The organism is Alistipes intestinihominis (genome assembly GCF_040095975.1).
GTDB classification, from domain to species: domain Bacteria; phylum Bacteroidota; class Bacteroidia; order Bacteroidales; family Rikenellaceae; genus Alistipes; species Alistipes senegalensis.
Genome location: NZ_JBBMFL010000007.1, coordinates 1 through 57671 on the forward strand (window position 1 = coordinate 1; position 57671 = coordinate 57671).

Below are 57671 nucleotides of genomic sequence, written 5' to 3' on the forward strand. Positions count from 1 at the left end.
GAACAGAGAAGTTAAGCTCACTAACGCCGATGGTACTGCGGTTTTCCCGTGGGAGAGTAGGTAGCCGCCTCTTCAAGACCAGCCTTTTTAAGGTTGGTCTTTTTTTGTGTTTATATCGGGCTCTGGCTGTTTTTATCCCGGGATGTAATCATCTCTGGTCTTGAAGGCGGTGCCGCCGATTATATATTGACAATTCCATCCCCTTTAAGTTCCTTTTCGTTGCTCATGTCCGGCAGAGCAAACAAGTTTGGCTTTCTCCTCGCTTAATCGCAACGTTGAGAAGGGGGACTTGTTTTCTTTTGATGCCCGGAGATTGGGGAATCGGGTTATTCTTGCTATATTGGACCGATGGATGATCGGTCCGATTGTGCAGTTGACGGCCGAGGCCGCTGTCCTGACCTATGATTGTGAGGTTCACCGGGACGGATGTATATTTTGAATTTTCAGACGATGATCGAAATTCCCGAATCGCAGACCGTGGCGCGGCAAGTCCGCGAAACGCTGGCTGGCCGTACCGTTACCGGTGTGTTCAACGCCACGCATCCCCATAAATTCACCTGGTATACGGGTGATCCGCTCGAATATCCGATGCTGCTGACCGGTCGGAAGATTGTCGGGGCTGAGGGTTGCGGGGCATTTGTCGATGTGCTGTTGGAGAACGACATGCACTTGGCTCTTTCGGACGGCGTGATCCTGCGGCTTTACGGATGCGAGGACCCGATTCCGGCGAAATACCAGTTGCTCGTTACCCTCGATGACGGGAGTTTTTTGGTGTGTACGGTGGCGATGTACGGCGGGATCAATGCCTTTCCGGGCGAGTCGGATAACCCGTATTACCAAGGTGCCCGGACGAAATGTTCACCGCTGGAGGAGCGGTTCGACGCCGGTTATTTCAGCCGGCTTTGGGCCGCGTCGAAGCAGAGCCTCTCGGCAAAGGCATTTCTGGCCACGGAACAACGGATTCCGGGGCTCGGGAACGGAGTTTTGCAGGATATTCTGTTCCGGGCGGGGATTCATCCCAAACGCAAACTCGCCACGCTGGGGGATGCCGATGCGGAGCGGCTTTTCAGGACGCTGAAAAGCGTGCTGCGGGAGATGACCGACCGCGGCGGGCGCGATACCGAGAAGGACCTCTTCGGGAAACCGGGCGGATATGCCGTACAACTTTCGCGCAACACCTGCGCGGAGCCGTGCCCGGTTTGCGGCGGACCGATCGTGAAGGAGGCTTATCTGGGCGGTGCCGTCTACTATTGCCCCGGCTGCCAGCCGTTGAAATAGGTGATTGAGAATCTGTATACGAAAAAACATCCGGAATTGTCCGGATGTTTTTGTAAAGTAGGGGCGGCTGTGCGGAATCGCCGCTGAATTATTGTTGTGCGGCGGTGTAAGCGTCGGCTTTCTCTTTCATGCGGGCCGCGCGTTTTTCGCTGTCGGGGTGCGAGGAGAACATTTTCTGCACCGTGGAGGCTTTGGCGCCTTTGGACAGTTCGACCAGCTTGTTGAGCGAATTGCTCATGCCGTAGGGGCTGAAACCGTGTTTCACGGCGAACTCGAAGCCGTATTCGTCGGCGGCATACTCCTGTTTCTGCGAGAACTGCGCATCGGTGAAGGCCGTTACGACCTCGCCCAGCTGCGAGTCGCTGAGCTTGGCCAGCGCGCTGCCTTCGGCAGCTCCGGCGGCGTTGCGCGCTGCGGAGGCGAGGTAGGCGTTTTTCATCGCGTGTTTCGTGTCGGCGTGCACCACGTGGCCGATTTCATGGCCGATGATCGACATCAGTTCGTCGTCGTCCATCAGGTCCATCAGGGCTGCGAAAACCCGGATCGAACCGTCTCCGCAGGCGAAAGCGTTGACATCCACCACGAGGTAGACCTTGAAGTTGAGCGGCAGGCCATCGACCTCGGTGATGCCTTCGGTAAGCCGTTTGAGGCGTGCGCCGTAACTCGTCGAATCATCTGCCACGGGGTTGTGGGCATCCATCCACTCGACCGATTCGCGGCTCAGACGGGCGATGTCGTCGTCGCTGAGCGTGATGGCTTTGGCAACGTCTTTGCCGGCGCTGAGGAGTTTTCCGGCATTGAGTTTCTTACCTCCGATTTTAAGTTGGGCGGAAGCGCCCGTCGGGTATGCCGCAACGAGGAGTGCGGCTGCGAACAGATAGAAAAGTTTGTTCATGGTGTAAATTATGTTTGGCGGCGCAAAGATACGAATAAGCGGGGGCAATGTCAAATTTTTATTTGAACATCATTGCCGAGCGGGAGTATCTAAGGCGGAGCCAAACATACGGAAAAAACGAGTAGTTCAGATTTTATAGGTAAAAAAAGCGCCCCCGAAAACGGGGACGCTTCGAATTTTTGCGTACGGGGATTATCCCATGTATCCCTTGATGTAGTGGTGGTGCGATCCCCAGCGCTCGAAAGCCGCCCGGTCGAGCTCCTCGCGGGCCGAGGGGTGCGCCACGCTGATCAGCAGGCGAGCACGCTCCTGCATGGTCTTGCCGTAGAGATCCACGGCGCCGAACTCCGTCACGAACCAGTGGATGTGGTTGCGGGTCGTCACCACGCCGGCGCCGTCGAGCAGCGTCGGGCAGATCTTCGATACGCCCTTGTTGGTGATCGAAGGCATGGCGATGATGGCCTTGCCGCCCTTCGAGAGCGAAGCTCCGTAAACGAAGTCGATCTGACCGCCCACGCCCGACCAGAATTTCGTGCCCAGCGAGTCGGCCGAAACCTGGCCCGTCAGGTCTACTTGCAGGGCCGAGTTGATGGCCACGAAGCGGTCGTTCTGCGAAATGATGTAGGGATCGTTCGTATAGCCCACGTCCATCATCAGCACGCCCGGGTTGTCGTCGATGAAGTCGTAGACGCGCTGCGAACCCATCAGGAAGGTCGAAACCATCTTGCCCGGGTCGGTCTTCTTGGCTTCGCCGTTGATGACGCCCTTCTCCACCAGCGGCAGCACGCCGTCGGCGAACATTTCGGTGTGGATACCCAGATTCTTGTGGCCTCCCAGCTGGCTGAGCACGGCGTTCGGAATGGCTCCGATACCCATCTGCAACGTCGCGCCGTCTTCGATCAGCGCCGCGCAGTTCCGTCCGATGGCCGTTTCGACCTCGTTCGGCTCCGAGAACTTGGCTTCGATCAGCGGGGTGTCGTCCTGCACGAAGATGTCGATCTTCGACATCGGGATCATCGCCTGACCGAAGGCGCGGGGAACGTACTTGTTCACCACGGCGATCACGTGGTCGGCGCACTCCACGGCGGCCAGCGTAGCGTCCACCGACGTACCCAGCGACACGTAGCCGTGCTTGTCGGGCGGGCAGACCTGAATCATCGCCACGTTGCACGGAACGGCGCCGCAGCGGTACAGCTTCTGCGTTTCGCTCAGGAAGATCGGAATGTAGTCGGCATGGCCGCTCTGCGTCACCTTGCGGACGTTCGCGCCCACGAAGAACGAGTCGAGTTGGAACACGCCCTCGAATTTGGGATCGGCATAGGGCGCCGGACCCTCGGTGTGGAGGTGATGGACGTGTACGTCTTTCAGTTCGCCGGCCTCGCCGCGCTTGCACATGGCGTTGATCAGACACTGGGGTGCCGATGCCACCGAGCTCAGGTGCACGTGGTCACCCGATTTGATGACCTTGACGGCCTCCTCGGGCGTGGTGAAATGGATGGGTTTAGTAGTCATTACTGCCAATGGATTGTAAGTAGTTAGTTTTATGGATTACTTGCGTTTCACTTCTACCTGTTCGTAGCCTTCGACGATGTCGCCGACACGGATGTCGTTGAACGATTCGATGTTCAGACCGCAGTCCTGTCCGACCACGACCTCCTTCACGTCGTCCTTGAAGCGTTTGAGCGAACCCAGTTTGCCCGTGTAGATCACGATACCGTCGCGGATGACGCGGATCGGGGTCGAGCGTTGCAGCTTGCCTTCGCGGACCATACATCCGGCGACGGTTCCGACCTTCGTGATCTTGAAGATTTCGAGCACCTCGACCGATGCCACGATCTCCTCCTTCATCACGGGTTCCAACATGCCTTCGATGGCGTCCTTGATGTCGTTGATGGCGTCGTAGATGATCGAGTAGAGGCGGATTTCGATCTCCTCCTTCTCGGCCAGCTTGCGCGCCGATGCCGACGGACGCACCTGGAAGCCGACGATGATGGCGTTCGAAGCGGCGGCCAGCAGAACGTCGGACTCGGAAATCTGACCCACGGCGGCGTGGATGACGTTGACCTGCACGGTCTCCTTCGAGAGCTTGATGAGCGATCCGGACATGGCTTCGATCGACCCGTCCACGTCGCCCTTGACGATGATGTTCAGCTCCTTGAACGAGCCGATGGCGATGCGTCGGCCGATCTCGTCGAGCGTCACGTGCTTCTGGGTCATGATGCCCTGCATGCGGGCCAGCTGTTCGCGCTTGTTGGCGATCTCGCGCGCCGAGCGGTCGTCGTCCATGACGTTGAACGTGTCGCCGGCCTGCGGGGCGCCGTTCAGACCGAGCACCTGCACGGGCGTCGAGGGACCTGCCGTCTCCACCTTCTTGCCGTTCTCGTTGAACATCGCCTTCACGCGGCCCGTGTAGGTTCCCGAGAGGATCACGTCGCCGACGCGGAGCGTACCGCTCTGCACCAGGATCGTCGAGACGTAGCCGCGGCCCTTGTCGAGCGTCGATTCGATGACCGTACCCTGCGCTTTCTTGTTGGGATTGGCTTTCAGGTCGAGCATCTCGGCTTCCAGCAGCACTTTTTCGAGCAGTTTGTCGAGGTTGATGCCCTTCTTGGCCGAAACCTCCTGGTCCTGGTATTTGCCGCCCCACGACTCTACGAGGTAGTTCATCTGCGAGAGCTGCTCCTTGATGTGGTCGGGGTTGGCGTTGGGTTTGTCGATCTTGTTGATGGCGAATACCATCGGCACGCCGGCGGCCTGCGCGTGGTTGATCGCCTCGATGGTCTGCGGCATGACGTTGTCGTCGGCTGCGACGATGATGATGGCAACGTCCGTGACGGCGGCGCCGCGCGCACGCATGGCCGTGAAGGCTTCGTGGCCCGGGGTGTCGAGGAACGTGATCTTCTGTCCGTTCAGCACCACGCTGTATGCGCCGATGTGCTGGGTGATGCCGCCGGCCTCGCCTTCGATGACGTTGGTTTTGCGGATGTTGTCCAGCAGCGAGGTTTTACCGTGATCGACGTGTCCCATGACCGTCACGATCGGCGGGCGCGGCACCAGATCCTCCTCCTTGTCCTCGCTGTCGTCGGCGATGGCCTCCTGAATCTCCACTGAGACGAATTCGGTCTTGTAGCCGAACTCCTCGGCGACGACCACGAGCGCTTCGGCGTCGAGACGCTGGTTGATCGACACCATCAGTCCGAGATTCATGCAGGCCATGATGACCTCCGTCGGCGCGACGTTCATCATCGTGGCCAGCTCGCTGACGGTCACGAATTCCGTGACCTTGAGCGTCTTGCGCTCCATTGCCTCGCGTTCGAACTCCTCGTTCATGCGTTCGGCCACGGCTTCGCGCTTGTCCTTGCGGTATTTCGCACTCTTGCTCTTGGCACCCTTGGCCGTCAGACGCGCCAGGGTGTCCTTTACCTGTTTCGATACCTCTTCGTCGCTCACTTCGGGGCGTACGATCGGTTTGGGGGCGTTCTTGCCCTTGTTGCGGCGTCCTTCGCCCGGACGGGGCTGGTTGTTCTGTCCTCCCTGGCCGCTGCGGTTCTGGCCCTGGCTGCCCGGACGGTTGTTCTGCCCGCCCTGGCCCTGACGGTTGCCGCCGCCCTGCGCATTGCCCTTCGGGGCCTTGCTGACATCCACTTTTTCCTTTTGGAGCCGTTTGCGTTTGTGCTTGCCGCCGGCGACGAAGCCCGACACGTCCATCGTGCCGAGCACCTGCGGACCCGTGAGGGTCACGGTCTCCGGACGGAAGATATTGTCTTTCGGAGGCTCCGGCTTCGGAGCTTCCGGTGCGGAGGCTGCGGGTTGGGGTGCCTCGGGGGCTTTCGGGGCCTCCTCCGCTTTGGGCTGCGGCGCCGGGGCGGGAGTTTCGGCCTTCACCTCGGGTGCCGGAGCGGCTTTCGGCGCTTCGGGGGCTTTCGGGGCCTCCTCCGCCTTGGGCTGCGGAGCCGGGGCGGGAGCTTCGGCCTTCACCTCGGGTGCCGGAGCGGCTTTCGGCGCTTCGGGAGCCTTCGGAGCCTCCTCCGCCTTGGGCTGCGGAGCCGGGGCCGCCTTGGCCTTGGGTTTGGGCGAAAGGTCGATCTTGCCGAGGAATTTCGGCTGCTGGATCTCGTCCTTTACGCTGATGACATTGCTTTTGATGACGACCTCCTTTTCTTCCTCACGCTCCTGCTTTTTGGCTTCTTCGAGGGTGATGGTCGTCTGTTTCAGGGAGATGCGCTCACGGATCGAGTCGCGTGCGCCGGCAGCGCTGCGGTTCGCCCCGAACTCCTTCTCCAAAACGGCATAGGTGTCCGCATCGACCAGCGTGTTGGGCGATCCGTCGCTCTTGATGCCCTTCTTTTGCAGGAAGTCCGTGATCGTGTTCAGACCGACGTTGAACTCCTTTGCAACCTGAATGAGCCTTAATTTTCTTTCGTTACCCATATTTTGTCTGTTTCTCTTTTTTCGGTTTGGATTATTCGAACTCGGCTTTCAGAATCTCGACGACCCTCTGCGCCTGTTCCATTTCGAGATCGGCGCGGGCGGCGATCTCCTCGACGGGCAGTTCCAGCACGCTCTTGGCGGTGTCGCAGCCGGCGGCTTTCAGGGCTTCGATGATCCATCCGTCGATTTCGTCGGCGAATTCGGTCAGCGCCACGTCCTCCTCCTCGATTTCGCGGTAAACGTCGATGTCGTAGCCGGTGAGCATCTTCGAGAGGCGGATGTTGAGACCTCCCTTGCCGATGGCCAGCGACACCTGGTCGGGTTTGAGGTAGACCGAAGCGGTCATCTTCTCCTCGTCGATGGTGATCGAGGAGACCTTGGCGGGGTTGAGCGAGCGCTGGATCATCAGCGACGGGTTGGCCGTGTAGTTCACAACGTCGATGTTTTCGTTGCGCAGCTCCTTGACGATCGAATAGATGCGCGAACCCTTCATGCCGACGCAGGCTCCCACCGGGTCGATGCGTTCGTCGTAGGACTCCACGGCGACCTTGGCGCGCTCGCCCGGGATGCGGACGATCTTCTTGATGGTGATCAGCCCGTCGAAAATCTCGGGAACCTCCTGTTCGAACAGCCGTTCGAGGAACTGGTTGGCCGTGCGCGACAGGATGATGCGCGGCTGGTTGTTGTTCATCTCCACCGACTTGACGATCGCCTTGATGGTGTCGCCCTTGCGGTAGAAGTCGTTGGGGATCTGCTCGGCCTTGGGGAGGATCAGCTCGTTTTCCTCGTCGTCGAGGATCAGCACCTCTTTCTTCCAAACCTGATAAACCTCGCCCGTGACGATCTCGCCGACCTTCTCCGAATATTTCTCGTAGAGGCTGGCCTTTTCCAGATCGAGGATGCGCGATGCGAGGTTCTGACGCAGCGACAGCACGGCGCGGCGTCCGAACGACTGCAATTTGATCTCATCGGCATAGTCGTCGCCGATTTCGTAGGTCGGGTCGATGGCCTTCACCTCCGACACGGCGATCTGCGTGTTGGGGTTCTCGACGGCGCCGTCTTCGACGACCGTGCGGTTGCGCCAGATTTCGAGGTCGCCCTTCTCGGGGTTGATGATGACATCGAAATTCTCGTCTGTTTCATACTGTTTCTGCAACGCATGGCGGAAAACGTCCTCCAATACGCCGATCATCGTCGATTTGTCGATGTTCTTCAGCTCTTTGAACTCGGCAAAGTTGCTGATGAGATTGAGATTGTCCATTGTGTCGTTATCTTGTTTTCAGTTTCGTACTATTTGAAATCCAGCCACTCCTTCGTCCATTTGACCTCGGAGAAAGGGTAGGTGCGGGTGACCGTCACCAGTTGTTTCTTCTTTTTGCCCTCGACGGCCTGCTTCTCCTCGTAGGAGAGGGTGATGCCTTCCTCCGTCGCCTCGTCCAGCTTGGCCAGGATTTTGACGCCGTTCGTGAGCAGCACCTCCGCCGGCCGGCCGACGAGTTTGCGGTACTGGCGCAGGCTGCGGAGTTCCGAGCCGATGCCGGCCGACATGACCGTCAGCGAGAAATCCTCCTCCTCGCGGTCGAGTTCCGCCTCGATGGCGCGGCTCAGTTCCGCGCAGGCGTCGATGCCTACCGACGTGTCGCTGTCGATCGTCAGTTCGATGTCGTTGCCCGGCGTCGAGGTGCACTCCACCACGAACAGGTCCGTGCCTTCCAGGTGACGTTCCGCCGCTTCGATTATTTTTTTCGTATCCGTCATAATAATTGCTCGTGCCTAAGTATGAAAGAAGGGGACTGACCGTCCCCTTACCTCCTGCTTCTGTCTTTCGACAGCGCAAATATACGAAAAAAAATCTATATACCAATATTCAAAGGCAAAATTTACTCCTCTTTCGATTTCGATTCGTAGGGTTTGATGATCCCGCGTTTCGAGGTGCGGATGAATTCGATCAGCGCGTCGCGTTCGGGGCTCTGCGGAATCTGCTTCTCGACCTCGTCGCAGCCGTTCAGGTAGTTCAGGCCGCTCTGGAAGAGGATGCGGCAGGCGTCGTGGATCTCGGCGATGCGCTCGGGCGTGAAGCCGCGGCGCGAAAGCCCGATCTTGTTGATGCCCGCGAAGCGCAGCGTGTCGTTGCGCACGATGACGTAGGGCGGAAGGTCCTGCCCCAGCAGGGTGCCGCCCTGAATCATCGAGTGCGCCCCGATGTGGGTCCACTGGTGTACGGCGGCGTGTCCTCCGATCACCACCCAGTCGCCGACGTGAACCTCGCCCGCGAGCGATACGCGGTTGGCGATCACGCAGTTGCTGCCGATGACGACATCGTGTCCCACGTGCACGTAGGCCATCAGCAGGTTGTTCGAACCGATGCGCGTGGTTCCCGTCGAGGCGGTGCCGCGGCTGATCGTGACGTATTCGCGGATGTCGTTGTCGTCGCCGATCTCGCAGGTCGTGATTTCACCGGCGAATTTCAGGTCCTGCGGCAGACACGAAACCGACGCGGCGGTGTGGATGCGGCACCGGTTGCCGATGCGTGCGCCGTCGTGGATCACGGCTCCGGGGCCGATCCAGCAGTCGTCGCCGATCACGACATCGCCGGCGATATAGGCGAAAGGCTCCACCGTGGCGTTCGCCCCGATCTTCGCGTCGGGGTGGACGTAGGCAAGGTTGCTTATCATCTCTTATTTTCTGTTTTTGACAACCTGCGCCATCATCACGGCCTCGCAGGCGAGCGTCTCGCCGACGAACGCCTTGCCCTCGACCACGGCGACGCCGCGGCGGATGGGTTCCAGCAGGTGGATTTCGAATTGCAGCGTGTCGCCCGGCACGACCTTGCGTTTGAATTTCACGCCGTCGATCTTCATGAAGTAGGTCGAGTAGTTCTCGGGGTCCTCCACGCCGCCCAGCACCAGAATGCCGCTGCACTGCGCCATAGCCTCGACGATCAGCACGCCCGGCATCACCGGCTCCTCGGGGAAGTGGCCCACGAAGAAGGGCTCGTTCATCGTCACGTTCTTGATGCCCGCCACGTCGGTCTCGTCGCGGTGGAAGATGCGGTCCACCAGCAGGAACGGCGGGCGGTGGGGCAGCATGCGGCGGATGTCGTTGATGTCGTACAGCGCCGGTTTGCGGCAGTCGTAGGTGAAGCGGGGTTTTTCGCCGGCCTTGCGGATGGCGTGTTTGAGCTGCTTCATGAACTCCGTGTTGGCGAAGTGGCCCGGGCGGGTGGCCCACACGCGGCCCTTGATCCGCACGCCCAGCAGGGCGAAGTCGCCCAGCAGGTCCAGCAGCTTGTGGCGCGCCAGTTCGTTGTTGCAGCGCAGTTCGAGGTTGTTCAGATAGCCCGACTTGATCTCGATGTCGGGTTTGTCGAAGAGCTTCTTGAGGTGCTCCAGCTGTTCGTCGGGCACGGGGTTCTCGACCACCACGATGGCGTTGTCGAGGTCGCCGCCCTTGATGAGGTTCATCTTCATCAGCGGCTCCAGTTCGTGCAGGAAGACGAACGTGCGGCAGGGTGCGATCTTGTTCGTGAAGTCGTCGCCGGGGTTGAAGGTGGCGTACTGGTTGCCGATGACCTTCGAGTTGTAGTCCACGTGCACCGAGACGGAGAATTCGTCGTCGGGGTAAAGGATGATCGCCACGCCCTTTTCGGGGATCGTGTAGACCATCTTTTCGGTCACGTGGTAGAACGTGCGTTCGGCGTCCTGGTCCGTCAGTCCCGTTTCGGCGATGGCCCGGGCGTATTCGCGGGCCGATCCGTCGAGGATCGGGGTTTCGGGGGCGTCGATATCTATGACGGCGTTGTCCACGCCCAGCGTCCAGAGCGCCGACATGACGTGCTCGATGGTCGAGACGCGGTGTCCGCCGGCTTCGATGGTCGTGCCGCGCGAGGTATCGACGACATGGTCGCACAGGGCGGGAATTACGGGTTGCCCTTCGATGTCGGTGCGGCGGAACACGATGCCGGTGCCGGCTTCGGCGGGATTGATGGTCATGGTTACTTTCACGCCCGAATGAAGGCCCTTGCCCGTGAACGAGATCGGGGCTTTCAGCGTTTGTTGTTTGGTAGACATAAGCGGAATTTCTTGTATATTTCGCGCAAATATATTAAAAATTTCGGTAAAAAGCCTTATTTTTGCTCGAAATTCCGAACGACAGCAATGACCGAAAATCCGCGTAACAGCAAACCCCAGGCTCCCCGCCGGCCCCGGCTCCGGCTTCCTTTCGACAACCGCAGGGAAGATGCCGGAACGTGGGCTTACGACCATCGTATCGGGTTGTGCGTGACGCTGATAGCCTATCTGGCGCTGATGATCGTCTTCGTGTCGTCGAAGATCGTCGTCGGGGCCCGCTCCCACCAGCAGGGAATGTACGTCGATTTGCAGTCGCTCGCCGAGCTGGAGCAGGAGAAGGCGCGTCTCGAACGCGAGGTGCGCGAGCGCCGGGCTCAGGAGGAGATCGACTGGCGGAGCATCCGCAACCAGGCGTCGAACGAGAACGCCCTCAACGAAAAGCTCCGGGACGACCGCGGAACCAACGCCGCGGCGCTGAACCAGGCGGCGGCCGAGGCCGAGGCGCGGATGCAGGCCAACCGCGAGGCTTACGAGCAGGGGCTGGCCGAGGAGCGCGCCATCCGCGAGCGCCGCGGCAGGGAGGACGGTTCGGAGCATCAGGACCGCAAGGTCAAGGGCCGAGTGACGGTCTCCTTTTCGCTGACGAATCCCGTCCGCACGTCGCGTTGGCTGGAGGTTCCGGCCTACCTGTGCGAAGGCGGCGGCGACGTGGTGGTCTCGGTCACAGTGAACCGTGCCGGCAAGGTCGTCGGCGCGCGCGTGGTCGAGGGCGGCGACGAATGTATGCGCGAATCGGCGTTGCGGGCGGCGCGGTCTTCGCTGTTCAACATCGACGAGACGGCTCCCGCCAAGCAGACAGGAACGATCACCTACATCTTCATTCCCCAATAGTTTTGATTTGGTAATTATAATTACCAGAATGCTGATGGTAGCCCCAATGAGGATTATTGCATCTATTGCTGCAAGGACGGCAGGTTCGCGCAGGACGTGACTATGGAGCAGATGATCGACCCCTGCGCCAGTTCACCGATGAAATAAACAAGTGGCCGGGACAAAATATGACCGTAGAACAGACGAAAGAGATGATGCGCCGATTTTATCCCGATCTCAAACGCAGGAAAAACAAACTATGAGATATTGTTGTACGGTTTTATCCGTGTCGGATATAAACAAAGCCCGAAGTTTCTACGAAGACCTGTTCGGGTTGGAAGTCTGCCAGGATTATGGACGAAATGTCTTGTTCTCTTGCGGTCTGGCTTTGCAGCAGGATTTCGATTGGCTCATTGGCATTCCCAAAGAACAAGTCTGTAAAAAGCCTCACAATGTTGAAATCGCCTTTGAAGAGCCTGATTTTGACGGCTTTCTGCAAAAACTGAATGGCAATCCGGCAATCGCATTCTTAGGTGGAGTCATCGAACATGATTGGGGACAACGTGTAATCCGCTTCTACGATTTGGATGGACATCTCATAGAAGTCGGCGAAGAAATGAAAATGGTCATAGAGAGATTCATCTCTAACGGAATGACTTTAGAAGAAGTTTCCAAAAGGATGGATGTTTCTGTTGATGACCTGCTGAAACTGTTGAAATACGACGTATAATCAGCTTGGCCAAAAAGACTGAGGGGATAATCGCAAACCGGGAAATGGCAGCTGAAATCAAAAGCGGGTGCAGAAAGAAACCGGGCTGTCTATGTTCCGCGCTTTTGCCGTCATTGCGAGGCATCACCCGCTTAAGAAGCGGGTTTCAGGGGGCGACGGTTGTTTCAGAACACTCTCCGTCCGGTTCCGCGCTTTTGCCGTCATTGCGAGGAATCACAGATGCCGTGGCAATCTGACTGGACGTTGTGGCCTTACAACACTGCTATCGGATTCCCACGCTCACGTTCGTTCGCTCGGAATGACCTGTTGCCGCCCCTTAATTCCAGTTCTTAGCCGGGGGCGGGCGCAGAATCGGATGGAAAGCGGCTTGAGAGGCTGTCCGCGTCCTAAAACCCGGCTCTTAGCCGGGGGCGGGCGCAGAATCGGATGGAGAGCGGCTTGAGCGACTGTCCGCGTCCTGAAACCCGGCTCTTAGCCGGGATAATTTTGTCCCTTTTGTGAACTTTTCCGCTCAGGGGCGCGGACATTTCCGAAAAAAACGTAACTTTGCATCAGACCGGATTCTCCGTAATAACTATGCGCAAACTGCTCTTCATATTGCTGGCCCTCGCGGGCTGCCTGCTCTTCTCGGAGAGCCGGGAGAGCTTGCGCACCGTCCGAACGGCCCCCGTGGCGGAGCTTTCGGGCGGCAATGCGTCCGCCGACCAATGGCTGTGCGAACGCATCTGCAATTCGGACCTGAACCAGCCCCGTGTTCTCCGGGAGGCAGAAGCCTCCCCGGCCGCACCCATGTTCCAGCGCGGAGGTCTCCATACGGCGGCACGCGCTGCATTGCGTTGCGTCGCATCGTGCGGCGGCACGGGAGTTGCCAAACTTATTTCAACCTACCGATCCAACGATCTCTCCGTCGGTCCGCATGCCGTGGACTATTACGTCTACCGCCTGCGCCGGCTCATTATTTAGCGTTCCGGATGCCCCGAACGGTTCCGTCCGTTCCGGAAAACGGAGTTGCAAACGTCAAATAATGAAAGAGATATGGATAAAATTAGAATATGCGAGGCGATGTACGCCTTGCCCGGGGAGGTTGTGGTGCGACGCCGCAAATCCCTCGTGCTGCCTGCCGCACTGTTCGTTGCGGGGGTGGTTTTGTTGGTTCTGAATCATGTTTACGGCGCAGAGTTGTCGAACAACATGCGTTCGGCGCTGGTTTTCCTTGGCGGATCGCTGGCGCTGGCGGGGATGATCACCCTCGCGGCGCGGTTTTTCAGCGCCGAAGGGGCGCCCTATTACCGTGCGGGGCGTTGTTACCTGCGCTACGACGAGCTCTATTTCGAGCGCGGATTGGCCGCAGAGGTCAGGGAGTGCGTCGCACAGGGAGATGCGGAGCGGCTTTTCGCCCTGCCTCACGCGCAGGTGCCCGCCGTGGCCGTGGCCGTTTACCGGACGCCCGACAACCGCTTCGCGGCCATGCAGGCGTTCGAGTACGCCGACCTGGAGTACAGGCCGCTGACCGAACTGCGCATTGCCGACGGGCGCGAGATGCAAACAGTTAAAAATTAAAGATACGGAATGATAGACATCAGTGGTGAAAATGTAGTGTTGGTCGGAGCCTTGCTGCTCTTCGTGGCGGTGATGGCCGGTAAGGTCGCCTATCGTTTCGGCGCCCCGGCGCTGCTGCTCTTTCTGGGAGTGGGCATGTTGTTCGGTCTGGACTTCATCTCGTACCGTTCGGTCGATATGACGCAGTTCGTGGGCATGATCGCCCTCTGCATCATCCTTTTCACGGGCGGTATGGATACCTCCTTCCAGGAGATCAAGCCCATCATCGGGCCCGGCGTCGTGCTGGCCACGGTGGGGGTGGTGATGACGGCCGTGGTGCTGGCGGGCTTCGTGTGGCTCATCGCACCGTGGATCGGATTGCAGATCTCCTTCCCGCTGGCCCTGTTGCTCGCCTCCACGATGTCTTCGACCGACTCGGCGTCGGTGTTCTCCATCCTGCGAAGCAAGAAACAGGGACTCAAACAGCACCTGCGCCCGCTGCTGGAGCTGGAGAGCGGTTCGAACGACCCGATGGCCTACATGATGACGATCCTGCTGATCAGCATCGTGACGAACACCTCGGGCGGCGTCGGTATGGGCATGAGCATCGTCTATTTCGTGATCCAGATGATCGTCGGCGCCCTGTCGGGCTACCTGATCGGCCGGCTGGCGGTGTGGACGATCAACAAGATCAACCTCGCCAACCACTCGCTCTATTCGGTGCTTCTGCTGGCTTTCATCTTCTTCGCCTTCGCCTTCACCGACCTCGTCAGGGGCAACGGCTATCTGGCCGTCTATCTGGCGGGTCTGGTCGTGGGCAATCACAAATTGACGCAGAAACGGTCGCTGACGGTCTTTTTCGACGGTTTCACCTGGCTGATGCAGATCGTGATGTTCCTCACGCTGGGACTGTTCGTCAACAGCGACGAGCTGTTCCGTTCCGAGGTGCTGATCCTGGGTTGCGCCGTCGGCGCGTTCATGATCCTCGTGGCGCGTCCCGTCACGGTCTTCGCGTGCCTGCTGCCTTTCCGGCGCTTCACCACCAAGGCGCGGCTTTATATCTCGTGGGTGGGATTGCGCGGCGCCGTGCCGATCCTCTTCGCCATCTATCCGATGATGGCGGATGTCGAGCAGGCCGGGCTGCTGTTCAACGTGGTGTTCCTCTCGACGATCATTTCGCTCGTGGTGCAGGGAACGACCGTGAGCGGCATGGCCAACCTGCTGGGGCTGGCCTACGAGGAGCGGGAGTCGGCGTTCGATGTCAACATGCACGAGGATATGAAGTCGGTGCTCACGGAGGTCGAGGTCAACGAGTCGATGCTCGACAGCGGGCACACGCTCAAAGAGATCACCCTGCCCGAAAACACGCTGGTGATGATGGTCTGCCGCAAGGGGGAGTACTTCGTGCCGCAGGGCAAGACGGAACTGCACCTGGGCGACAAGCTGCTGGTCATTTCGGACCGCGGCGAGGAGCTCGAATCCACCTATAAGGATATGGGCATCGACGACGTGATGAAGCTGGGCTGATGCTTCGGAATGATATGCGGAAAAGGTTCCTGCCGTGCGGCAGGAACCTTTTTCGTTCGATTTGTCTCTCGACGTGCGGGCGGAAGCTACTCCTGCTCGTAGTCGATATAGATTTTGTAGATGTAGAATGCGGCGGTCGAACGGATCGTTATCTTGACCTCGCCTTCCGTGGACGCGCCGCAGTCGGCCGAATACTCGAAGCCCGTGTTCTTCACGGCCGTCACGCTGACGGCCGCCTCCGTAAGGGGAAGATACTCCCGGTCCCCTACGCTGACGGACACGCGCGAGAGCTTGTCCTTCACTCCGCTCGACATCCAGACGGAAACTTTCGAGATTTTCTTTCCCGCGAGTCCGTTCGTTTTCAGGATGAACGGGTCCACGTAGTCGGCGTTGGCCCCGATCTTGTAGCGTCCGTTGGCAGCGCCGTTGGTGATCACGAACTTGTCATGGGCCTCTCCCGAAATTTCCCAGTCGAGCCCGAGGGGAGCGCCGGCCTTTTTTATCGTGCAGATGTCTTCGGGTGCATTTTCCAGCGTGATCGGATAATCGCAAAGTTTCAGGACGTAATTCACCGAACCCTCGACGGGGGGCTTCTCTTCGGACATCCTCGTGATCTCGAAGGGCGTTTTAAGGGCGTTCAGGGCCGCTTCGACCGCTATCGGCCGGGTCCGGTCATCGACCGGGGTCGAGCATTTGCCCGGGGTTTCGTCGCTTTTGCCGAAGAGATAGCGGCTCTCCGATATGTCCGCCCCGAGAGCGGGTTTCAGAATGGACTGGAAGAACAGGGCCGATTCGCAGAAGCGCGTGACTCCATAGTCGGAATGGGTCCCGTCGCGGCTGAGGTCGAGCGGGTGGTTCTCGTTGAGTTCCGAGGTGCGGAGATTCTGCACGGCGGTCGCATTCGAGAAGAACAGATCGACGGGGGTCCGGGAGGTCGCTTCCCGCGTTTGGGCGAGAAACGCTGCGTAGCATTTGTCCTGGTCTCCGTCGAAGAGCTCCCACAGAATGGTGTTATGGGTGCCGTAGAGCTTGGCGGCGGGACAATGAGGGGCGAAGTAGACGATACTCGGACGGTGCGTCGGTTGCGCATGCTGTATGTGATCGACCAGTTCGAGAAAAGCCGCCCGGCCCTCCTCGGACCATCCGCTGCAATTGGTCCTCGTGTCGTCCTGCAAAGTCACGATGTCGTATTCCCGCAGCGCGAGAACGTCCGCCGCGCAGTCATCCAGCAGATTCGGATCGAACTCCGTCCAGTCGTCCTTGCCCGCCTCGTAGATGTAGCGGGAGCATTTCGTGTCCCGGAAGTTGTTCCAGTGGTTCAGGAGCGACCATCCTCCGTGATAGATTACGTCGATATTGACATTGCCGATTCCCATGTCTTTCAGGATTCTCGGAAGATGTTCCACGGCGTCGGCCGTGAGGCTGTTGCCGATACAGAGAATATTGAGCGTCCGGCCCTCTTCCATCCTGCGCAGGGGCGGATTGTAGGGCATCGGGATGTCGCTGCCGAGAACCGCGTCGGGTTCACCCCCCCCCGGCCTGGAAAACAGGAAGTAGCGGCCCTTGTCCTCGACTTTCAGGCCGGATTTCAGATCCTCCGGGGTTATGTCTATGGATTCGTCGTCTCTCAGGAGGAGTATTTTCATAGACCCGTCTTCGCCGGAAACGACGCTCGACGCATAATTGCACACCTTGTTGAGCGAATCGACCCTTCCGAGATCGAAAGACCGGAGGACCGGGGCCGGGGGCACCGGATTCTCCTCTTCCGGAGCCGACGACTTGGCGCACGAGACGGCGATGGAGGCTGCGGCGACCCAAAAGAGCCATTGAAATTGTTTGAATTGTTTGATATACATGACAAATGTTTTTTTATGAAGAAATCGGGGTTGCGGCGCTTTATTTTTCCGCTTCCCGGCGCCAGTCGGCGAGTTGTTCTGCGAGGCGTTCCGCCCGTTCGGGGGCGTCGCCGATCCGGTTGCGGGTTTCGCCGGGATCTTCGCGCAGGTTGTAAAGCTCCTTTTCCCCCGTGTCGTGGAATTCGATCAGTTTCCAGTCGCCCGCCCGCACCGAGCTGCACCAGCGACCGCCGTTCTTTCGGCCCTGTATCTTGAAATACCAGTAGAGCGGACGTTCGGCGTCGCACTTTCCGGTGCCGAGCAGTTCGTCGGCGATGCTCGCCCCGTCCGGTTCGAATCCCTCGGGCAGCGGCGTTCCGGTCAGCTGGCAGAGCGTCGGATAGAAGTCGTAATTGTTGGTCGGCAGTTCCGAGACCCGTCCGCCGCAAATCCGCCCCGGCTGCCAGACGATCATCGGTTCGCGCGTGCCGCCTTCGTAAAGGGTTCCCTTGCCGCCGCGCAGCGGCCCGTTGTCGGTCACCTGGGGAGAACCGCCGTTGTCGCTCGTGAAGATCACGATCGTATTGTCGGCGATCCCCAGCTCTTTCAGTTTTTCGACGATCATCCCGACCCCGTCGTCGATCACTTTGAGCTGGGCGGCGAGGTGCGGATTGTGCGGTTTGGCCAGATAATCCGCCGGCCATTTCTTGTAAGGATCGTTTTCGGGGTTGTTTTTGGAGGGTGCGCTGTGGCTGCATCCGGGCTTGCTGCGGAAATAATCCACCAGTTCGGGCTGGCCGTGCACCATCGTGTGCACGGCGTAGTGGCTCAGATAGAGGAAAAAGGGCCGGTCGCTGTTCCGCTCGATGAAGCCGAGCGCCTCGCGGTTCATGCGTTCGACGATGAATTCGTGTTCTTCGGCTTCGGTCACCGACTTCAGGTGGTGCCACGGATAGAAATAGGTGCCGTTGCCGATGCTCTCCTCGGCCGAAAGGATCACCTCCTCGAACCCGTATTCCTCGGGATACCGTTCGACGGGAGCCCCGTTGGCCCTGTATCCCGAGAGGTGCCATTTGCCGATGATTCCCGTGCGGTAGCCGTTGCGGCGCAATGCCTCGGGGAGCGCGGCGCGGGACGGATCGAGGTGGATCGGGGAGTTCGGTTTGATGTAGTCGGTGATTCCGTCGCGCAGCGGATAGCGGCCCGAAATCAGTCCTGCGCGCGACGGCGAGGAGATCGGCGCCGAGGCATAGGCGTCGGTGAATCGCACGCCGCACCGCGCCAGACTGTCGAGTGCGGGCGTTTCGTTGAACGTGTTGCCGTAGCACCCCAGTTCGGCCCACCCCAGATCGTCGGCGAAGACGATGATGACGTTGGGTTTCTGCTTCGGCTTCTCCCCGGCGGACACCGCGGATGGATGGGTGAACCCGGCCGCGGCTAGCGACAGATAGAAAAGTTCGCGTTTCATGGGTTGTTTCGTTTTGCGGTTATTTCAGTTCGATGCGCATCCATGTTTCGGGGTCGTCCATCGCGGCGGTGAATCCGTCTTCGACCGCTCCGCTGCGAACCGTCGCATTGAACCGCAGCGTGTCGCCCGGCCGGGCCTGCAATGCGGCGAGCGGCACGGCGATCTCCGTGGCGCGGCCCGGAACGCCCGCAGGGGTGAGGCCCGCACGGCTGGCGCCGCGGATGCCGGGGATCGGGCTGACGACCGAACCGTCGGAAGCGACGGTCAGATCGACGCGACGCCCGCCGTACCCGACGGAGAGCCTGATCTCCGCTCCTCCGGCCGACGCCGGATCGAGCTGTTCGGCCAGCAGGTAGAGCCGTTTGCCGTCGTGACAGGCCCGGAAGATCGTTTCGGCCGGGGAGTCGCTGCCGATGAAGAGCGCCTGGTCGCTGCGCCACTCCCGGCCGTCGCCGTCGGGGCGGATGCGGGCTTTCGGGGCGTCGATCCGGTGGTTGAGGTAGAAGACGCCGATCTGGATGCCTTCGTCGCAGTGCATCGTGCCGATGACGCGGTGGGCGTCCATCGGTTCCAGACTGCCCCAGAAGCCTTTGCCGTCGAAGGGCCGGTACCAGTCTTCGTCCCACGACCGTCCGTTGAAGACGCGGCCCCGGCTGTCGCCGATTTTCAGGCTGAACAGCCGGTCGATGTTGCACGAAACGACGATCTCTCCCGACGGGAAGGTCGATACGTATCCGGCGCACCCCTTGAAGAGATTCGTTTCGCGGTCCGCGGGACCGGCCGTGTTCTCGCCGAGCGGCTGCCAGTCGAATCCCCGGTTGCGGACGACCGACATCGTGTAGATGCTGCTGCCCTGCGGGCCGTCGGGTTCGAGACGCGCTTCGAGGAACCCGAAAAGCGTCTTTCCGTCGTTGAGCAGGCGGAAGCAGGGCATCTGGTCGGTGAAGATCCGCACGCCCTTGTCGTCGTACTTGTACTGCCGGCAGACGCGCATGTGTCCGTGCCAGGTGCGGCCGTTGTCCGTGGAGGTGATCACCGAGGTCCCCGAATTGCGGGTGGCGGGCAGGCAGTCGGTGAAGTAGCACTGAATGCGTCCGTCGGGCAGCTGGAGCAGATAGGGTTCCCAGTTGGTGCCTTCGAAGATGACCTCTTCGTCGGACCAGGTGGCTCCGTTGTCGCGGCTTCTGCGGAGCATGATTCCGCAGCCGACGTTGTGTTTGTAGCCCTTCGCGGCGCGGAACGAGCAGGCGGCGAGCAGGTCGCCGTCGGCCAGCACGACGGCATCGACGGTCGAGAAGCAGCGCGTGTCGCTGCCCTCGGAGGTCGTGACGGCGTAGGGTTCGAACAGGATTCGCGTGTCGCTCCAGTGCAGGAGGTCGTCGCTCGTGCAGTAGTAGATGCGGGAGGCGATCTGCCCTCCCTGCACGAAGAGAATGTAGCGTCCGTCGGCCATGCGTTTGATGCGCGGATAGATGGCCGTCCGGTCGGTTTTCAGCTTCGCGGCCGGGAGCAGCTGCCGGTAGGCGCGGACCGATTCGAGCACGCTGTACCGCTCCGCTCCTGCGTGGGAGTTCAGCGGCGCGGCGGCCGTGTTCATCTCGTCGAGCGTGTGCAGGCGCACCGGTCTCTCTTCGGCTTGCGAGGCGGCCGGACCGATCGTCAGGATGCAGGCGGCGAGCAGGGAAAGGATACGTGGATTCATGGGGTCGGAAGGGTAAAGAGGGGGCCGGGTCTGCCGGCCCCCGCGGTTGAACATGGACGATAGGGTTTCATCGGATCATTCCGAGGTAGTAGTTGGCCCAGAGGTGGTCGTTGCGCTGTTCCAAGGCTTTCCGGAAGCACTCCGCCGCCCGGCTTTCGTCGCCCAGCGCCTTGTGGCCGATGCCCTGCATGTAGTAGGCGCGCGCGTTCACATCCTCGGGATACTCTCCGTAGCCGAAGCTCTCGAAGAAGCGCTGAACATAGTCCGTCACGCCGGCCTCTCCGGTCTCGACGATCTTGCGGAGCATGTCGCCGACCGGGGCTTTGGGGTCGATTTTCCTCATTGCGAGCGCTTTCTCGTAGTTGTAGATGCCGTCTGCGTCCCGGACTTCGACCTGCGACGCCATTTTGAAATATTTCCGGGCGTTGCGCCGGTCGCCGACACGTTCGTAGGCCAGTCCGATGTTGTAGTAAACCTGTGCGTCGCGGGCGTAGTACTCCAGATGGGCGTATCCGTGGTTTTCGGGATACTCGTTCATCATCAGCATGTATTCGAGCGCCTTGCGGTCGTCGCCGTTCTTCCGGGCCTTGAGACCCGAGAGCAGGCAGGCATCGACATAGATGTCGTGCAGGTCTTCGATGTGCTCGCGGCGGCTGTAAAAGCGCGTGAGCAGCGGCCGGAGCACCTCCTCGTATTCGCCGTGGAGAATGCGTTGCTTGATGGCCTTCGTCTCCGAGTCGTAGCGCTTTTCATAGAGCGCCTCCCGGCCGGCGAAGAGTTCGTAGCGGGTTTGCAGCGGCGCGTTCATGCGTTCCAGAATCTCGTCGCACTCGGCCAGGAAGATGGCGTTGCCCTCCCGGTCCGCTTCGATCGCCTTGCGGTACCATTCGGCCGCTGCCGGACAGTCCCCGGCGAAGAAGAAGCTGCCCCAGCCGAGGTTGCGCAGGGTCATGGCGAAGTCGGGACGGAGCTCGACGGCCTTTTTCCAGCACTCCATGGCGCGTGCGGGCTGCTTCTGGAAGTAGAGGTTGCCCAGATAATACCAGGTGTTGGCGCTCGCGGGCATGTATTCCAGGGCTTTTTCGTAGACGGCGACCGTCTCCAGCCGGAACGGGTAGACGTAATCCGTGCTCCCGGCCTCGGCCTTGGCGAAGAGCTTCCCGGCGGCGGCCCGGTCGCCCCGGGCGTCGGCCCGCCACGCCTGATAGTACTCCACGGTCGGATAGGGGGCGATCGACTCGCTCCGGGCGAGGATGTCGTCCGTCTCGTCGCCGAAACCGTTGTTCATGTAGTAGAGCGCCAGTTCCAGATAGGATTCGCTCACGCCGCGCAGCAGCCGTGCGAAGGTCTCCTCGGGGAGTTTTCCCATGCGGACCAGTTCGTAGGTCGCGTAGTAGTTGAGCGGATCGAACGCCAAGACATCGGCGGCGATCCGGACGGCCTCCTCCTGCCGGCCGGAGCGGCGCAGCAGGGTCGTCAGCAGGTTGCGCGCGTCGAGGTTCATGCCGTTGTAGGCGACGGCCATCTGCGCCTCCTGAAGCGCCCGGCCGCTGTCGCCCGTGAGCGACGAAATCTGCGCCAGCTGGAAATAGGCCGCCGAGGCGTACTCGTAGTCCCAGGCCGCGCGGTACAGCGTATCGACGGCATCGGCGTATCTGCCCTCCGCTTTCAGGATCAGACCGAGGTTGTACATCGACTCTCCGTCGCTGACGCGGGTCTGGTTGGCGGTCTGCCGTTTGAGGGCGGTCCGCAGGTGCTTCTTGGCCCGGGCGAAATCGCCCTGCTTCCGGTAGTGGATGCCGAGCTGCGTATTGGCGCGCACGTCTCCCGGGTCGCGGCGGACGACCTCGAAGAAGTAGTCGTTCGGATCGACGTGGGCGTTGTGGAACTGGAGATTCCGCATGCCGAGGTAATAGACCTCCTCGGTGTTCTCCACGCTTTTCGGATCGGGGTTCAGCGGCACGACGGGATCGGGCATGGGCTTGGTGCGGTCCAGCTTGTAGGGGTGGTAGCTGATCAGCTCGTTGCCCTCCGAGTCGTAGAGGTACATGGTCACCTCCGACGGTTCGGCGACCTCTTCGGCCGGGACCTTCGTGTCGGCGGCGAAGGGTTTGTCCGGGGCGATCAGGGCGGTCGTCTCGTAGAGCGTCTTGCCGCCGCGCCGCACGACGATGCGGGCGTCGGGCCGGATGCGGGTCACGTTGGCGGCCAGATGCAGCCGTCCGTCGGCGCCGATCTCCATGTTGACCGTCGCGTGTTCGTTGCCCCGGTTGACGTGTTTCAGGTCGCGGATGCCGTACCAGTAGGCCGTGAACTCCTTCGTCTCGTAGGGATTGAGCCAGCAGTAGTCGGGCTGGTTGTCCGAGTAGGCGGCCGTCATCAGTTCGACGTAGGCCCCGTCCTCGTCGGTGAGGGTCTTGCAGTCCCACTCGTGGCCGTAGTTCATGTGGCCCCAGGTCCAGAATTTGCCGCCTTTGTTGATGTGGCGGTTTCCGGCCAGCATCGTGCCGGCGTTCTTGCCGTAGTCGTATCCGCCGATGAAGTCGTCCTGCAAGTCGTAGACGAACACCGATCCGCCCATCAGGGCCGGGAGGTTGCGCCAGTAGCTGACATCCTTGCCGATGTAGTCCGGATTGCCGCAGTAGGGCGCATCGGGAACGGGCCAGCGCATGAAGCTGTTCTTGTGGTGGAACGTTCCGAATTCGGTGTTCTCCGGGAATACGATCTGGTAGTTCTCGTTGGCGTGGGTGGCGACGTTGTTCCAGTGCAGCATGGAGTTCCGGTCGGGGCTGTTGTTGAAGAAGCGGCCTTTCACCTCGATGTAGGAGCGGTCGGGATAGAGCGTCATGCCGATGGCCCACGACATGCGGTGGCGCTTCTCGACCTCGCCGACCCAGATCGTCTTCGATCCGTCGCCGTTGTCCACCAGCTTGTAGTCGATCGGATACTGGCTGGTCGCGCGGTGGTGGTGGAAGACGTTCCATTCGACGCCGCCCGAGATCCATGCGCCGAGCATGCCGACGTTGGCGGGTTTGATCACGTGCTGGCGGTAGAAAATCTCGTATCCGTTGGTTTTGTCCGTGGCGTAGAAAAGGCGTCCGCCGATGTCCGGGAGCACGCACACCTCCAGATAGTCGTTCTCCAGAAACAGGGCCCGGTAGGTGGTGTCGATCTTTTCGTCGGTCGGATTGTCGTTCATGGCATAGGGATAGACGCCGCGTTTGGCCCGCTGGTAGGCGAAGTCGCGTTCGAAAAGCGGAGCCTTTTCCGGTGCGTTCACCCGGTAGGCGGGCAGCGTGATGGTCCCTTCGCGCATTTTCACCTCGCCGTTCCGGGCGCCGGCGCTGCCGCAGAGCAGCACCGCGAGAACGCCGAGTGCGAATTTCGTTTTTTTCATGCTGTTCGTTCTTTGTTGAATATTTGAGTTCGGTTATTGCTCGGTCTTCACGCAGCGCACGGCCATGCCTTTCGCATGCGATTCGTTCTTGATATTCACGCCTGCGTTGTTGAAATAAAAGCGGTTTTCTGCCGTGGCACCGCCGGCGTTGAGCCACATGTATCCGCGGTATTCCAGATACATCGTGACATGCTTGTTCGCTTCCAGATAGCCGGAGGTGGGGAAGTACGATTTCGTGTCTTCGCCGTTGATGGCGAGCAGCATTCCGTAGTTCGCGTTGCATTCGGCTGACGATGTGGATTTCATCTCGGCGAAATGGCGCGCATCGGGGACGCGGTATCCCGCCGGGCAGGGGTCGTACACCGTTTTGACGGAGCCCTCTTTCGCGCCGCCCCACAGCAGGTCGTTGCCGCCCGCTCCGACATACCACTCCTTGGCTGCCAGCAGACGGGTCTGCGGGTTGCGCGTCGCATAGGCGATGGTTCCGGTGGCCTCCGTGGCGGCTTCGGTCTTCTCCAGGTCGCTCGAAGCGCTTTCATAAGGGGAGCCGCCCGGGCGCGTCGCGGTCAGGTTGCGGGCGAACGGGTCCTTGCGGCCCCACTGGTAGAACAGGCCGTAGGCGTTGCGGTCCTTGGGGGTCGTCGATGTGGCTCCCAGATTGCGGTCGAGCATCGTGTAGGCCCCGGCCTCTTCGAAACGGCACGCTATGTCCTGCGCCTCGCTGACCCAGATATGGTACGACCAGAGGATGGTCCCGTCCGCTTTGCATACGGCCACTACGGCGTTGCCCTTCGTGCCGGTGACGGGCACTTTCAGCGTCGAGCCCTCCATCGCCGGGGCGTCGATCACGTTGCCCGAAGCCCCGTTCTCAGGCTGCTGCCAGACGATCTGGGCCTTGGCCGGGACGCCCGCCGGCGCTCCGGAAGCGTCCGTGCAGCGGATTCCCTCGTGCACGTAGTTCCGGCTGAACGTGTAGTACGGCGTGGCGTCGATGGAGAGGGTTTGGGCCGAGGCGTCCGCCCGGTAACAGTTCGCCGTGCCGTAATAGCGCGTCAGCGGCAGGCTTTGCAGCGGCGTTACGACGCCGGCCGTCACCGTCACGGCCTGTGCCGTCTCTATTTCGTAGCGGCAGCCGTCGGTGTCGGTGATCCTGAACGAGAATCCCTGTGCATAGGTTCCGGCGGGCAGGAAGATGAGGAATCCGTCCGGTTTCGAGAGGTCGCCGTTCGAGGAGATGTTGGCTCCGCTCCCGCAGTCCACCGTGACCGAGGTTCCCGTCGTCCCCTGATTCAGCTGCGGGGTTCCCGTCGCGGCCTCCACCGAGATTTTTCCGGCGATCTGCTCCCCGCCGCGGGCCGTCGCTTCGATGCGTGCGATCTTGATGCCCAGCGCCTGATAGTCGTTGACGCGCAGCAGCAGGCCGCCGCAGACGTTCTTGAATTCGAACGTATTGTCATTGGTCGCGGCCACCATCGGCAGCGCAGCGATGTCGGACCCTGCGCCGAGGGCCGATGCGTAGGATTGTCCGGCCAGCGCCGACAGGTCGATTTCGAACGTGTCGCCCGAGAGCCCTTTCGTCAGGGCTTCGGCCGGATAGACGGCATAGCGCTGCGCGTCGGTGACGGTTTTCGAGCTTTCGACCGGATTGAAAATGCCGGTGCGGGTGTTGTCCGAAGCGGTGACATAGGGCGCTCCGGAAGGATTCCCGGCGCTGAACACCTGAATCCGGTCGCCCGATTTCCAGACGACGTTGCGCTGGTTGTCGAGTGCCGTGCGGGTCTCCGCGATGGGCGCTGCGACGACCGACCGGACGGACAGATCCGTGTCCGGCTGCTGCGGCCGCAGGCCGTCTTCCTCCTCGTGGCGCGAACATCCGAACGATGCGCATATGGTGGCCGCAATGACGATGATATGGTGTGTTTTCATGGTTTTCGGTTGTTAACGGTTATTTCCAGGGGTTGACTTCTTCGCCGTTGCTCCATCCGGGACCGCGGCCGTTGTCGTCGTCGGCTCCCGGTTCGGGTTCGGTGACGGGCTCTGCCGGCAGCTTCAGTTCGACGGGCAGCCATTTGTCGTAGTTGCCGGCGGCCAGCCCCGTGAAGGTGTCGTCGCCGGCGGCGTCGTGCAGCACGGCATTGAAAAGTATGCGGTCTGCGGCCACGTTGATCCGCTCGCGCGGGATGGCGAGTTCGACCACGTAGCCCCGGTCGTTGTCCGTCTCGTCGAAGGTGCCGAGCACGGTCGCGGCGCACGTTACCGCCGTATTGTCGCATGCGAGCGTGCCCTTGGCCGCATCGGGGGTGATTTTCAGGATCAGCGGGTCTCCGGTGGCGTTTCCGCTCTGGAACATCAGGTCGATGCCGTCCGCCGCGGCGAGCCCGTTATCGAGCCGCTCCACGAGGCAATAGAGGTTGTCGTCGTCGTAGGCGAAGCGGAAAACGGCCTGGGCCTGCGAGACGCTGCCGATGAACAGGGCGTCCTGCACATCTTTCCAATGGGCGCTGCTGCCGACGAGGGCGGGGGTGAACTGCGTGGCGTTGATGCGGTGGTTCAGGACGAATTTCGCCAGCTGGATGCGGGCGCTGGCAGTTTCCTGTCCGTCGATCGTCTGCGTGAAAGCCTCCGGGAAGACGCCGGCGAGCGTGTGGTCGTCGATTATTTCGATCGAACCCCACGAACCCTTGCCCGGGAATCCCTGCATCGGTTCGCTGAACGTCCAGGCTTTCGTGTCGCCGATGCGCATGTTGAACAGACTGCTGATGTTGCACGAAAGGATGGTTTCTCCCGACCGGAACTGCCGGAGATAGGGGGCTGCCTGATTCAGGAAAAGGTTGTTCTGCCGTTCGGCGGGGCCGTCCTCGTCGCCTGCCGGGGGGCCTGCGGCCCAGTTGTCGTTCGAGTAGGCCAGTCCCAGATGGTATTTGTCCTCGGAGGTTCCCGTGCGTCCGAACCGCGATTCGAACGCCACGGCGATCCGCTCCGAGCCGTTGAGCTGGATGGCCACGGGCATCTGGTCGGTGAAAATCACCGTTCCCGAACCGTCGGTCGCTGTTCCGGCCTTTTGGCGGATGATTTTGCCGACGGTGGTCCAGGTCGCTCCGCGGTCCGTCGAACGGAGCAGCGACGTGCCCGAATTGCCCGTCGTGGTGTTCGCATCCGTGAAATAGACGTGTACCTCTCCGGTCGAAAGCTGGAGGGCCGACGGCTCCCAGGTGGTGCCGCGGTAGATGATCTGAGTTTCGCTCCAGGTCTTTCCGTTATCGGACGAACGGCGCATCATGATGCCGTTGTTCAGTGGGTTGAGCCTGTATCCCTTGTTGAGCCGGAACGAGGCGAAGGCAAGAATGTCTCCGTTGTCGAGCACTATGGCATCGGCCGACGTGAAAAGCACGCGGTCATCGACATCGCTTTCGTACTGCTTCATGTCCGTTTTGGCGAAGAGCTGTTCGTCGGCGTTCTGCCATGTGATGAAATTCCTGCTGCGGGCGTAATAGACATCGTGGGCCGACGGCCCCTGCTGGTAGATAAGCAGGAAGGTGTTGTCTTTGAGCTTCTTGATGCGGGGGTAGCGGGCGTTCACGGCCGAAAGCAGGGGCTTTTCCAGCTTCATGAAAGAGCGGAAATCCATTTCGAGCGAACTGCTCTGCCACTCCGGGGCGTGCGAATTGAGGTATCCCTGCGTCGCGTTCAGGTCGTGGATCGAGGTGATCTCCGTATCGACGGGCACGGGATCGCTGCCGCCCGTACCCGGTTTGGGATTGGGGTTCTCGTCAGCCGACGGCTTGGAGCAGGCGGCCGTCGAGAGGACCAGCGCCAGCAGCAGGAGGCTGGATATGTTGTGTCGAAGATTCATATTCGGTGGAATTAGCGGTTAGTTCATGTTTTTGTCTTGCGTCATGGAGCGGATGAAGTCTACCTCATGCTGGCTGTACGGGGTGCCGTCGAGGCGGAAAATGTCGTGGAACCAGACCTCGGGTTCGGGATCGCCGGCCTTGCTCGACCATTGGAGATGGAAGTTGCACTTTCCGGCGGTGAGCCCCCAGCTGATGGCCCCGACGCGCTCGCGTTTGAGTATGGGCATGATCTCCTCGAAGGTCGAGCGCGGACGCCCCATGTACTCCTGGCAGACCACGGGCCGCCCGAACTGCTGCATGAAGGAGATGAAGGTCTCCATCTCTTCCGGACCGTAATAGCAGTGGTACGTCATGATGTCGCAGTTCTCCCCGAGGAACGAGATGATCGGGAAATTGCTGCGCGTGCCGTGTGCTCCGGGGCATATCCAGAGCGGCGACGAGAGCGGCTGCGAGGGGTTCGCCTCGCGTCCCCATTTGAAGACCTCGCGCAGCAGCGGCAGGCTGCGGGCGCCCTGCTTGAAGTTCTCCGGTTCGTTGTAGAGACACCAGAACAGGATGCGGTCGTCGTCGCGGAACGTCGTGAGGATGTCCTTGACGTAGCGTTCGAGGCGGGGCCACGAAGCCGGATCGTTGACCGACGGGGCTCCGGGGCTCTGTATCCACTGCGAATTGTGGATGCCCTGGATCGACTCGGGCTGTTTGCCCAGCTGCGGGTTTTCGAACCGGCCGCCGTTGGTGAAGAAGGTCACGATGGCCTTGATCCCGTGGCTGCGGCAGATTCCGAGGAATGCGTCGATGCGCTGCTTGAATCCGGCGGGATCGGCCTCCCACACCATGTCGTGCAGGAAGATGCGGACCGTGTTGAACCCGAGTTCCTCGGCCTTGGACATCTCGTAGTCGATGGTCTTCGGATCGAAGCTCTCCGCCTGCCACATTTCGAACTGGTTGATGGCCGTGGCCGCGACGTAGTTGAAGCCCACGGGCCACTCCTGCTCCGCATACCAGGCGTTGGCACGCTCCTCCGACCAGCGCTGTGCCGGAGCCGGGGCCTCTTTGCCGCAGGAGGCTGCGGCGAAGAGCGCGATCGCGCAATAGATGATTGATTTTTTCATGGTGTTGTGTCAATATCCGGGATTTTGATCCTTGGTCGGATCGAGTGATGTGTTGTAGTTGAATTCGTCGGCGGGTATGGGCCACCAGTAGGCTGCGGGCCCCACCTCCGATTCGGCCGCGACACGGCCCGCCCTGACGGCGTATTCGGCCAGTTTGCCGCAGCGTTTCAGGTCGCAGTAGCGTTTTCCTTCGAAGGCGGTTTCGTAGCCGCGTTCCTGAAGCAGCAGCTCCATGAACTTATCCTGCGTGGCGTAGTCGGCCAGCCGGAAGTCCGAGCCCTGCGGACGGGTGGGTTTCAGACCGTAGGCGCGGCGGTGCACCTGGTTGAGCGCCTCCATGGCCGTTTCGTCGGGTTTGCCGTCGCGGCGGCAGATCGCCTCGGCGTAGTAGAGCAGCGCGTCGGCGTAACGGTACACCGGAAAGTCGTTGGCGGCTCCCGTGCTGTTGTAGTCGCGGAATTTCAGGCAGATCATGCCCGTTTTCGTCAGCGAATTGAGCGTGCCGTTGCCGGTCTGTATCCAGAGGTTGTACTGGTAACGCAGGTCGGCCTTGTCCCATCCTTTGACGAAGAGGTTTTTCTCGTAGTCGGTGTAGATGCCGACGTTTCCGCCGTCGCGCACCGGATTCGGGCGGCAAAGATACATCGACATGAAGTTGTTGCCGTCGTCCTGATTGTATTTGAAATAGAAGATCTCTTCGCGCGTGGCGTTGGCCGTCGTGCCGTAGATTTTTTCGTAGTCGTCGGCCTTCGATACCTCCACCAGTCCGTAGCGGTCCGAGTCGATCACCTCGCCGACGGCGGCTGCGGCCTCGCCCCAGCGTTCGAGATAGAGCAGGGCTTCGGTCTCCAGCATCAGCGCCGCATAGCGCGCGGGGTGTCCCGCCTGGGCGACGCTTTCGGGCAGCAGGGCGGCCGCATCGGCGGCTTCCCGGGCGACGAATTCCCAAATGTCGCGTTCGGGCGTGCGCGGCTTGTTGAAGTCGTGCATGTTGTGCTCGTCGAAGAAGGGCACGGCGCCGTAGTAACGGGCCAGATATGAGTAGCTGAAAGCCCGCAGGAAGCGTGCTTCGCCGCTCAGATGGTCGTATTCGAGCTGCGAGAGCTTCGCATCGCCGATCTGCGAGAGGATCTCGTTCGAGAAGCGGATCGCCCGGTAGAGAACGGCCCACGTGTCGTTCGTGAAGGTCACTCCGCCCGAGGTGAGGCCCGTGGCGTAGGAGGTGGCGTAGTTCCCCCGTCCGTAGCAGTAGTCGGCCAGACTTTCGCTCAGCACCGAGAGATAGCGCCCGAATCCCACCTGGCGGCGCAGCTGATAATAGATCGAGTTGATGACGCTCTGCACCTCTGCCGCATTGGACATGAAGGTCGTGGCGTCTACCTTTTTGGGATGTTCTTCGAGGAACTCCCATTTTTCGCACGACGGAAGCGACGTTGCGATACCGGCGGCGGCCAGCAGTGTGAATATGATGTGTTTCATGGTTTGCGAAGGTTAGGTCGTTAGAAAACAAGCCGGCATCCCAGCGTGAAGGTCCGGGCTCCGGGATAGCAGCTGGCGTCGATGCCCTGGGCGAGCGACGTGCTGCCTCCCTTGGCGTTCACGTCGGGGTCCCAGAAGGGGTAGGACGTGATCGTCCAGAGATTCTGCGCGCTGACATAGACGCGGGCCTTGCTGATGACGCGGCTCTTGCTGCACGGGATGTTGTAGCTCAGTTCGAGGTTTTTCAGACGCATGTAGCTGCCGTCGTAGACGAAGCGGTCCGACATCTTCAGCGCGATGTCCTGACGGAGATTGGGATATTTGGCGTCGGGCTTTTCGGGGGTCCAGTGGTTGTAGAGCACTTCGCGCAGGGTGTTGGCGTTCGAGCTGTAATCGTAGGCGGCCGAAGCCATGCTTAGCGAGTAGATGTCGTTGCCGATCGAGCCCTGGAAGAATGCGCTCAGCGTGAATCCCTTGTAGCTGACCGCCGTGTTGAAGTTGAGCAGGCAGTCGGGGTTCGGGTTGCCGATGATCGTCTTGTCGGCCGGCGTGATGCCGTCCGAGCCGTCGAGGTCCTTGTAGACGAGCTGTCCGTTGTCGTCGTATCCCTCCTCGACGTAGCCGTAGAAGACATACATCGGTTCGCCGATGCGCATCAGGTTGAGCTGGTCGCTGATGATGGTGTTGCTCACCGTGCTTCCGAAGATGTCCTTGCCGTCGGAGAGCGAAAGCACCTTCGACCGGTTGACCGAGAGGTTGACGCCGAAGTCCCACTTCACGGCCTTGTCGATGATGCGCGTGTCGAGCTGCAATTCGACGCCCGCATTCCGGATCGCCCCGACGTTGCGCAGGGCGGTGGTGTAGCCGCTCGACCGGGGCATTTCGACATCGTTGAGCAGGTTGGTCGTCTTCTTGTGGTAGTAATCGGCCGTCAGGCGGATGCGGTTGTTCAGCAGCGCCAGGTCGAGACCCACGTTCCATTGCCCCGTGGTCTCCCAGCGCAGGTCGCCGAGGTAGGTGTTCTTGGGGGCGTAGCCTACGGTGGTGGTCTTGTCGAACACGACGTTGACCGATTCGAGCGTGTTCTGCGTCGAATAGGGCGAGATGGCGGTGCTGCCGGTCACGCCGTATCCGACGCGCAGCTTGAGGTCCGAAAGCCAGTCGGCCTGCCGGAGGAACTGCTCCTGCGAAATGCGCCAGGCGACGGCCGCCGAGGGGAAATAGCCCCACTTGTTGCCTTTGCTGTAACGCGACGAACCGTCGGCCCGGAAGTTCACGGTGAGCAGGTAGCGGTTGTCGAAGTTGTAGTTGATGCGCCCCAGGAACGAGAGCATGCGCCAGTCGGAGTAGCTCGATGTGGGCAGGCCCTTGATGTCGGCGGCGTCGAGGTCGTAGGATTCCACCACGTCGCTCAGGAATCCCGATGCGGTTCCCGTGCCGACGGACTTGGAGACGCTCTGTTCGTAGGTGATGCCGCCCATGACGTTGAGGTGGTGCCGGCCGAAGCCCTTGTCATAGGTGATGATGTTGTTGCTGGTGATGTCCACCACCTCGTCGAAGCCGATCGACGCCGCACCGTCGTAGTTCGGATAGGCGAGCGAACGGGTATGGTCGCTCCGCGCCTGGCTGTTCTGCACGTTGGCGGCGATCTGGACCGAAAGTCCCTCGACCGGTTTCACGGTCAGGGCGGCGTTGGCCAGCAGGCGGTTCGCATACCGCCGGTTTTTCACCTCGTGCAGATAGGCCACGGGATTCATGCCGGCGGTGGGCTGCGTCTGGAAGTCGTTCCATGAACCGTCGTCGTAGTGCGGCGTGGCCAGCGGCGAGGCCGTGAGGGCCGAGTTGATCACCGTCGTGCCGCGGCTGCCGCCCTGCGAGTTCATCTGGTCGTGGTTCGAACGGCTGAAGATGATGTTCGCCGAAGCGGAGACGTATTTCGAGATGTTGTATTCGAGATTCGTGCGGATCGAGATGCGCTCGTATCCGCCCTTCTTGACGATGCCGTCCTGATCGAAGTAGCTCAGGCCGAGCGATCCCTTGAAAGTCGGGCCGCCGCCCGAGATGTCCACGGCGTGGTTGGTGATCACGGCCGACCGGAAGATTTCGTCCTGCCAGTTGGTGTTCCACACGTTGGCTGCGATCTGCTCGGGCGTGAAGACCGCCGGCTGGTCGTTGACGCGGGCCTTCTCGTTCAGATAGGTCATGTATTCGTCGCCGCTCAGCACGTCCATCTGCTTGTAGAGGGTCTGGATGCCGACGCTGCCGTCGTAGCTCACCCGGATTTTGCCCTCCTTGGCGCCCTTCGTCGTGACGATCACCACGCCGTTGGCTCCCCGCGAACCGTAGATGGCCGTCGCCGAGGCGTCTTTGAGAATCTCCACCGACTCGATGTCCGACGTGTTGATCATGTTGATGTTGCCCGGAAATCCGTTGATGATCCACAGGGGTTCGTTGTCGCCCTTGATCGAGTTGGCGCCGCGGATGCGGACCTGGATGGCCGCTCCGGGCTGTCCGTTGAGCTGGTTGATCTGCACGCCCGAGACACGTCCCTGGAGCGCCTGCGCCACCGAGACGTTGGCGAATTCGTTGATCAGGTCGCCCTTGACCTGGGCCACGGCTCCCGAGAGGTCGCGTTTGCGCTGTACGCCGTAGCCGACTACGACCAGTTCGTCCATCACGAGACTGCCCTGCGAGAGTTTGATGTCGAATGCGGAGCGGCCGTTGACCGGCTCTTCGCGGTTGTCCATGCCGAGGTAGGTCACCAGCAGCGTGGCGTTGCGCGGGATGTTGCGGAAGCGGACGAAGCCTTTGGCGTCGGAGATTTCGCCCGTGTTCGAGCCTTTCACGACGACGGCGGCGCCGGAGACGGGATTTCCGTCGTCGTCCAGAATGCGGACCGTACAGGCGTGGTCCGCATTGTTCGGCGATTGCGCGCACAGGCTCTGACAGCAGAACAGCGTGAAGCAAACGACGAAGAGCCATCGGGCTCCGGTCCCTGCTGCACGGAATAGTTTGAGATTTTTCATAAGGGTTGATTTTAGGTTGATCCGAATTCCGTTCGGTCGGCTGCATGGCAGCATTGAGGTCCTCGACAGCAAATGTAGGAGCTTTTGTTTTACGACGGAACGGGGTGGGCCGGGAATGGAAAAATCGTCGCATCGGTTGGAAAAATCCTCTTATCGGCAATTTCCCCGACGCCCGGGGGCTTATTGTTTCTGATACTCGGCGGGCGATACGCCGAACTGCTCCTTGAAGCATTTGGCGAAGTAGGAGGGGGAGTTGAAGCCTACGGAGAAGCAGACTTCGCTGATCCGGCACTTGTTCTGGGCGAGCAGCTGGGCCGCTATCGAGAGCCGTTTGGACCTCAGATAGTCGTTCGGGGTGGTGTCGAGCAGCGCCCGGACCTTGCGGATCAGCGTCGAGCGACTCAGAAAGAGCGCCTCTTCGATCTGTTTGCTGGAAAAGGCAGGTTCGTTGAGGTGCTGCATGATCAGTTCGTCGATCCGGCGCAGGAACTCCTCGTCGGCGCTGTGCAGTCCGAACTGTTTGGGATCGAGCGGCTCCTGCGTGTTCTGGTAGCTTTTTTTCAGCCGGGCGCGTTTGTCCAGAATGGCCCGGATGCAGGCTTCGAGATAGTCGAGTCCGAACGGTTTTTCAATATAGGTGCTGGCTCCGGCTTCCATGCAGGCGATCTTCGTCGCCGTGTCCGAGATGGCCGATGTTACGATGACGGGGATGTGCGAGAGGTCGAAATCCGAACTGATCGTGCGGCAGAGTTCGATGCCGTTCGTGCCGGGCAGGGCGATGTCCGTGACGACGATGTCCACCTCCTGTTCCTGCAATACGCCGACGGCCTTTTCGGCCGCGTGTACGGCGATGACCCGATAGTCGGCGTCGAGCTTGTGTTTGAGATAGGCCGTGAGTTCCCGGTTGTCCTCCACGAGCAGCAGCAGCGGCAGCGACCGGTCCTGCGGCGCCGGCGGCTCCTGCCCGGCAGCCGTTTCGGGAAGGGACGCCGCGGCCGGAAGTGTCAGTACGAACGTGGTGCGGAGGGTGTCGTCGGCGAGTTCGAGCGTTCCGGCGTGCATTTCGGCGAGCGAACGGGCGAGGGAGAGTCCGATGCCGAAGCTCCGGGACCCGGGGGACTTGTCGTACTGCACGAAAGGTTTGAATATTTCGGAACGCTGTTCGGGCGAGATCGGCTCCCCGTCGTTGGTGATGGAGACCGTCGCCGTCCCGTCGTGCGACCGGACGTTTACTTCGATGTAGGATTCCGCGTATTTCAGGGCGTTGTGCAGCAGGTTGTTGAGAATCTTGTTCATGGCCGATTCGTCCGCGTCGATGCGGATGTTGTCCCTCTCCGCCGTGAACGAGAGCCGCAGGTTGCGTGCTTTGGCGGTCTCCTGGAACGTCGAGCAGAGGAATCCGGTGCGCTCTACGATGTTCATCGGCTTGCAATCGAGCTTGTAGCCGCGCTTCTCGACCCGCACGAAGTCGAGAAGCTCCCGGACCAGCTGGTCGAGATAGTGCGTGCCGTTGCAGATCGCTTGCAGGTTGTCGCGGTCGGCCGGACTGAGGTGCCCGGATGCCTGTATCTGCTGTAAAGGCGTGTGAATCACCGTCAGCGGGGTTTTGATCTCGTGTACGATATTCGAGAAGAACGTGAGTTTTTGCTGGAAGAGCTCCGCCTCTTTCTGTTTCTTGTAGTTTTCGTGCTTGCGCTTCTCCCGGGCGATGGCCCGCTTGTAGTAGACCTTGAACGCTGCGATGAGCACGCCTGCGAACAGCAGGAGATAGAGCCCGATGGCGGCCGTGCTCTTGTAGAAACGCTGCTCCACCACGATCGACAGCGGTTCGTGGCCGATGGGCTGTGCAGTTCCCGACGCCTGGCTGCGGATTTCGAGCGAATAGGTGCCGGCCGGCACGTTGTAATAGAATATCGTGTTGTCGGCGACCGTGCGGCGCCATTGCGTGTCGTAGCCTACGAGCCGGCACTCTACGGTGTTGAGCTGCGGCAGCGTCGAGTTGAGGACGGCGAATCCGAATCCGAACGAATTTTGCCGCGGGGAGAGGTGGATGGACCGGGTGCGGTCCACGTTGCGGACGAGGGGCGAACGCCCGTCGTCGGAGGGGACGACCAGTTCGTTGCCGATGCGGAATTCGGTGACGACCAGCCGGGGGTCTCCGCTTTCGCGGTCGAATTTCTCGGGGTTGAAGCGGATGAAGCCGCTGCGGGAGCCGAAATAGAGGTCGCCGTCCGCAGAGCGGAGGCCGCAGTTCTTGAAATCGTTGTTCAGCAGTCCGTCGAAGATCGTAAAACGCCGGATGGCCTTGGTCTGCGGATTGAAGGCGAAGAGCCCCTTGTCCGAACTCACCCATACGGTTCCGGCGTGATCTTCGAGCACCTGGAAGAAGATGTTCGTGGGCAGCAGGTCGCAGCTGCGGGTGTCATAGCTCTCGAAGCGTCCGGTGGCGGTGTCGAGGCACCCGAATCCTCCGTTGAAGCTCGTGGTCCAGACGTGTCCCCCCCCCGGCCCGGCAAATACGGAAAAGAGCATGTTGAGCGGGCCCGGATCGTCCTCCGTCCCGATGTGGTTCGCTGTGATTTCGCCGCGTTGCAGATCGTAGCATATCAGTCCGTTGGCATAGGTCGAGACCCAGAGTCTCTGCCGTTCGTCCTCGTCCATGCCGGTGACGAACACGCCCTCGAATTCCTCGATCGGGTCGAACGCCTCTTTTCGGCGGTCGTAGTGCAGCAGCCCCACGGTCGTGCCTACGAACAGTTCGCCCTTTGCCGTCCGGTGGATGGCGAACACGCGCTGGTCAAGCATCGCCGTGGCATAGCCGAGCGTTTCGTATTCCCGCACGGCCCGCGTGCGGGTGTCGAGCCGGTAGAGCCCCTTGTCGGTTCCGAGCCACAGCGCGCCCGGTTCGCAGCAGATCGAGAACTGCGTGTTGGGGAGTTGGTCGTGCACGACCCGGTTCAGCGTGCGGCGCTCCGTGTCGTAGAGAAGCAGGCCCTCGTTTTCGGTGGCGATCCAGATGCGCCCCGCGCCGTCGTCCGCGAAGCCCCGCACGAGGCAGTCTTCCAGCGAACGCCCGTCGGCGGCGTGGTACTTCTCGAACTGCTGCTGGAAGGCGCCGCAATAGTTCACTCCTCCGACGTTCGTGCCGATCCAGATGCCGTCCGAGGCGTCGATGAAGACCGCGAAGGCGTGGCTGTCCGAGAGCGAAAAACGGTTGTGGCTGTCGCAGGCGAGTTTGCGGGCCGAATCGGTCCGCGGGTCGTAGCGGTACACGCCTTCGCTGGTGGACATCCAGACGATGCCCTCCCGATCGACGTACAGGTCTTCGGGCGTGAATCCCCGCGACGGGACGGGGATCAGCGTCCGGATACGGCCGCTGCTGCGGTTCAGCAGGCAGAGCCCCCGCCGGGCGCTGGCCACGTAGATCGTTTCGCTGTCGTCCGGGGCCGAGCTGACGGCTGCCACGTTGTCGTTCCGGAATGCCGCGATTTCCCGGGCGTCGTCTCGTCGGGGATGGTCTGCGCTGTCGTGGCCGATGTAGAGGAACGAATGGTAGAAGAGCCCGATCCACAGGCCGTTGTCGCCATCGACGTGCAGTGCGCGGATGTTCACCGGGAGTGTCTGCCGGCCGTTCTCGAAGAAGTGGTTGCGCAGGATCTGCGTGCGGGGGTCGTAGGCGAAGAGCCCCTGGTTGTTGACCGAAATCCACATCACCCCGTCGGGGCCTCGGCGGATGACGTTGGCCTTGTTGCGGATGACCGTCCCGATGTCGCTCTCGCGGAGGAACGGCTCGAAACGGTCCCGGTCAACGTCGTAAACCGAGACTCCGCGGTCGGTTCCGATCCAGAGATTGCCTTCGGAATCGGTGCAGAGGGCGATCACGTAGGCCGATTTCAGCCCCATCTCCTCTTTGGTGTAGTTGCGGAAGCGGATGCCGTCGAAGCGGCTCAGTCCCGAGGAGGTTCCGAACCAGATGAATCCCTGGGAGTCCTGCACGATTTTGTTCACCCGGTCGTAGGGCAGTTCGCTGTTGCCCGAGTTGTAGTGCGTGAAGTTGAAATCCGGGGCGTCGGGGGCTGTCCCGGCGGCACGGGCGGCTGTCGGGAAGCCGGGGCCGGAAAATCCTGTCAGCAGCGCCAGGAGTATGTAACGTCGGAAGGCGGACAAAACGAAAGCCTATTTTGCATAGAAACGGAATTCGGTGACGGAGCGGTAGCGTTCGCCGGGGCGGAGCACCGTGGAGGGGAAGTCCGGCCGGTTGGGGGAGTCGGCGAAGTGGAGGGTTTCGAGCAGCATGCCGCCGAATTTTTCGAGCGGCACGCCGTTTTTGCCGATCATCCGTTCGTTCAGCCCGCGTCCCGTATAGGTCAGCAGCCCCGGTTCGGTCGTCCAGGTCTCCACGCCGCGGCCGCTGCGCGGGGAGTAGAGGTCTGCGGCCCGGGCCAGTCCGCCCGTCTGGCTGCGCAGGACCCAGCAGACCGAGAAACCCCGCATGATTTGCAACTGCGGGTCGGGCGTGTCTATGGCGTAGTCGATGCGGTGCGGAGCGCGCATGTCGAAGGGCGTATCCTCCACCGGCAGCATCGCCCCGTCCGGCACGTACTGGGCCGTGTTTCTGAAGTAGCGGTCGGCTTCGACCTGCATCACGTGATCCATCACATAGCCGCCGTTCTGCCCTTTGAGATTGAAATAGGTGTGGTTCGAGAGGTTGACGACCGTCGGACGGTCGGTCTCGGCCTCGTATTCGATGCGGCATACGTCGTCTTTCGTCCACCAGTAGGTGACCGTGCAGGCGAGGTTGCCCGGATAGCCCTCCTCGCCGTCGGGGCTCAGGCGCGAGAACCGCACGCCGGCCCGGTCGGCTTCGAGCAGCGGTTCGCCCTGCCACATCACGCGGTCGAATCCCTTCGTTCCGCCGTGCAGATGGCCGGGCCTGCCGCCCAGCGTCTCGTTCGGGGTGAGGTACACCGTGTCGCCGTCGAGCGGGAACGAGGCGCCGCCGATGCGGTTGCCGTAGCGGCCGATCAGGGCTCCGAAGAAGCGTTCGCTGCCCGTTTCGAACGAGGTGATGTCGCCGTATCCGACCACCACGTCGTCGATGCGGCCGTTGCGGTCGGGGACGCAGATGCGCACCACGCGGCAGCCGTAGTCGATGACCTCCATCGAGGAGCCGGTTCCGTTGCTCAGGCGGTACAGCGTGACGGGCTCGCCCGTGGAGAGGGTTCCGAAAGGTTCGGTCGTAACATCGGGGGTGCGGGGTGCGCACGCGGCGAGAAGAGCCGCTGCGAGGCACGGACAAATAGTGCGGAGGTTCATATCCATAGGTTAGGGTTCAAACAAAGATAGCTATTTTTTTCGATTTGCGCCAGCCCGCCCGGCGGCCGGGGCGCTTCATCCGTCCCCGGATGTGCGGAAGCGGATGTCCTGCCGATTTTCTGTCATCGATTGACGATATTCTGGCATTCCGTCACGGGGATATGTTTGTAAATTTACAATCATCAAAAAAACGAATGTCATGTATGACTCTGCAACCCGGTTCATCCGGATCACCGCCCTGGCGTCAGGGCTTCTTCCCGTGACGGCCGCCGCCGCACAAGACCGAAGACCCAATATCGTAGTGATCGTGGCGGACGACCTGCTGTCGTCCGAAATCAGCTGCTACGGCGGCCGGAATCTCGAAACGGCGAACATCGACCGCCTGGCCCGCGAGGGACTGCGGATGACCGGCGCCTATGCCTCGATGGCGATGAGCGTCCCGATCCGGGCGTCGCTCTATACGGGGCTTTATCCCGCGCGCCACGGTTCGTGGCTCAACCACAAGGACACGTTTCTCGGCACGAAGACCGTTTGCGAATACATGGCCGAAGAGGGCTACCGGGTGGCCCGCGCGGGCAAGAACCATCCCGTCAATCCCGATGTCTACCGCTTCGAGGAGCTGCCGGGATTCCCGGTGAACTGCGTGAGCCGCGAGGCTCCCTACGACACCTCCGGCATCCGCGAGTTCATCGCGCGCGACGATCCCCGGCCGTTCCTGCTCTTCGTGTGCAGCATCCATCCCCACGCTCCCTGGACCTGGGGAGATCCCTCCGAATTCGATCCGGACCGCCTCGTCATGCCGGAGAACTGCATCGGCGACCGGCGCATGCGGGAGATTTTCACCCATTATCTGGCCGAGGTCCGGGCGCTGGACAACGAGGTCGGCTCGGTGCTGGAGACGCTGAGCGAGTGCGGCGAGCTGGACAATACGCTGGTTTTGTTTCTCGGCGAGCAGGGGCCCCAGCTTCCGGGCGGCAAGTGGACCTGCTGGTATCCCGGCGTGCACAGCGCCCTGCTGGCGCGTTATCCGGCGCGCATCCGGCCCGGACGCGTTTCGGATGCCGTCGTGCAGTACGAAGACCTGCTTCCGACCTTCATCGACCTCGCCGGGGGCCGGCGCCGGCGGGAGCTCGACGGGGAGAGTTTCAAGAAGGTGCTCTTCGGCGAGCGGGAGAAAGCCCGCCGCTATGCCTATGCCATGCACAACAACTGCACTGCGGGCAACGCCTATCCCGTCCGCAGCATCCGCGACGAACGTTACGCCCTGATCTGGAACCTGCTTCCCGACAGTTCGTTCTACAAAACCTTCATGGATCTCGACAAGCCCGCCAACCGGAAAGGCTGGTGGCCCGTCTGGACCGACGCCGCGCAGCGGGATTCCGTTGCCCGGAGGCTGGTCGGGCGTTATGTGCACCGCCCGGAGTTCGAGTTCTACGACCTTGCGGACGATCCGTGGGAGATGAACAACCGCATCGGCGATCCGGCGTACCGGGCCCGGATCGACCGCATGAAACGCGAACTGAAGGGGTGGATGAAGCGGCAGGGCGATACGGGCGTCGGGATGGATGTCCCGTTCCGCAACCGGCCCCGCAAGTGACGCCGCCGGGCGATGCGAAACGGCCTTCGGACGGATTCATTCCGCCGAAGGCCGTTTCGTTTGCAACGCGCCGGGTTCAGTCGTAGTTTTTCGGATTCTCGTCCTGCCACTCGTTCACGCCGTCGCGGATGCGGTTGCGGAACGTCAGCGTGTCCCGGACCACCGTGAAGGTCCCGTCGCCGTTCGGGTAGCGGTAGTGGAGGAACAGTTTCCGGTTCTGGAGCAGCCGGGCGTCGTTGAAACGGCTCCCCAGGTCCTCGATCTCCTTGCTCCCGTCCACCGACCCCGAAACGCGGATCTCCTTTCCGTCGAGCGTCAGGCGCACCGATCCCTCCTTCGTGCCGATGTAGTTGGTCGTCAGCGCATCCGGCGCGTCGGTCGTCAGCGTGTAGATGCCGTGCGTGCCCTCGTCGCTGGGAACGGCCGTCGGGTAGACCTCTTTCGAAAGCTCCTCTCCCTGGGCATTCACCACCTGCGTTACGCCTCCGTGGTAGTAGTTGCCGAAGAGCTTGTTCTCGTAGCGTACGGCGATGACCTCGAACGATTTGGAGAGCAGAATCGTGTCCGCATCGGCGCTGGTGATGCGGAATCCGACGGCGTAGTAGGGGTTGCGGCCCGCCTTGGCGTCGGCCAGGAATGCCGCCGAATCGGCCCGTACGGTGATCGTTCCGGTGTGGCGGCCCCGCCGGATGGTCATCTTCTCTTCGTCGCTGACCGTGAAGTATTCGCGCGGCAGCGGCGTCAGCTCTTTGATGCCGCTGGCCTTGACGGCCGTGGTGACGTAGCTCTGGCTCACCGTTCCGGAGGTCGATTTGCCGCTCATCACGTCGAAGGCGGTGAACGGAGCCGAAGGCTGTCCCAGTTCGTCAAGCCCGTTGAAGGGCGCGAGGTCCCCGGTCACCAGTTCGTCGTCGAGCGCGTAGTAGACCGAGCGGTCGCGTTCGTTGTCCATGACGCCCGCGAGCACCGATCCGACCGTGAATTTCATGCCCTCCCCGACCACGAACGTGCGCAAGTCGTATTGGTAGGCGATGTATACGCCGCTGTAATCGTAATCTTTGACGTATTCGTCGTAGCATCCCGCAAGGGCCGCGGCAGCCAGCAGTGTTGCAAGTATTTTTTTCATAAGTATCGTTTTTTCGGTTTTATTCCCAGTTGGACCAGCCTGCGTTCTGAACGATGCCCTTCATGCGGACTACTTCCGTGTAGGGGATCGGCACGTAGAGCGAGGGATAGCTGCGCTTTTCGACCTCTTCGTAGGCGATCGACTGGCGGGTGATCCGGGGGCGGTTGATTACGTCGTTGAGTTCGGAAACGTCCGTCGCCCAGCGGCGCAGGTCGTAGAAACGCTGCCCTTCGAAGCAGAGTTCGATGCGGCGTTCGTTGCGCACGAGCTTCTCGAACTCCTCGGGGCCTGCGGCGGCGCATTCGTCGAGATAGGGGTCTGCCGTGGCCCCGACGCCCGGTATTCCGTCGTTGGTCGGACGGCTGCGCAGATAGGCGATGGCCTGCTTGGGGGTGTAGCCGTAGAGTTCCGTCGTCGGCCCCGACACCCGGTTGGCGGCCTCGGCGAAGATCAGGCACATGTGGGTCCAGCGCATGAAAAAGATCGACTTGGGCATCGTCTGGACCTTGTCGTCGTCCTTGTTCCAGCCCAGGTAGACGTATTTGCGGATGTAGTAGTTGGTCATCGTGTTGTTCACGCCGCCCGCTTCGTCGCGTCCGCCGACCGAGGTGTCGAACGTGTACATCAGTTCGTTGTTGGTGATGCGGCGGATCTCGGCGCCGTTATAAAAGACGGTGCTGTAAAAACGGGGATCGCGGTTGGCGTAGGGCGTGTTCTCGTTATAATTGGCTTCCGGATGGTCGATCGGGTATCCGTTGGCTGCCGGGAAGGCATCGACCAGATTCTGCGTCGGTCCCACGCCGCCCGTTCCGAGGAACCCGTCGGGGTAGAAAAGGTTTTCCAACGTGCTGCCTTTCGAGTAGTCGGACGACCAGATGATCTCGGGGCTGTTGGGATCGGTCCAGGCGAACGCGGCGGTCGGGTCGAACCCGTGGGCTCCGTCCTGCGTGAGTTTGAAATCCATCACTTCGGCGGCGTATTTCGCCGCATTTTCCCAGCGCTTCGGATCGTTCTCCGGGTTGAACGCCGGCGAGGCCCATTGCAGGTAGGTCATGGCCTTCAGCGCCTTTACGGCGAGGCCGTCGAAGCGGTGCCAGCGCACGGCGCCCTGCACCGAGATGTCTTCGGCCAGCCAGTCGCGGTTGGCTGCGGGCAGGTAGACCAGCGCCGAGTCGCAGTCTTTCAGAATTTGTTCCACGCATTGTTCGTAGGTGGCGCGCTCGAACGAGCCGGCGTCGGCGTCGAAGACATCGACGGGTTCGAGCACGATGGGGAATCCCAGCAGCCGCCCGTCGGTGCCCCGGCCGCCCCATTTGCGCAGCAGGTCATACTGCCACCAGGCCCGCAGGGCGTAGGCATCGCCCTGCAACGCGCGTTGCAGGCGGCGGTTCTGATCGTTGTCGATCATGTAGCGGGTGTTGATGCCCAGACGGTCTTTGAGGAACTTGTTGACGTACATGATGCCGCGGTAGTCGCGGACCCAGTAGGTTTTGAACGGGTCGCTGGCGGGAGTGCCCGTACCGACCGCGAAACGGCGCATGGCGTGGGTCTGCGCCGTGATGACCGCATCGTCGGTGGCGCCGTCGAGATAGACGTATTCGCCGCCGGAGTAGAGCGTGGGCAGCAGGTCGTAGCTTTTTTCGACGAAACCGCGGATCATGGAGGGGTATTCATTCAGATTTTCGTCCGTATAGTGGCCGTTGGGCAGCGGTTCGAGGAAGTCGGAGCAGCCTGCGAACATCGTTACGGCGGCCAGCGCGATTATCAGTTTTTTCATGTCCTTGCAGGTTAAAAGGTGAATTTGAAGCCGGCCGTGAAGGTGCGGTAGAGCGGATAGGTCGTAACGCCGGCATTGATGTTCTCGGGGTCCACGTCCTTGATCCCGCTGATGGTGCAGAGGTTGGCGCCGCGCAGGAAGACGCGCAGCCCCTTGACGGCCGACTGGCTGCGGAAGCGGACGTTGTAGCCCAGTTCGATGTTCTGAATCTTGAAATAGCCTCCGTCGCGGAGCCAGAAGTTCGAGGGCTGGAAGTTGTTCGTCTGCTTGATGTACGTCAGACGGGGGTAGTCGCCGCCGATGTTGTCGCGCACGAAGTGCGAGTAGGTGCCGGTGCTCCATCCGTTCCAGAAATACTTGTTGGTCAGCGCCGTGTCGTACGACGCACGGCCCGTTCCGACGATCGTGAAGTCGAAATTCCGGTAGCGCAGGTTGATGCTCACCGAGTAGTCGAACCGGGGGCTGCTGTTGCCGATGACCTTCTGGTCGTTGCTGTCGATGAGCCCGTCGTTGTTCAGGTCGGCGTATTTCAGGTCGCCGACCTGCACTTCGTCGTCGAAGAGCTGGCGGGGCGAAGTCTCGATCTCCTCTCGCGAGGTGAATTTGCCCAGGCAGACGTATCCCCGGTAGGAGCCGGTCGCCGTGCCGGTGACCTTCTGATAGTCGTAGACGACGCTTTCGTTGTAGCGCAGGTATTTTCCCCGGATCGTCGTGAGGCTTCCGCCCACCGTGTAGCTGAAATCGCCGATCCGGTCGGACCAGTAGAGCGCCGCCTCCCAGCCCTGGTAACGGAGACGGTTGTAGTTCTCATAGGTGCTGATGCCGTCCATGCCGTAGATTCCCGGCAGCGTGCCGCTCATCTCGGTGATGATCCCGTCGCGGAGGTAGTTGAAGTAGTTGGCTTCGACCGAAAGGCGGTTGCCCAGCAGCGCGGCGTCGATACCGACGGTGAACTCCTTGCGCTTCTCCCAGGTCAGGCCGGGATTGCCCAGCCGCGTGATGGTGTTCACGTAGGATTGGTTGGCGTTGGTCGAGCCGATCCACTGGTAGCCCGTGGTGTAGGGGCCGAACTTGATGCCCGTGCTTTTCGTGTAGTTGTCTTCGTAGAGGTCCTGCGCGCCGAACGAACCGTAGCCGATCACGCCCGCCTGACCGCGCACCTTGAGGTAGTCGATCCATTTCACGTCCTGCATGAATCCCTCTTCGGATACGACCCAGCCCAGACCCAGCGAGGGAAATACCTCGAAGCGTTTGCCGGGGGCGAACATCGGCGATCCGGCGTAGTTCACGACGGCCTGGAAGAGGTATTTGCCGCGGTAAGCGTAGTCGAAGGTGCCGATGAGCGACATCATCCGTTCGCGGACCGCGTTGCCCGTGCGCTCGACCGATTCCAGCCACCAGGTCGCCGAAGCCCCGACGCGGTGGTCGTCGTTCCGGTAGTCGTAGCTCAGCCGTTCGTGCAGGTAGAGTCCCTGATGGGTCCATTTGCCCATGCTCGATTTGCCGGAGACCTGCGTTCCCTCGTGCGAAGTCTTGACGGTCTCTTCCGTGGCGGGGTCGTAGATGACGGCCGTGTAGTCGGGGTTCTTGCCGATGCGGTTCATGTTGAAGAGGTTCAGCCCCACGTAAGACTGGAATTTGAGCCCTTTGACCAGCGCGTGCAGGTCGTAGGAGAGCGTGGCGTTGACCACTCCCGAGCGGCCGCGTTCGGTCGAGAAGCCGTTCTCGGTCAGCGATGCGTAGGGATTGTCCTTGTAGACCGTGCTGACGCCGTAGATCTTGTTGCCCGTCTCCTCGTCGTGCGAGACGATCAGCGGGAACGCGATCGCGGGGATCGTGGTGACCTGGCTGAGAGCGCTTTCGAACTCCGTGGCCGAGGAGTTGCCGTAGCCGTAGCGGGGCTGGCGGCGGAAACTGATCCCTCCGCTGAATCCCAGGTCGATCAGGAGGTCCTGCGTGACGGCCGCTTTGAGATAGGTGCGGACGTTCACCCGGTTGAAATCGGCCTTGCTGCCCACCTTGTAGATGTCGCCTTCGCCGGCATAGCCGACGTAGGCGCTGTATTGGAGTTTCTGGGTGCCTCCGTCGATGGTGACGTTGGCTTTGTAATAGGGCTTCGTGTCCTTGAACATCATCGTCCGGTAATCGACGTTCGGATAGGTCAGGTCGTAGGGGTCCTTGCGGGCGTAGTTCTCGATCGCCTCGTTCGAGTAGGGCGGGAGATAGCCGCTGTTGATGCGCGCCTGGTTCTGCAACCGGGCGTATTCGACGCCGTTGACCCACTCGGGGAAGCGGTCCACGACGCTCACGCCGCTTTCGAAGCCCAAGCGGATCGACCGTCCGTGAGTCCTTCCCCGGCGGGTGGTGATGTAGAGCACGCCGTCGGCTGCGCGCGAGCCCAGCAGCGCCTTGTCGGCGATGTCGCGGATGAAAGTCATGCTTTCGATCTCCTCGGGGTCGAGTTGCAGCTGGGTGATGTAGACCGGCATGCCGTCCACGATGTATTCGGGCGTCATGCCGCGGGCGTAGATCGCCGTGCGGCCCGTTTCCGAGGCGTAGAACATGCCGGGCGTTCCCGTCAGCTCGCGGACGGTGAGTCCTGCGACGACGCCCGTGAGCGAGTTGCGGAAATCGTTGGTCGGGTATTTGTCGATGTCGTGTTCGTAGTAGGTCGTCGAGTTGCCCGTGGCGGCCGTCTTGTTCAGGGTGCGGGCGTAGGGCAGTTCGAGCGTCTGATAGACGCGCAGGGTCCGCCGGGCCCGGATCGCGGAGTCTGCGGCGATCCGTTCGGCGGTCAGCACCGGTTCGGAACCCTGCCCGCCGCCTTGCGGGGCGCCCGCGGCCGTAGCGGCCGCCAGCAGGAGCATCGTGCCGGTCAGGAGTATGTTGCGGTTTCTCATGGTTTTATATTCGGGCTAAGATTCTACCAAAGTTCATTGTTGACGAAATTCTTCATCTTGTTGGCCTCCGCTGCGGGGAAGGGCAGGTAGTACATGGCGTTCTTCCAGTTGGACTGCCGGTTGTTGGGGATCGGCTGGCGGACGTAGCGCCGTCCGCAGGGGTATTCGTCCGAAACCGGCACCTTCTCGATGTACATGCCCGTAAGCGTCTGGGACATGGTCTGCGGGGCGATCTTCCAGCGGCGGATGTCGTGGTAGTAGTGGTGTCCCTCGAAGGCCAGTTCGACGCAGCGTTCGTTGCGGATGCGTTCGCGCAGCAGCGGGGCGCTGCCCGTGAACTTGTCGAGCACGTCGGGCATCCCGGCCCGGTTGCGCACCTTGTTCACGGCGTCCAGCGCCGTCATCGGCAGACCTCCGGCCCGGCCGTCGGGGCCGTAGGCTTCGTTGGCCGCCTCGGCGTAGTTGAGGTAGAGCTCCGCCATGCGGATCAGCGGGTCGGTGTGCTGGTGGGCGGCCGAGGTTCCCAGCTGGCCGTTCCACAGCTTGTTGACGTAATAGCCCGTGTTGGAATACCCCTTCGAGTCGTTCGAACCCCACGCGATGCCGAACGAGCGGTTGTTGTTGTTGAGCGACGTGACGGGGTAGGTTCCGGTCGCCGGATCGTAGTGGATGTTGATTCCGGTCGGGCATCCGCTGACGATGCTGCCGTCGTGGAGGATGGTTTTGTCGAACCGCGGGTCGCGGTTCGAGTAGGGGTCCTGTTCGTCGTAGTGGCCGAGTTTCGCGGCGGCCTCCCGGTCGGCCTCGGTCAGAAGCGGGTCGCCGTCGAGCGTTTCGAAGCGGTCCACGAAATTCTGCGTCGGACAGTCGCCGCTGCCGTTCGTGTAGTTCGAAGCGGGATAGGCGAAAGTCCCCGACCAGGTGCCCGTGTTGATCTTGCTGCTGCCGTAGTTCCAGGCCCAGATGTGTTCGTTGGTGTATTTCGTGCCGTAGAAGTTACTGTTCCAAAGAGAGAAGTCCAGCATCCCGTAGCCGTTCTCTTCAGCGATGCGGATCGCTTCGGCGCAGGCTTCGGCGGCGTCCTCCCAGTCGCTCTGGCCGTGCAGGTTGTTCAGTTCGCTGGCCGCGTAGAGCAGGCAGCGGGCTTTCAGCGCCTTGGCGGCGACGCCGTTCGGATAGGCCATGTCGCTGCTGGTGAGGTGGCCTTCCGAGCCGGGGCCCGCGTCGCGGCGCACTTTTCCGGCGGCGAGGAGATAGTCGTAGGCGCGGTCGAGGTCCTCGGCGCAGCGCGTGTAGGTCTCCCAGGCCGAGAGGCGCGTCATGTCCCATTCGTCGTCGGCTTCGAGCGCCTTGTCGAGGTAGGGCATGCCGCCGAAGATCCGGCAGAGGGTGAAGTGGGCGAACGCCCGCACGAAATAGGCTTGTCCGATCAGGTCGTCCTTGTCGATCTGCTTGGCGTTCTGCACCATGTCGATATTCTCGATGCACTTGTTCGCCACGCGGATGATGCGGAACATCGAGTAGGAGATCGGACGCCGCGACGTGGTGGTGGTCCATTCGGAGACGTTGGCGCCCAGCGCCCCGGCCTTGATCTGCTGTGCGCGGAGCCAGCGGCCGCCGTCGCACATGTCCGTCAGGGCGTTCCACGTAAAGCGGCGGTCGCTGAAGTCGAGGTAGAGCGGATAGCCCAGTTTGATGTTGATGTTGTCGCCGCTGCCGCTCTGTCCCGTGCGTCCTTCGTAGACGTTGTTGAAATAAGCCTTGAAGTTATCCCAGGTCGAGAACACCTGATTTTCGTCGAGCCCCGTTTCGGGGTCTATGTCGAGGAACGTGCAGGCGGGGGCTATCGCGCTGCATGCGGCCAAAACGAGTAGTATCAGTTTTTTCATAGTCGTTGCGGTTTTAGAATCCGATTTTAACACCCAGCTTGAGGCTGGTCATCTGCGGATAGAATCCCGTGGTGAAGGTGGTGCTCGCGGGGTCTCCCTCGATCAGCGGGGTGAACGTCAGCAGGTTGTTTGCCGTGAGATAGAGGCTCAGGCTGCGGAATCCGACCTTCTGGCGGAGCCGTTTGGCGTTGAACGTGTAGGCGAGGTAAACCTCCCGCAGCGAGAGGTAGTCGGCCTTGCGCCATGTGCGGCCTTCGAGCATCATTTTCGCTCCGGCGTCGCCGCTGCCGCCGGCCCACATGTACATCGGGTGTCCCGACGTTCCTCCGTAGACCAGCGTGGCGTGGTTGGCGTCCCGGTTGTCGGGCCGCCAGTAGTCGAGCTGCGAATGGGTGATGCGGTAGTCGCCCTTGTTGAACTCGATCTCCCAGCTCTTGTTGTATTCGACCCACTTGCCGAGGTTGGCGTACCACAGCATGCTGAATTCGAATCCCTTGTAGTCGAATCCGGCCCGGAACGAGCAGACCACCGGCGGATACTGGCTGCCGGCGATGGCGTGCAGGTCCTCGACGGAGAGCCGGCCGTCGGCCGAATAGTCGAGGTACTTGTAGGCGCCCACGTTGACGAAATTCCAGTCGGTCGTGTAGGCCGGGTAGTTGTGGATGTCGTCGATGGATTCGAAATAGCCCGAATCGACGATGCTCACGCCGTCGGTCTGTCCCTTGTAGGGCTTTCCGGCGGTCTTCTGGTACTCCGGGGCGTAGGGCGCGTCCTCGTAGTTGGTGATGCGGTTCTCGTTGAGCGAGACCATCGCCGTCAGGTTGTATCCGAAGCCCGTAGGGGTCTTGTCGGCCCAGCCCAGCTCGATGTCGATGCCGTGCTTCTTCATACTGCCCCGGTTGACCTCCTTGTACGAGGTGCCGACGAGCATCGTGACGTTGGGCTTGACGAGCATGTTGGTGCGCTTTTCGTCGAAAAGGTCGAGATTGAGCGTCAGCCGGTTGTTCAGCCAGCCCATCTCGATGCCCAGGTCGCGTTTGCGGGCCTCTTCCCACTGGGCCACCGCGTTGGCCGCGGCGCCTTCGTAGATGTAGCTGTCGCCGCCCTTGACGTAGTCGCTGAAATAGAGCCACCGCGAACCGGAGTCGCTGCCGACCAGTCCGTCCGAATAGCGGATCTTCAGTTTCGACCACCAGGGCATCGCCTCTTTCCAGAAACGCTCCTGCGAGGGCACCCAGCCTATGGCCACCGAGGGGAAGAAGCCGTAGCGGTTTTCGGGCGAGAACTGCTCCGACCCGGTGTAACCGAGGTTGCATTCGAAGAGGTACTTGTGCTTGTAGTCGTAGGTCACACGCCCCACGACGCCCTGCGAATGGTAGGGAAAGGCCGTGCCCTTGACGTTTTCCCGCTGGTTGAAGAGCGCCAGCGCCGTCACGGTGTGGTCGCCGAAGGTGCGGTTGTAGTTCAGGGCTCCCTCCCAGTAGAAGGTGACGTAGTAGTTGTTCTGCATCGCCCCGCGGGTCACGGCGTAGGGGGTGTTCTCATAGACGTGCTCGCTGGCTGCGGAGTAGATCCACGGATTGCCGTCGCCGGCGTCGTACCGGTTCCAGTCGATGTAGAACGTGGGGTTGGAGTTGGTCGCCGTCTGCGAGATGCGGGAGTAGTAGGTGCTCAGCGAGACGTTGGCTTTCACCGAGAGCCCTTTGGTGATGAAGTCGAGCTTCTGCTCGAAGTTGATGTCGGTATAGAGCTTGTTGTCCGTGGTCTGTTCGAACTCGCCCGTCGAGAGCGACGTACGGATGTTCCCGAAGTAGGCCGTGCGCGGACTCGACAGACGGCCTCCCGAGGCGTCGGGATAGTCCGTGTCGGGAATCTCCTCCAGCACCCAGGCGGGGTAGTAGGCCGGGTACATCATCGGCGAGGCCGAATACATCATGTTGAACATGCCCGACACGGTCTTGTCCGTCGGCGTGTCCTTGATTCCCAGCACGCCGCCCACCTTGACCGACAGCTTCGTGCTGCGCGTCACGTCGAAATCGAGATTCGAACGGTAGTTGATGCGGTCGTAGCGGAAATTGGCGTTGCTCCACTCCGAAAAATCCTTGAAGATCGACCCTTCGTGGGAATATCCCAGCGAGAGGAAGTATTTGACACGCTGCGAACCGCCCGAGACGTTGTAGTTGGCGTTGATGGTCTGGGCGCACCTGCGCATGGCGATGTCGAACCAGTCGTTGTCCGGATAGCGGATCGAATTGATGCGCGACGAAGGGCGGGCGTACTCCTCGATCTCCGAACGGGGAATCATCGAGCCGTAGCTCTGGGCGTTTTTCAGCGCCACGTTGAGCAGTTCGGCCGTCTGCGCCGAGCCGATGTGGTCGGGGATCATCGTCGGGAAGTCCAGACCGTAGGAGAGCGAGATGTTCATCTTGGGCTTGCCCGTGGAGCCCGTGCGGGTGGTTACGATGATGACGCCGTTGGCGCCCTTGGCGCCGAACACGGCCGTTGCCGAAGCGTCTTTGAGCACCGACAGCGAGGCGACTTCGTTGGGGTCGATGTCCGCGAAACTGCGCTCCACGCCGTCAACGAGCACCAGCGGCGTGGAACCGTTCCAGCTCGATACGCCGCGGATGAAGATGTTGGCGTCGTTGTTGCCGGGCTGTCCGCCCGTCTGGATGGTCGTCACGCCCGAAAGTTTGCCGGCGATGGCGTTGGTGATGTTCGTGGTGCCCGAATTGACGAGCTGTTCGTTGTTCACCTGCGAGATGGCGCCCAGGACGCTCTCTTTCTTCTGAACGCCGTATCCGACCACCACCACGTCTTCGACCTGATGCGTCTCTTCGGCCAGCCGTATCGTCAGCGGCGAGGCGTCGGTGACGGCGATCTCCCGCGCCTGGAAGCCCAGGAACGAGACGTGGAGCACGTCGCCTTTGCGGACGCGGAGCGTGAATGCGCCCTGCGCGTCGGAGATCGTACCGCCGGCAGATCCTCCCTTGACCGTGACCGCCGCGCCGGCGATCGCAATGCCGTTGGTATCGACGACGCGGCCTTTGGCCTGGATCGTCGGTTGCTGTTTGCCGGAATCCTGCTCCCCGGCGGCGGCCGGTTCTGCCGTGACGGCGAACAGCAGCAGCAACACCGCGGCGGTCAGGCGGCGAAGCCCGTGCAGCGATGTCGCAAGCGGTTTGAGATAGAAGTTTTCCATATCGGGATTGGGTTGTTTAGATAGGTTGGGAAATGGCTGCGGCGGACTGCCGGCCGCCGTCGGGAGGTGCGGCCGGCAGTCGTTGCGCAGCGATGTCAGTCGGCCGGGTAGAACGCGATGGCGTCGAGGCCGCCCGTACTCAGCTGACGGATCCGGATCGTTGAAGCTGAACCGGGTTCGGTCGGCACGGATTTGCCGTCGGTCTGGCAGGCGCCGCTGGCGCAGCGGATACGGAACCGGATGACGCCGTCGCCGACGGCCTCCGCAAAGCGGGCGGTTTCATTGACGTTCGTCACCGCATTGGCCTTTGTCAGTTCATAGGTCGCCGTGACGCGCAGTCCGTTTTTGGCGTAAGTGAATTCTTGCGAATTGGTGGGTTTCCACGTTCCCTGGTCGAAATACTCCACCGTCCAGTATTTTGGCGCCGTGGCGACGCCGCTCATGGAGAAGCGGAAGTTGACGGCCGATCCTGCCGCGAAATCCTTCACGGGAACGGTGAATTCCAGGTTGTCGTCCGTCCAGATCCGCTTGACGGCGTAGTGGCCTTCGCCCTTGCTGCTGATAATGTATTCAGGAGTGTAGACGGGGGCTTCGTTGACCTTGTTCCATTGGCCGTAGGCGGTCGTGCCGTCGGGTTTGTCGGCTGTCATTTTGCCGCCGTTGATCCACTCGTCGCCGCTGTACTTTTTCAGCGCTTCGTCGGTGAGGGTCCACCAGGCCAGCGGTTCGAGGCTCTTGGCCTTCTGCGAAACGGTGATCACCACATCTTCCAGCGCCGGATCGTCGGGGTGGATGGTCAGGGTGCCGGTGCGGGCTTTGCCGGTGTTCTTCGAAGCCGTCAGCGTGATGTCGGCCGGGGTCGGCGAGGAGGTGCCCGATTCGGGCGTGACGGTGAGCCAGTCGAGTCCCTCCTTGACGACGGTCCAGCTGCGGTTGCAGAGGATTTGCAGGGCGGCAGGGGCTTCCGGCACCTCGGGGAACTCGATCGTGTTGTTCTTGCCGAAGCCTGTTACCGTGAGCAGCGGATCGTCGCGGTAAGCGGTCTGACGGACGGTCACCACCACGGGCTCCATCTCTTCGGCCCGGAACGTGATCGTGCCCTGGCGGGCGTCGCCTCCGTTGGCCGAAGGGGTTACGGTGATCGTCGTCCTCTTTTTGCGTTCGCCCGAGAGCGGCGATACCTCGGCCCAGTCGAGCTCTTCGGGAAGAGCCGTCCAGGCGACGTTGGCGTAGACCGAGAATGTGACCGGATCGAGGTCCGAGAATTCGAATTCGAGCGTGTCGTCGGTCAGGCCGTCCAGCGTGAGCGTCGGCACGATGGGGAAAGCATCCTGCGTGACGGTCACCCGCTGTACATGGGCGCCGGCGTAGACGGTCAGTTCGCCGCTGCGTTCCAGGTCGTCGTTGGGAGCCGCCGAGAGGGTGATCGTCGCCGGGAGTTTCGATCCTCCGTTCATCTGCGAAACGGTCAGCCAGTCGAGTCCGCTTTTGGAAATCGACCAGGTTTTGTTCGTCGAGATCGAGAAACTGACGCCCTCTTCGGGGTTGTACGGGAAATGAAGTCCTTCTTCCAGCCCGTCGATCTCCACCCGGTCGGCAGCTTCGGTCTCCGGGTCCGAGGAGCAGGCCGCAGCGAAGATCCCTGCCAGCAGAATCAGGGCCGTGCATGCGATTTTCAGGGTTTTCATGTGATGGTTGTGTTTTGGGTTGTCAGGTCAAAGTTATTCCGATGGCCGCGAATCGTTTTTCACGAGTGTATTCGTTTTTTGTCCGAGCGTCGCATTGTGCGGCGGCGGCCTGCGGTTACATCCGTACGATCTCCGAGGCGGCCATCAGGAAGGCTCCGACGCCGTACACCTCGGTCATTTCGCGGTTTGTCCGCTGGGGCGATCCGCCGATGGGCTGCACGTATCCGAGGCGTCCGTCCGGGCCGACATACGAACAGAGGGCCTTCCAGCCGCGGCGCGCGGCGCGTTTGTAGACCGGTGCGGTCAGCAGTCCGCGGTTCACGCCCCAGGCAAGTCCGTAGGTGAAGAATCCCGAGGCGCTGTTTTCGGGCATCGGGTAGGTTTCGTGGTCGAGCATGCTCGGATGCCACGATCCGCGGGCGTCCTGACAGGCGACGACGGCTTCCGACATGCGGAGGAACGTCCGCCGGTAGAAGTCGTACATCGGGTCGCTCTCGGGAAGGGTTTCGAGCAGGATGGCCAGCGCGGCGTAGCACCAGCCGTTGCCGCGGCCCCAGAAGACCTTTTTGCCGTTTTTCTCGCGTTTGCCGAAATAGCGCGCGTCGCGGTAGTAAAGCCCTTCGGCCGCGTCGAAGAGGCTGCGCGACGAGGCGTAGAATTCGCGGTTCATGAACTCCCGGTAGCCGTTGTCGCCCGTGACGTTCGCCAGCAGGGCGTAGACCGGGGGCGCCATGAACAGGGCGTCGCACCAGCTCCAGCGGTTCGAGCCGTTTTTGGCCTTGATGTGCATCTTGGTCTGCGCCGGGAAGGCGATCACCGAGTCGGCCCGCTGTTTTACGGGACACAGCATCGCCGGGTCCCGGTAGCGTTCGTACAGCATCAGGCTGGCCTGCCCGACGCAGATGTCGTCGGCATGATACTGCCGCCGCCCCATGCGCCAGCCGTTGCGGCGTCCGATTCCGAGGACGAACTCCTCGCAGGGCTTGTATCCCGAGACATCGGCCCAGGTGAGCATCCCGCGGTAGAGTGCGCCGTTGGCCCAGTGCTGGTCGCTGCGCGTGCCGGGGCGGGAGAGGTGTTCGCCGAAGTTGTCGATTTGCCATTGCGCCACCCGGTTGGCGATCTCGGTGTCGCGTTTGCCGGCGGCTTCGGTCGGGACGCCCGAAAGCGCTGCGGCCAACAGAAAGAGGAGGAATCGTGTCTTATACATAGTTCGGAAGTTTGATTGCGGTTATCGGTTTACGGGTTCGGGCGCCGCCCATTCGTCGGCCATGTCGTAGGGCATGCGGAAGACGCCGCCCGCAGCGGTGCAGAAATAGAGGTGCGAGGCGGTCCGGGCGTCGGGGCTGCCGTCGGCCCAGAACGCGTAGAATCCCTCCGCGGCGCCGAGGGGCCGCCGCACGTAGGTGTGGTTGTAGGTGCTGTTCGCGGTCAGCGTTTGCGCGCGGAGCCAGCTCCCGCCTTCGTCGAAACTGCGCCAGACGACTATTTCGCCGCCTGCGCCCCAGTACTGGGGCCCTGCGTCGGTCGGGGCGATGACGGTCCAGACGCCCTCTTCGATCCAGAGGCTGCCGCTGTCGTAGCAGTGCGTCGAGGTGGCGATCAGGCTCTCCCGCCACTCCCGGCCCGTCCAGTGGAACGTGTGCCATTGGCGCACGCCGCCGTCGGGGCCCGTCAGGTGGTTGTCGCTGGTGACGCAGAGGATCACGGGGCGTCCCGCGGCGTCGAAATTCAGGTCCTTGATGTAGCAGTTGCGTCCCTGGCTCTGGAAATCGCGCACCAGGGCGTTCGAATAGCGCTCCGTCACGGGAACCGTGACCGCTGTGCCGCCGGCCGTGGTCCACGTCGCGCCCCAGTCTTCGGACTGGACGTAATAGATGTTGGTGCGCGTATCGACGTTGCCGTTGATGTGGCGGTTGAAGGCCGTGCAGACCTTCGTGCCGCAGATGTTGCTGATCTGGTAGTGTCCCGATTTGCTTTCGGAGCCCTCCTTGATGGAAGCCAGCTTCCGGTAGGGCGTCCAGTTCACGCCGTCTTCGCTGGTCTGCCAGAAGAGCTGGCGCACGCCGTCGTAGCGGGTGAAAAAGAGGAAGAAGCCCCGCTCGGGATGGTAGTGCACCTGCGGATAGGCCATGACGCTTTCGTTGATGCGTTCGAAAGCCGAGATGTCGTAGGGATTGACGCTCCGGTAGCGGATGCCCGGGCGTTTGTTGGCGCGCCCGGCGACGAAAACCCAGACGTAGCCGTTCCGGTCGATCTGGACGGTCGGGTCGTCGTGGGGGTCGGAAACCCCGTCGATGCCTTTGTCGTGCACGACGCGGGGCTTTTGCAGCAGTCCGGTCTTGTGGTCGTAGCAGCCGATCATACATTGCAGGTATTTCCGGCCCGTGTCCGGGGCGCCGCCGTAGACGAAATAGGTCCGTCCGACGGCCGGGGCGTAGACGGCCATCGGGATATGTTTCATCGTGTAGGTGCCCAGTCCGCCGGAGTATTTGGGGCCGTATTCCGAGGCGGCCTGCCCGATCGAGAACCAGATGCCGCGGTAACCCTCCACCACGGGAGTCTGTTCCGGGGAGTCCACCCGGGCGTAGTTGGCGATCGTCGCCGCCGGGCTGTAAAAGAGGTCTCCGGTGATTTCCGAAGGGCGGTAGACGCAGCGGTACGAGATGTCGCCGCCCGCATCGTCGAACGCGACGGTCTGCTTCGAGCCGTCGTGCCGCGCTTCGCAGTAGCGGGTCCGGGGCTCCCCGACCGCCGAGACGTAGGTGAATTCCTGTCCGACCAGTCCTTCGGGGCAGGAGTTGCCGAGCGTCACGGTCGCCGAGGCGCCGGCGAAGTAGGCCCCCGTGACGGTGCGGTTTTTCAGCGACGCTTCGTAGCGTTCGCCGTATACGGTCACCGTCGGCGCAGGACCTGCGAAAATCCCTCCGTCGTCGGTGACGTAGCGGATCTCGGTCGGCCAGGAGCCCTCTTCGATGCCGGTCAGCTCCTTTTCGCCGTCGCTCCGGCCGGCCGGAATGTCGTGCGGGGCTTCGTCGTCGCCGAGCCGGAGCCGGATCGACGCGACCTCCTGCGGCATACCGCTCCAGCGGCAGACGATCCGGTTGCGGCCGCCCGCGAGCGTCAGCTGTCCGGCGTTCTCCAGCACGGGAAGCGGCGTGTCGGTTTCGGGCGCATCGCCGTTGCAGCCGGCGCCCCCGAGGAGCGCGGCTGCAAGCGATACGGCGGTGAACAAGACGTGTGGTTTCATGCGGTCAGGGACAGGATGAAAGTCAGTCGCGGGGTTTTCCGCCGGGTACGGGCTCGGGTTTCTGCCACTCGGCGTTCATCGTGTAGGGCATGCGGAAAACATCGCCCTTGGCGTTGCAGAAATAGAGGTACGAGATGCTCAGCGCGTCGGGATTGCCGTCGGCCCAGAAGGCGTAGAAATCCGGATCGGCGTGGAGCGGGCGGCGGGCGTAACCGTGGTTGCGCGGGCTGTCATGCGTCAGCGTCCGCACCCGTTTCCACGTTTGGCCCTTGTCGCGGCTGCGCCACATCACCATCTCGCCGCCCGTGCCCCAGTACTGCGGGCCGATGTCGGTCGGCGCGATGACGGTCCAGACATCGTCGTCGTCGATCCACAGGCTGCCGCTGTCGTAGCAGTGCGTCGAGGTCGTGATGTCGCTGTAAACCCATTCGGCGCCGTCCCAGTGTACGGTCTGCCACTTGCGCACGCCGCCATCGGGACCCGTCAGGTGGTTGTCGCTCGTCAGGTAGAGGATCACGGGCTGTCCGTCGGGCCCGAAGTTGATGTCCTTGATGTAGCAGTTGCGGTGTTCGGACTGGTAGTCGTGCACCAGGGCGGGGTTCTTCGAACGGGTGATCGGCAGCTCGATCGGTTTGCCGTCGATCGTGGTCCACGTCCGCCCCCAGTCCTCCGACTGGATGTAGTAGATGTTGGTGCGCGTATCGACATTGCCGTTGATGTGGCGGTTGAAGCAGCACATCAGCTTGTCGCCGCAGAGGTTCGTGAACTGGTAGTGCCCCGACTTGGTCTCGCCCTCGTCGATGATCGAGGCGATCTGGCGGTAGTCGGTCCAGCGGATGCCGTCGGTGCTCGACTGGTAGAAGAGCCGCCGCACGCCGTCGTAGCGCGTGAAGAAGAGGAAGAAGCCCTTTTCGGGATGGTAGTGCACCTGCGGGTAGGCCATGATGCTCTCGTTGACGTATTCGAATGCCGAAATGTCGTAGGGTTTCGTGCTGCGGTAGCGGATGCCCGGGCGCTTGTTGGCGCGTCCGGCGACGAATACCCAGACGTAGCCCTCCTTGTCGAGCTGGATCGTGGGGTCGTCGTGGGGGTCGCCGACTCCGGCCACGCCCTTGTCGTAAACCACGACGGGGCGGCGCAGCATGCCCGTCTTGTGGTCGTAGCAGCCGACCATGCAGAGCAGGTATTTGCGCTCTTCGGAGGGCGTTCCGCCGTAGACGAAGAAGGTTTTGTCCGCTTCGGGCGAGTAGACCGCCATCGGGATGTGCTTCATGGTGTAGGTGCCCAGTCCGCCCGAATACTTGTCGCCGTAGCCCGAACGGGCCTGGCCGATCGTGAACCAGATGCCGCGATAACCGTCGATGGTCTGGTTGTCCATCGACTTGCGTTCCTGTGCGCCGGCGCCCCACACCGTGCAGATGAGGAGCAGTGCCGCTAAGATTTTTTTCATGGTTTATTTATGGGATTTGTAGTTTTTCAGCCGGAGCAGTGCTTCGAGGAAATAGTAGTCGCCGTAGATGATCGGCACATCGACCTGCGATTTGCTGGGTTTCGAACCGACGCTGTGGTCGATCAGGAATCCGTTCTTCTCCCCCGCGGGGATCAGGTAGCGGTCCGAAGCGAGCGAGCGCAGGATCTTTTCGGCCGTCTTGTAATAGAGCTTTTCCTTTTCGGGGACGTACCTGGCCAGTTCGAGCAGCGCCGAGGCGGTGA

The 57671-nt window shown here is 61.5% G+C and carries 36 protein-coding genes (1 of these 36 running past the window's edge); 8 read left to right on the plus strand and 28 right to left on the minus strand.

Annotation, left to right across the window (positions count from 1 at the left end; genetic code table 11):
* Window positions 1–450: 450 nt before the first annotated feature.
* Window positions 451–1278: an endonuclease VIII gene (locus tag WMO46_RS07385; RefSeq protein ID WP_349094107.1), complete on the plus strand. Its 828-nt coding sequence runs from the start codon at window positions 451–453 to the stop codon at window positions 1276–1278.
* A gap of 88 nt (window positions 1279–1366) precedes the next feature.
* Here WMO46_RS07385 and WMO46_RS07390 read toward each other — a convergent pair whose 3' ends face one another.
* The 7 genes from WMO46_RS07390 to WMO46_RS07420 form a co-directional block, all read right to left on the minus strand.
* Window positions 1367–2173 carry a M48 family metallopeptidase gene (locus WMO46_RS07390; protein WP_129651826.1) on the minus strand — a complete coding sequence of 269 codons (807 nt, stop codon included), beginning with the start codon at window positions 2171–2173 and terminating at the stop codon, window positions 1367–1369.
* Window positions 2174–2365: 192 nt separating this feature from the next.
* A complete protein-coding gene (locus WMO46_RS07395; protein WP_019150981.1) occupies window positions 2366–3685 on the minus strand; it encodes an acetyl-CoA hydrolase/transferase family protein in 1320 nt (439 codons plus the stop codon).
* A gap of 36 nt (window positions 3686–3721) precedes the next feature.
* The gene (gene infB / locus WMO46_RS07400; RefSeq protein WP_288661190.1) at window positions 3722–6604 is read right to left on the minus strand and encodes a translation initiation factor IF-2; all 2883 of its coding nucleotides are present in this window, start codon (window positions 6602–6604) and stop codon (window positions 3722–3724) included.
* A gap of 31 nt (window positions 6605–6635) precedes the next feature.
* Entirely contained in the window at window positions 6636–7865 is a 1230-nt protein-coding gene (gene nusA, locus WMO46_RS07405; protein WP_019150979.1) for a transcription termination factor NusA, read from the minus strand.
* A gap of 29 nt (window positions 7866–7894) precedes the next feature.
* Window positions 7895–8362, minus strand: a complete 468-nt coding sequence (gene rimP, locus WMO46_RS07410; protein ID WP_019150978.1) for a ribosome assembly cofactor RimP — start codon at window positions 8360–8362, stop codon at window positions 7895–7897.
* A gap of 122 nt (window positions 8363–8484) precedes the next feature.
* Complete coding sequence (gene lpxA, locus WMO46_RS07415) at window positions 8485–9279, minus strand: acyl-ACP--UDP-N-acetylglucosamine O-acyltransferase (protein WP_019150977.1); 795 nt, start codon at window positions 9277–9279, stop codon at window positions 8485–8487.
* 3 nt (window positions 9280–9282) lie between these two features.
* Window positions 9283–10674, minus strand: coding sequence for a bifunctional UDP-3-O-[3-hydroxymyristoyl] N-acetylglucosamine deacetylase/3-hydroxyacyl-ACP dehydratase (locus WMO46_RS07420; RefSeq protein ID WP_019150976.1), 1392 nt, complete (start codon window positions 10672–10674; stop codon window positions 9283–9285).
* Between the two features lie 87 nt (window positions 10675–10761).
* Between WMO46_RS07420 and WMO46_RS07425 the strand changes: the two genes are divergently transcribed.
* From WMO46_RS07425 to WMO46_RS07450, 6 genes are all read left to right on the plus strand, one after another.
* Complete coding sequence (locus WMO46_RS07425; RefSeq protein ID WP_278964761.1) at window positions 10762–11565, plus strand: TonB family protein; 804 nt, start codon at window positions 10762–10764, stop codon at window positions 11563–11565.
* Between the two features lie 60 nt (window positions 11566–11625).
* A complete protein-coding gene (locus WMO46_RS07430) occupies window positions 11626–11712 on the plus strand; it encodes a zinc ribbon domain-containing protein (RefSeq protein WP_278964763.1) in 87 nt (28 codons plus the stop codon).
* A gap of 4 nt (window positions 11713–11716) precedes the next feature.
* The gene (locus WMO46_RS07435; RefSeq protein ID WP_278964759.1) at window positions 11717–12274 is read left to right on the plus strand and encodes a VOC family protein; all 558 of its coding nucleotides are present in this window, start codon (window positions 11717–11719) and stop codon (window positions 12272–12274) included.
* Window positions 12275–12850: 576 nt separating this feature from the next.
* A complete protein-coding gene (locus tag WMO46_RS07440; RefSeq protein ID WP_019150973.1) occupies window positions 12851–13237 on the plus strand; it encodes a hypothetical protein in 387 nt (128 codons plus the stop codon).
* Window positions 13238–13309: 72 nt separating this feature from the next.
* Complete coding sequence (locus WMO46_RS07445; protein ID WP_227901112.1) at window positions 13310–13834, plus strand: hypothetical protein; 525 nt, start codon at window positions 13310–13312, stop codon at window positions 13832–13834.
* A gap of 9 nt (window positions 13835–13843) precedes the next feature.
* The gene (locus WMO46_RS07450) at window positions 13844–15340 is read left to right on the plus strand and encodes a potassium/proton antiporter (protein WP_026076577.1); all 1497 of its coding nucleotides are present in this window, start codon (window positions 13844–13846) and stop codon (window positions 15338–15340) included.
* Window positions 15341–15426: 86 nt separating this feature from the next.
* Here the strand turns inward: WMO46_RS07450 and WMO46_RS07455 are convergent, their stop codons facing one another.
* The 11 genes from WMO46_RS07455 to WMO46_RS07505 form a co-directional block, all read right to left on the minus strand.
* Window positions 15427–17196, minus strand: a complete 1770-nt coding sequence (locus WMO46_RS07455; protein WP_349094108.1) for a DUF4886 domain-containing protein — start codon at window positions 17194–17196, stop codon at window positions 15427–15429.
* A 40-nt stretch (window positions 17197–17236) separates the two neighbouring features.
* Window positions 17237–18643 (minus strand): sulfatase, encoded by a 1407-nt coding sequence (locus WMO46_RS07460; protein ID WP_349094109.1) that lies wholly within the window; start codon window positions 18641–18643, stop codon window positions 17237–17239.
* 19 nt (window positions 18644–18662) lie between these two features.
* Entirely contained in the window at window positions 18663–20345 is a 1683-nt protein-coding gene (locus WMO46_RS07465) for an exo-alpha-sialidase (protein WP_349094110.1), read from the minus strand.
* A 67-nt stretch (window positions 20346–20412) separates the two neighbouring features.
* On the minus strand, window positions 20413–23742 hold the full coding sequence (locus WMO46_RS07470; RefSeq protein WP_349094111.1) for a DUF5107 domain-containing protein: 3330 nt from the start codon (window positions 23740–23742) through the stop codon (window positions 20413–20415).
* A 33-nt stretch (window positions 23743–23775) separates the two neighbouring features.
* Window positions 23776–25668, minus strand: coding sequence for a fibrobacter succinogenes major paralogous domain-containing protein (locus WMO46_RS07475; RefSeq protein ID WP_349094112.1), 1893 nt, complete (start codon window positions 25666–25668; stop codon window positions 23776–23778).
* 19 nt (window positions 25669–25687) lie between these two features.
* The gene (locus tag WMO46_RS07480) at window positions 25688–27595 is read right to left on the minus strand and encodes a hypothetical protein (RefSeq protein WP_349094113.1); all 1908 of its coding nucleotides are present in this window, start codon (window positions 27593–27595) and stop codon (window positions 25688–25690) included.
* A gap of 18 nt (window positions 27596–27613) precedes the next feature.
* Window positions 27614–28708 (minus strand): cellulase family glycosylhydrolase, encoded by a 1095-nt coding sequence (locus WMO46_RS07485; protein WP_349094114.1) that lies wholly within the window; start codon window positions 28706–28708, stop codon window positions 27614–27616.
* 9 nt (window positions 28709–28717) lie between these two features.
* Entirely contained in the window at window positions 28718–30187 is a 1470-nt protein-coding gene (locus WMO46_RS07490) for a RagB/SusD family nutrient uptake outer membrane protein (RefSeq protein WP_349094115.1), read from the minus strand.
* Window positions 30188–30207: 20 nt separating this feature from the next.
* Window positions 30208–33213, minus strand: coding sequence for a SusC/RagA family TonB-linked outer membrane protein (locus WMO46_RS07495; protein WP_196016572.1), 3006 nt, complete (start codon window positions 33211–33213; stop codon window positions 30208–30210).
* A 180-nt stretch (window positions 33214–33393) separates the two neighbouring features.
* Window positions 33394–37380, minus strand: coding sequence for a hybrid sensor histidine kinase/response regulator transcription factor (locus tag WMO46_RS07500; protein ID WP_349094116.1), 3987 nt, complete (start codon window positions 37378–37380; stop codon window positions 33394–33396).
* Between the two features lie 9 nt (window positions 37381–37389).
* Complete coding sequence (locus tag WMO46_RS07505) at window positions 37390–38529, minus strand: aldose epimerase family protein (RefSeq protein WP_349094117.1); 1140 nt, start codon at window positions 38527–38529, stop codon at window positions 37390–37392.
* A 199-nt stretch (window positions 38530–38728) separates the two neighbouring features.
* On the opposite strand from WMO46_RS07505, the gene WMO46_RS07510 reads away from it, so the two are divergent.
* Window positions 38729–40126, plus strand: a complete 1398-nt coding sequence (locus tag WMO46_RS07510) for a sulfatase family protein (RefSeq protein WP_278964734.1) — start codon at window positions 38729–38731, stop codon at window positions 40124–40126.
* A 76-nt stretch (window positions 40127–40202) separates the two neighbouring features.
* Here the strand turns inward: WMO46_RS07510 and WMO46_RS07515 are convergent, their stop codons facing one another.
* The 10 genes from WMO46_RS07515 to WMO46_RS07560 form a co-directional block, all read right to left on the minus strand.
* Window positions 40203–41252, minus strand: coding sequence for a DUF1735 domain-containing protein (locus WMO46_RS07515; RefSeq protein ID WP_278964733.1), 1050 nt, complete (start codon window positions 41250–41252; stop codon window positions 40203–40205).
* A 19-nt stretch (window positions 41253–41271) separates the two neighbouring features.
* Entirely contained in the window at window positions 41272–43029 is a 1758-nt protein-coding gene (locus WMO46_RS07520; RefSeq protein WP_349094118.1) for a RagB/SusD family nutrient uptake outer membrane protein, read from the minus strand.
* Window positions 43030–43040: 11 nt separating this feature from the next.
* The gene (locus WMO46_RS07525; protein WP_278817705.1) at window positions 43041–45929 is read right to left on the minus strand and encodes a SusC/RagA family TonB-linked outer membrane protein; all 2889 of its coding nucleotides are present in this window, start codon (window positions 45927–45929) and stop codon (window positions 43041–43043) included.
* A gap of 23 nt (window positions 45930–45952) precedes the next feature.
* Entirely contained in the window at window positions 45953–47818 is a 1866-nt protein-coding gene (locus WMO46_RS07530; protein ID WP_278817706.1) for a RagB/SusD family nutrient uptake outer membrane protein, read from the minus strand.
* 13 nt (window positions 47819–47831) lie between these two features.
* On the minus strand, window positions 47832–51020 hold the full coding sequence (locus WMO46_RS07535) for a SusC/RagA family TonB-linked outer membrane protein (RefSeq protein WP_276714431.1): 3189 nt from the start codon (window positions 51018–51020) through the stop codon (window positions 47832–47834).
* A gap of 95 nt (window positions 51021–51115) precedes the next feature.
* Window positions 51116–52708: a BACON domain-containing protein gene (locus tag WMO46_RS07540; RefSeq protein ID WP_349094119.1), complete on the minus strand. Its 1593-nt coding sequence runs from the start codon at window positions 52706–52708 to the stop codon at window positions 51116–51118.
* A 115-nt stretch (window positions 52709–52823) separates the two neighbouring features.
* The gene (locus WMO46_RS07545) at window positions 52824–53918 is read right to left on the minus strand and encodes a glycoside hydrolase family 88/105 protein (protein ID WP_349094120.1); all 1095 of its coding nucleotides are present in this window, start codon (window positions 53916–53918) and stop codon (window positions 52824–52826) included.
* A 21-nt stretch (window positions 53919–53939) separates the two neighbouring features.
* Window positions 53940–55958 carry a BNR-4 repeat-containing protein gene (locus tag WMO46_RS07550; RefSeq protein WP_278965747.1) on the minus strand — a complete coding sequence of 673 codons (2019 nt, stop codon included), beginning with the start codon at window positions 55956–55958 and terminating at the stop codon, window positions 53940–53942.
* Window positions 55959–55980: 22 nt separating this feature from the next.
* A complete protein-coding gene (locus WMO46_RS07555) occupies window positions 55981–57408 on the minus strand; it encodes a BNR-4 repeat-containing protein (RefSeq protein ID WP_278965744.1) in 1428 nt (475 codons plus the stop codon).
* A gap of 3 nt (window positions 57409–57411) precedes the next feature.
* Window positions 57412–57671: the final stretch of a glycoside hydrolase family 88 protein gene (locus WMO46_RS07560; RefSeq protein ID WP_278965741.1), read on the minus strand. Its footprint extends 922 nt past the window's final position; the window shows 260 of its 1182 coding nt (coding positions 923–1182); its start codon lies off the right edge, out of view; its stop codon occupies window positions 57412–57414.

Bases quoted from the DNA above. Each gene is read 5' to 3' on its own strand.
- WMO46_RS07385 (WP_349094107.1), top strand. From the start codon at position 451: ATGATCGAAATTCCCGAATCGCAGACCGTGGCGCGGCAAGTCCGCGAA.
- WMO46_RS07390 (WP_129651826.1), bottom strand. From the start codon at position 2,173: ATGAACAAACTTTTCTATCTGTTCGCAGCCGCACTCCTCGTTGCGGCA.
- WMO46_RS07395 (WP_019150981.1), bottom strand. From the start codon at position 3,685: ATGACTACTAAACCCATCCATTTCACCACGCCCGAGGAGGCCGTCAAG.
- infB (WP_288661190.1), bottom strand. From the start codon at position 6,604: ATGGGTAACGAAAGAAAATTAAGGCTCATTCAGGTTGCAAAGGAGTTC.
- nusA (WP_019150979.1), bottom strand. From the start codon at position 7,865: ATGGACAATCTCAATCTCATCAGCAACTTTGCCGAGTTCAAAGAGCTG.
- rimP (WP_019150978.1), bottom strand. From the start codon at position 8,362: ATGACGGATACGAAAAAAATAATCGAAGCGGCGGAACGTCACCTGGAA.
- lpxA (WP_019150977.1), bottom strand. From the start codon at position 9,279: ATGATAAGCAACCTTGCCTACGTCCACCCCGACGCGAAGATCGGGGCG.
- WMO46_RS07420 (WP_019150976.1), bottom strand. From the start codon at position 10,674: ATGTCTACCAAACAACAAACGCTGAAAGCCCCGATCTCGTTCACGGGC.
- WMO46_RS07425 (WP_278964761.1), top strand. From the start codon at position 10,762: ATGACCGAAAATCCGCGTAACAGCAAACCCCAGGCTCCCCGCCGGCCC.
- WMO46_RS07440 (WP_019150973.1), top strand. From the start codon at position 12,851: ATGCGCAAACTGCTCTTCATATTGCTGGCCCTCGCGGGCTGCCTGCTC.
- WMO46_RS07445 (WP_227901112.1), top strand. From the start codon at position 13,310: ATGGATAAAATTAGAATATGCGAGGCGATGTACGCCTTGCCCGGGGAG.
- WMO46_RS07450 (WP_026076577.1), top strand. From the start codon at position 13,844: ATGATAGACATCAGTGGTGAAAATGTAGTGTTGGTCGGAGCCTTGCTG.
- WMO46_RS07455 (WP_349094108.1), bottom strand. From the start codon at position 17,196: ATGTATATCAAACAATTCAAACAATTTCAATGGCTCTTTTGGGTCGCC.
- WMO46_RS07460 (WP_349094109.1), bottom strand. From the start codon at position 18,643: ATGAAACGCGAACTTTTCTATCTGTCGCTAGCCGCGGCCGGGTTCACC.
- WMO46_RS07465 (WP_349094110.1), bottom strand. From the start codon at position 20,345: ATGAATCCACGTATCCTTTCCCTGCTCGCCGCCTGCATCCTGACGATC.
- WMO46_RS07470 (WP_349094111.1), bottom strand. From the start codon at position 23,742: ATGAAAAAAACGAAATTCGCACTCGGCGTTCTCGCGGTGCTGCTCTGC.
- WMO46_RS07475 (WP_349094112.1), bottom strand. From the start codon at position 25,668: ATGAAAACACACCATATCATCGTCATTGCGGCCACCATATGCGCATCG.
- WMO46_RS07480 (WP_349094113.1), bottom strand. From the start codon at position 27,595: ATGAATCTTCGACACAACATATCCAGCCTCCTGCTGCTGGCGCTGGTC.
- WMO46_RS07485 (WP_349094114.1), bottom strand. From the start codon at position 28,708: ATGAAAAAATCAATCATCTATTGCGCGATCGCGCTCTTCGCCGCAGCC.
- WMO46_RS07490 (WP_349094115.1), bottom strand. From the start codon at position 30,187: ATGAAACACATCATATTCACACTGCTGGCCGCCGCCGGTATCGCAACG.
- WMO46_RS07495 (WP_196016572.1), bottom strand. From the start codon at position 33,213: ATGAAAAATCTCAAACTATTCCGTGCAGCAGGGACCGGAGCCCGATGG.
- WMO46_RS07505 (WP_349094117.1), bottom strand. From the start codon at position 38,529: ATGAACCTCCGCACTATTTGTCCGTGCCTCGCAGCGGCTCTTCTCGCC.
- WMO46_RS07510 (WP_278964734.1), top strand. From the start codon at position 38,729: ATGTATGACTCTGCAACCCGGTTCATCCGGATCACCGCCCTGGCGTCA.
- WMO46_RS07515 (WP_278964733.1), bottom strand. From the start codon at position 41,252: ATGAAAAAAATACTTGCAACACTGCTGGCTGCCGCGGCCCTTGCGGGA.
- WMO46_RS07520 (WP_349094118.1), bottom strand. From the start codon at position 43,029: ATGAAAAAACTGATAATCGCGCTGGCCGCCGTAACGATGTTCGCAGGC.
- WMO46_RS07525 (WP_278817705.1), bottom strand. From the start codon at position 45,929: ATGAGAAACCGCAACATACTCCTGACCGGCACGATGCTCCTGCTGGCG.
- WMO46_RS07530 (WP_278817706.1), bottom strand. From the start codon at position 47,818: ATGAAAAAACTGATACTACTCGTTTTGGCCGCATGCAGCGCGATAGCC.
- WMO46_RS07535 (WP_276714431.1), bottom strand. From the start codon at position 51,020: ATGGAAAACTTCTATCTCAAACCGCTTGCGACATCGCTGCACGGGCTT.
- WMO46_RS07540 (WP_349094119.1), bottom strand. From the start codon at position 52,708: ATGAAAACCCTGAAAATCGCATGCACGGCCCTGATTCTGCTGGCAGGG.
- WMO46_RS07545 (WP_349094120.1), bottom strand. From the start codon at position 53,918: ATGTATAAGACACGATTCCTCCTCTTTCTGTTGGCCGCAGCGCTTTCG.
- WMO46_RS07550 (WP_278965747.1), bottom strand. From the start codon at position 55,958: ATGAAACCACACGTCTTGTTCACCGCCGTATCGCTTGCAGCCGCGCTC.
- WMO46_RS07555 (WP_278965744.1), bottom strand. From the start codon at position 57,408: ATGAAAAAAATCTTAGCGGCACTGCTCCTCATCTGCACGGTGTGGGGC.